56 protein-coding genes and 3 other annotated features (1 of these 59 running past the window's edge) are annotated in these 57,671 nt (G+C 33.5%); all 56 genes read right to left on the minus strand.

All coding sequences use genetic code 11. The features are described 5' to 3' along the window. Positions 1-282: 282 nt before the first annotated feature. The gene (locus QZQ55_RS00915) at positions 283-1,476 is read right to left on the minus strand and encodes an NAD-dependent epimerase/dehydratase family protein (protein ID WP_295088738.1); all 1,194 of its coding nucleotides are present in this window, start codon (positions 1,474-1,476) and stop codon (positions 283-285) included. 64 nt (positions 1,477-1,540) lie between these two features. After that, on the minus strand, positions 1,541-2,734 hold the full coding sequence (locus QZQ55_RS00920; protein WP_295088741.1) for a UDP-N-acetyl glucosamine 2-epimerase: 1,194 nt from the start codon (positions 2,732-2,734) through the stop codon (positions 1,541-1,543). A gap of 24 nt (positions 2,735-2,758) precedes the next feature. Further along, positions 2,759-3,253 (minus strand): hypothetical protein, encoded by a 495-nt coding sequence (locus tag QZQ55_RS00925; RefSeq protein ID WP_295088744.1) that lies wholly within the window; start codon positions 3,251-3,253, stop codon positions 2,759-2,761. 1 nt (position 3,254) lies between these two features. Continuing rightward, positions 3,255-4,289: a polysaccharide biosynthesis protein gene (locus QZQ55_RS00930; protein ID WP_295088747.1), complete on the minus strand. Its 1,035-nt coding sequence runs from the start codon at positions 4,287-4,289 to the stop codon at positions 3,255-3,257. Next, the gene (wecB, locus tag QZQ55_RS00935) at positions 4,276-5,382 is read right to left on the minus strand and encodes a non-hydrolyzing UDP-N-acetylglucosamine 2-epimerase (RefSeq protein ID WP_295088750.1); all 1,107 of its coding nucleotides are present in this window, start codon (positions 5,380-5,382) and stop codon (positions 4,276-4,278) included. The genes QZQ55_RS00930 and wecB overlap by 14 nt, the downstream gene beginning before the upstream one ends. A 2-nt stretch (positions 5,383-5,384) precedes the next feature. Continuing rightward, complete coding sequence (locus QZQ55_RS00940) at positions 5,385-6,860, minus strand: lipopolysaccharide biosynthesis protein (RefSeq protein WP_295088753.1); 1,476 nt, start codon at positions 6,858-6,860, stop codon at positions 5,385-5,387. Then, positions 6,853-8,163: a hypothetical protein gene (locus QZQ55_RS00945; protein WP_295088756.1), complete on the minus strand. Its 1,311-nt coding sequence runs from the start codon at positions 8,161-8,163 to the stop codon at positions 6,853-6,855. Before QZQ55_RS00945 ends, QZQ55_RS00940 begins: the two co-directional genes overlap by 8 nt. Beyond that, positions 8,156-9,346 carry a hypothetical protein gene (locus QZQ55_RS00950; protein WP_295088759.1) on the minus strand — a complete coding sequence of 397 codons (1,191 nt, stop codon included), beginning with the start codon at positions 9,344-9,346 and terminating at the stop codon, positions 8,156-8,158. Before QZQ55_RS00950 ends, QZQ55_RS00945 begins: the two co-directional genes overlap by 8 nt. A gap of 13 nt (positions 9,347-9,359) precedes the next feature. Then, the gene (locus QZQ55_RS00955) at positions 9,360-10,433 is read right to left on the minus strand and encodes a glycosyltransferase (protein ID WP_295088761.1); all 1,074 of its coding nucleotides are present in this window, start codon (positions 10,431-10,433) and stop codon (positions 9,360-9,362) included. Positions 10,434-10,448: 15 nt separating this feature from the next. Beyond that, the gene (locus tag QZQ55_RS00960) at positions 10,449-11,594 is read right to left on the minus strand and encodes a glycosyltransferase (protein ID WP_295088764.1); all 1,146 of its coding nucleotides are present in this window, start codon (positions 11,592-11,594) and stop codon (positions 10,449-10,451) included. Between the two features lie 92 nt (positions 11,595-11,686). Next, positions 11,687-12,907: a glycosyltransferase family 4 protein gene (locus QZQ55_RS00965; RefSeq protein ID WP_295088767.1), complete on the minus strand. Its 1,221-nt coding sequence runs from the start codon at positions 12,905-12,907 to the stop codon at positions 11,687-11,689. 14 nt (positions 12,908-12,921) lie between these two features. Then, positions 12,922-13,881 carry an ATP-grasp domain-containing protein gene (locus QZQ55_RS00970; protein WP_295088769.1) on the minus strand — a complete coding sequence of 320 codons (960 nt, stop codon included), beginning with the start codon at positions 13,879-13,881 and terminating at the stop codon, positions 12,922-12,924. A gap of 25 nt (positions 13,882-13,906) precedes the next feature. After that, complete coding sequence (locus QZQ55_RS00975) at positions 13,907-15,088, minus strand: hypothetical protein (RefSeq protein WP_295088771.1); 1,182 nt, start codon at positions 15,086-15,088, stop codon at positions 13,907-13,909. Between the two features lie 104 nt (positions 15,089-15,192). Beyond that, positions 15,193-15,393, minus strand: coding sequence for a hypothetical protein (locus QZQ55_RS00980; RefSeq protein ID WP_295088773.1), 201 nt, complete (start codon positions 15,391-15,393; stop codon positions 15,193-15,195). Position 15,394: 1 nt separating this feature from the next. Then, positions 15,395-16,297 (minus strand): 1-aminocyclopropane-1-carboxylate deaminase/D-cysteine desulfhydrase, encoded by a 903-nt coding sequence (locus QZQ55_RS00985; protein WP_295088775.1) that lies wholly within the window; start codon positions 16,295-16,297, stop codon positions 15,395-15,397. 2 nt (positions 16,298-16,299) lie between these two features. After that, entirely contained in the window at positions 16,300-16,812 is a 513-nt protein-coding gene (locus QZQ55_RS00990) for a GNAT family N-acetyltransferase (protein ID WP_295088777.1), read from the minus strand. Then, positions 16,806-17,471: a sugar transferase gene (locus QZQ55_RS00995; protein ID WP_295088779.1), complete on the minus strand. Its 666-nt coding sequence runs from the start codon at positions 17,469-17,471 to the stop codon at positions 16,806-16,808. The genes QZQ55_RS00990 and QZQ55_RS00995 overlap by 7 nt, the downstream gene beginning before the upstream one ends. 12 nt (positions 17,472-17,483) lie before the next feature. Beyond that, complete coding sequence (locus tag QZQ55_RS01000; protein WP_295088780.1) at positions 17,484-18,767, minus strand: DegT/DnrJ/EryC1/StrS aminotransferase family protein; 1,284 nt, start codon at positions 18,765-18,767, stop codon at positions 17,484-17,486. A 3-nt stretch (positions 18,768-18,770) separates the two neighbouring features. Next, positions 18,771-19,283 (minus strand): hypothetical protein, encoded by a 513-nt coding sequence (locus QZQ55_RS01005; RefSeq protein WP_295088781.1) that lies wholly within the window; start codon positions 19,281-19,283, stop codon positions 18,771-18,773. A gap of 13 nt (positions 19,284-19,296) precedes the next feature. Next, positions 19,297-21,609: a Helicase associated domain protein gene (locus tag QZQ55_RS01010; RefSeq protein ID WP_295088785.1), complete on the minus strand. Its 2,313-nt coding sequence runs from the start codon at positions 21,607-21,609 to the stop codon at positions 19,297-19,299. Next, the gene (locus QZQ55_RS01015) at positions 21,606-22,166 is read right to left on the minus strand and encodes a hypothetical protein (RefSeq protein WP_295088788.1); all 561 of its coding nucleotides are present in this window, start codon (positions 22,164-22,166) and stop codon (positions 21,606-21,608) included. Before QZQ55_RS01015 ends, QZQ55_RS01010 begins: the two co-directional genes overlap by 4 nt. 1 nt (position 22,167) lies before the next feature. Beyond that, positions 22,168-23,019 (minus strand): rod shape-determining protein MreC, encoded by an 852-nt coding sequence (gene mreC / locus QZQ55_RS01020; RefSeq protein WP_295088790.1) that lies wholly within the window; start codon positions 23,017-23,019, stop codon positions 22,168-22,170. Positions 23,020-23,079: 60 nt separating this feature from the next. Next, positions 23,080-23,760 (minus strand): DNA repair protein RadC, encoded by a 681-nt coding sequence (radC, locus tag QZQ55_RS01025; protein ID WP_295088794.1) that lies wholly within the window; start codon positions 23,758-23,760, stop codon positions 23,080-23,082. Between the two features lie 86 nt (positions 23,761-23,846). Further along, positions 23,847-24,293, minus strand: a complete 447-nt coding sequence (locus QZQ55_RS01030; protein WP_295088797.1) for a transposase — start codon at positions 24,291-24,293, stop codon at positions 23,847-23,849. 47 nt (positions 24,294-24,340) lie between these two features. Then, the gene (locus tag QZQ55_RS01035; protein WP_295088800.1) at positions 24,341-24,502 is read right to left on the minus strand and encodes a hypothetical protein; all 162 of its coding nucleotides are present in this window, start codon (positions 24,500-24,502) and stop codon (positions 24,341-24,343) included. Between the two features lie 67 nt (positions 24,503-24,569). After that, the gene (locus tag QZQ55_RS01040; RefSeq protein ID WP_295088804.1) at positions 24,570-24,722 is read right to left on the minus strand and encodes a hypothetical protein; all 153 of its coding nucleotides are present in this window, start codon (positions 24,720-24,722) and stop codon (positions 24,570-24,572) included. Positions 24,723-24,810: 88 nt separating this feature from the next. Beyond that, on the minus strand, positions 24,811-27,435 hold the full coding sequence (locus QZQ55_RS01045; protein ID WP_295088807.1) for a valine--tRNA ligase: 2,625 nt from the start codon (positions 27,433-27,435) through the stop codon (positions 24,811-24,813). Beyond that, entirely contained in the window at positions 27,413-28,048 is a 636-nt protein-coding gene (locus QZQ55_RS01050; RefSeq protein WP_295088810.1) for a hypothetical protein, read from the minus strand. The genes QZQ55_RS01045 and QZQ55_RS01050 overlap by 23 nt, the downstream gene beginning before the upstream one ends. Positions 28,049-28,080: 32 nt before the next feature. Next, positions 28,081-28,282 (minus strand) — a binding site (T-box leader). 36 nt (positions 28,283-28,318) lie between these two features. After that, positions 28,319-28,621 (minus strand): PTS sugar transporter subunit IIB, encoded by a 303-nt coding sequence (locus tag QZQ55_RS01055; RefSeq protein ID WP_295088812.1) that lies wholly within the window; start codon positions 28,619-28,621, stop codon positions 28,319-28,321. Between the two features lie 74 nt (positions 28,622-28,695). Next, complete coding sequence (gene yihA / locus QZQ55_RS01060; RefSeq protein ID WP_295088814.1) at positions 28,696-29,289, minus strand: ribosome biogenesis GTP-binding protein YihA/YsxC; 594 nt, start codon at positions 29,287-29,289, stop codon at positions 28,696-28,698. Between the two features lies 1 nt (position 29,290). Beyond that, complete coding sequence (gene lon / locus QZQ55_RS01065) at positions 29,291-31,615, minus strand: endopeptidase La (protein WP_295088816.1); 2,325 nt, start codon at positions 31,613-31,615, stop codon at positions 29,291-29,293. A gap of 44 nt (positions 31,616-31,659) precedes the next feature. Then, positions 31,660-32,940 carry a trigger factor gene (gene tig / locus QZQ55_RS01070; protein WP_295088819.1) on the minus strand — a complete coding sequence of 427 codons (1,281 nt, stop codon included), beginning with the start codon at positions 32,938-32,940 and terminating at the stop codon, positions 31,660-31,662. A gap of 64 nt (positions 32,941-33,004) precedes the next feature. Then, a complete protein-coding gene (locus tag QZQ55_RS01075) occupies positions 33,005-33,928 on the minus strand; it encodes a hypothetical protein (protein WP_295088822.1) in 924 nt (307 codons plus the stop codon). A gap of 89 nt (positions 33,929-34,017) precedes the next feature. Next, complete coding sequence (locus tag QZQ55_RS01080; RefSeq protein ID WP_288705590.1) at positions 34,018-35,136, minus strand: 6-phosphofructokinase; 1,119 nt, start codon at positions 35,134-35,136, stop codon at positions 34,018-34,020. 103 nt (positions 35,137-35,239) lie between these two features. Further along, positions 35,240-35,803 carry a nucleoside triphosphate pyrophosphatase gene (locus QZQ55_RS01085; RefSeq protein ID WP_295088825.1) on the minus strand — a complete coding sequence of 188 codons (564 nt, stop codon included), beginning with the start codon at positions 35,801-35,803 and terminating at the stop codon, positions 35,240-35,242. Further along, entirely contained in the window at positions 35,803-37,941 is a 2,139-nt protein-coding gene (gene pnp, locus QZQ55_RS01090) for a polyribonucleotide nucleotidyltransferase (RefSeq protein ID WP_295088828.1), read from the minus strand. The genes QZQ55_RS01085 and pnp overlap by 1 nt, the downstream gene beginning before the upstream one ends. A gap of 101 nt (positions 37,942-38,042) precedes the next feature. Next, positions 38,043-38,309: a 30S ribosomal protein S15 gene (rpsO, locus tag QZQ55_RS01095; protein WP_022425132.1), complete on the minus strand. Its 267-nt coding sequence runs from the start codon at positions 38,307-38,309 to the stop codon at positions 38,043-38,045. 86 nt (positions 38,310-38,395) lie between these two features. Then, complete coding sequence (ribF, locus tag QZQ55_RS01100) at positions 38,396-39,322, minus strand: riboflavin biosynthesis protein RibF (protein ID WP_295088831.1); 927 nt, start codon at positions 39,320-39,322, stop codon at positions 38,396-38,398. Further along, entirely contained in the window at positions 39,322-40,155 is an 834-nt protein-coding gene (gene truB / locus QZQ55_RS01105) for a tRNA pseudouridine(55) synthase TruB (RefSeq protein WP_295088834.1), read from the minus strand. Before truB ends, ribF begins: the two co-directional genes overlap by 1 nt. A 40-nt stretch (positions 40,156-40,195) precedes the next feature. Continuing rightward, on the minus strand, positions 40,196-41,422 hold the full coding sequence (gene tyrS, locus QZQ55_RS01110; RefSeq protein WP_022425135.1) for a tyrosine--tRNA ligase: 1,227 nt from the start codon (positions 41,420-41,422) through the stop codon (positions 40,196-40,198). A gap of 32 nt (positions 41,423-41,454) precedes the next feature. Next, positions 41,455-41,653, minus strand: a binding site (T-box leader). A 32-nt stretch (positions 41,654-41,685) separates the two neighbouring features. Beyond that, positions 41,686-43,251 carry a ClC family H(+)/Cl(-) exchange transporter gene (locus QZQ55_RS01115; RefSeq protein WP_295088836.1) on the minus strand — a complete coding sequence of 522 codons (1,566 nt, stop codon included), beginning with the start codon at positions 43,249-43,251 and terminating at the stop codon, positions 41,686-41,688. 88 nt (positions 43,252-43,339) lie between these two features. Next, positions 43,340-44,344, minus strand: a complete 1,005-nt coding sequence (locus QZQ55_RS01120; RefSeq protein ID WP_295088839.1) for a LacI family DNA-binding transcriptional regulator — start codon at positions 44,342-44,344, stop codon at positions 43,340-43,342. 1 nt (position 44,345) lies between these two features. Then, positions 44,346-44,825: a YtxH domain-containing protein gene (locus QZQ55_RS01125; protein WP_295088842.1), complete on the minus strand. Its 480-nt coding sequence runs from the start codon at positions 44,823-44,825 to the stop codon at positions 44,346-44,348. 11 nt (positions 44,826-44,836) lie between these two features. Further along, positions 44,837-45,133 carry a DUF948 domain-containing protein gene (locus tag QZQ55_RS01130; RefSeq protein WP_295088845.1) on the minus strand — a complete coding sequence of 99 codons (297 nt, stop codon included), beginning with the start codon at positions 45,131-45,133 and terminating at the stop codon, positions 44,837-44,839. An 11-nt stretch (positions 45,134-45,144) separates the two neighbouring features. Next, a complete protein-coding gene (locus QZQ55_RS01135) occupies positions 45,145-46,455 on the minus strand; it encodes a UDP-N-acetylmuramate--L-alanine ligase (protein ID WP_295088848.1) in 1,311 nt (436 codons plus the stop codon). Positions 46,456-46,533: 78 nt separating this feature from the next. Further along, positions 46,534-47,160 carry a DUF4261 domain-containing protein gene (locus tag QZQ55_RS01140; RefSeq protein WP_295088851.1) on the minus strand — a complete coding sequence of 209 codons (627 nt, stop codon included), beginning with the start codon at positions 47,158-47,160 and terminating at the stop codon, positions 46,534-46,536. A gap of 2 nt (positions 47,161-47,162) precedes the next feature. Continuing rightward, a complete protein-coding gene (locus QZQ55_RS01145) occupies positions 47,163-47,822 on the minus strand; it encodes an HAD hydrolase-like protein (RefSeq protein WP_295088854.1) in 660 nt (219 codons plus the stop codon). After that, the gene (locus QZQ55_RS01150) at positions 47,812-48,300 is read right to left on the minus strand and encodes an N-acetyltransferase (protein WP_295088857.1); all 489 of its coding nucleotides are present in this window, start codon (positions 48,298-48,300) and stop codon (positions 47,812-47,814) included. Before QZQ55_RS01150 ends, QZQ55_RS01145 begins: the two co-directional genes overlap by 11 nt. Positions 48,301-48,363: 63 nt before the next feature. Continuing rightward, a complete protein-coding gene (locus tag QZQ55_RS01155) occupies positions 48,364-48,903 on the minus strand; it encodes a hypothetical protein (RefSeq protein ID WP_295088860.1) in 540 nt (179 codons plus the stop codon). A gap of 24 nt (positions 48,904-48,927) precedes the next feature. Beyond that, on the minus strand, positions 48,928-49,461 hold the full coding sequence (locus QZQ55_RS01160; RefSeq protein WP_295088863.1) for a hypothetical protein: 534 nt from the start codon (positions 49,459-49,461) through the stop codon (positions 48,928-48,930). A 180-nt stretch (positions 49,462-49,641) separates the two neighbouring features. Beyond that, positions 49,642-50,715 carry a Xaa-Pro peptidase family protein gene (locus QZQ55_RS01165; RefSeq protein WP_295088866.1) on the minus strand — a complete coding sequence of 358 codons (1,074 nt, stop codon included), beginning with the start codon at positions 50,713-50,715 and terminating at the stop codon, positions 49,642-49,644. Continuing rightward, positions 50,693-52,459, minus strand: a complete 1,767-nt coding sequence (aspS, locus tag QZQ55_RS01170) for an aspartate--tRNA ligase (protein WP_295088869.1) — start codon at positions 52,457-52,459, stop codon at positions 50,693-50,695. Before aspS ends, QZQ55_RS01165 begins: the two co-directional genes overlap by 23 nt. Next, positions 52,452-53,732: a histidine--tRNA ligase gene (hisS, locus tag QZQ55_RS01175; protein ID WP_295088872.1), complete on the minus strand. Its 1,281-nt coding sequence runs from the start codon at positions 53,730-53,732 to the stop codon at positions 52,452-52,454. Before hisS ends, aspS begins: the two co-directional genes overlap by 8 nt. A gap of 37 nt (positions 53,733-53,769) precedes the next feature. Next, positions 53,770-53,957: a binding site (T-box leader), on the minus strand. A 343-nt stretch (positions 53,958-54,300) separates the two neighbouring features. Further along, positions 54,301-56,517 carry a bifunctional (p)ppGpp synthetase/guanosine-3',5'-bis(diphosphate) 3'-pyrophosphohydrolase gene (locus QZQ55_RS01180; RefSeq protein WP_295088875.1) on the minus strand — a complete coding sequence of 739 codons (2,217 nt, stop codon included), beginning with the start codon at positions 56,515-56,517 and terminating at the stop codon, positions 54,301-54,303. 176 nt (positions 56,518-56,693) lie between these two features. Next, the gene (locus QZQ55_RS01185) at positions 56,694-57,206 is read right to left on the minus strand and encodes an adenine phosphoribosyltransferase (protein ID WP_040389871.1); all 513 of its coding nucleotides are present in this window, start codon (positions 57,204-57,206) and stop codon (positions 56,694-56,696) included. Between the two features lie 91 nt (positions 57,207-57,297). Beyond that, positions 57,298-57,671: the end of a single-stranded-DNA-specific exonuclease RecJ gene (gene recJ / locus QZQ55_RS01190; protein WP_295088878.1), read on the minus strand. The gene runs 1,240 nt beyond the window's last position; the window shows 374 of its 1,614 coding nt (coding positions 1,241-1,614); the start codon falls outside the window, past its right edge; the stop codon is at positions 57,298-57,300.

Raw genomic sequence — 57,671 nt, forward strand, 5'->3', positions numbered from 1 at the left:
ACGATTAAATCGAAAATGTGATTTAATCGTCCTTTTTAGGTACACTATATAATTTAGCGCTTACAATTTTAGTGTTATTTTGTAACATTAATAACATTTTATAACATATTTAATGATATTATATCACAGATGCTGAGGATGGAAAATATGAGGTTTATATATAGCAAGCAATAATTGAGATGGTACTAAATTCGCACAAAAAAAGGATAGAGAAATTCAAATCGAATTTCTCTATCCTTTATGATTTACTTTACTTTTTGCTCTTTTTCTTAACACTATAATTTAAACTTTCTCAAAGAAAGTATCAGGATGTCCTGGATCAAATATTTCATTACATGTCATGACTGTAACTAAGTCTTCTGTATCAGATAGATTGATGATGTTATGAGTCCATCCTGGAATCATATAGATTGCTTCAATCTTGTCTCCTGACACTTCAAAATCTACTGTCTCTCCAGTATTGATATTACGTTCCTGAATGAGTCCGTGTCCATGTACTACTATGAACTGCTCCCACTTGCTGTTGTGCCAGTGTTGTCCTTTTGTGATGCCTGGCTTGCTGATGTTGATGCTTACCTGACCGCAGTCTTCTGTATGAACTAGTTCAGTGAATGAACCTCTCTCATCACAGTTCATCTTCATTGCATACTTGAACTTGTCTGTAGGAAGATAGCTAAGATATAGACTAAAGAGCTTCTTCGCAAATGATCCATCAGGACACTTAGGCATCATGAGTGATACAGGCTGTGACTTGAATTCTTCTAATAGATCTACAATCTCACCTAGTGTTGCCTTATGCGTAACTGGTACACAGCAATAGCGACCATTATCATCAAGTACTGAATCTACTCCATCAAACTCACAGTGCTTTTCCTTGCCTTCTAGAAGATCAAACATGCCTTCTACTAAGTCATCAATGTATAATACTTCTAGTTCAGTACTTCTGTCATTGACTGTGAATTCTTCATCATTCGCTACTGCCCAGCAGAATGTTGAGATAGCTGAATTATATTTAGGACGGCTGTGTCCCATAAGATTCACAAATCGGTATACATAGACAGGTGCTCCTGTTTCTTCACTGTATTCAAAGAACAGCTCTTCTCCTGCCTTCTTGCTTCTTCCGTATTCGCTGTTTCCAAATCTACCAGCTAGAGTTGCCTGTACTGAAGATGAAAGCATGATTGGTGCCTTGTTGCTGTGCTTCTTCAATGTATCAAGAAGCTTTGATGCAAAACCGAAGTTTCCTTTCATGAAGTCTTCTGTATTCTCTGGACGATTGACTCCTGCTAGATTAAATACGAAATCAGCCTTGGCACAGTATTCATCTAATTCTTCTTCTGTACTGTCGATATCATATTCATAGATTTCATTGATTTCTATATCTCTAGTTCTATTCTTGCCGTCTCTTATATTCTTTAGGTTATTTACTAGTGCAGTTCCTACCATTCCCTTTGCACCGGTAACTAGTATATTCATATTAATATCTCCCTTCTATGATTTAAGGGCAGGTGCAGTTAATAAAGCACCTGCCCTTGTTATTTTACTGGTCTTTTCTCCAGACCATCTTGTTTACTACATTCACATAGCCCTGGATGATGCGTACTACCTTCATGGATACTGTTTCATCTACATAGTCAGGACATGGCTTACCTAGTACACCCTTCTGCTTCATTTCAATGGCCATATCTGTCGCATTAAGAAGTTCCTTAGTAGTGATACCAGCTAAAATGAAATCTCCTGCTTCTAATGCTTCTGGTCTTTCTGTAGATGTACGAATACATACTGCAGCGATTGGATGACCAATTGATAGATAGAATGAGCTTTCTTCAGGTAATGTACCTGAATCAGATACGATAGCTAAAGCATTCATCTGTAATTTATTGTAGTCATTGAATCCTAGTGGCTCATTGACTCTTACTCTTGGATCTAATTTGAACCCACTTTTTTCAAGTCTGTGTTTACTTCTTGGATGACATGAATATAAGATTGGCATATCATATTTTTCAGCTAATGCATTAATTGCAGTGAAGAGGCTTAGGAAGTTCTTTTCTGAATCGATGTTCTCTTCACGATGTGCTGATAGTAGGATATACTTATCCTTTTCTAAGCCTAGTCTATCTAATACATCACTCTTCTGGATCTTGTCCAGGTTCATGCGTAATACTTCTGCCATAGGAGAACCTGTCATATATGTTCTTTCCTTAGGTAATCCTGTATCAGCCAGGTACTTACGCGCGAATTCAGAGTAGCATAGATTTACATCTGAGATAACATCTACGATACGTCTATTAGTCTCTTCTGGAAGACATTCATCCTTGCATCTGTTTCCTGCTTCCATGTGGAATAGTGGAATATGCAGTCTCTTTGCAGAGATTGCAGATAGACATGAGTTTGTATCTCCAAGTACAAGATATCCATCTGGCTGGAGTTCACTTAATAATTCATAACTTCTTCCTAAGATGTTACCGCAGGTAACACCTAGATTATCTCCTACTACTGGTACAAGAATATCAGGTCCAAATTCTCCAAATGTATTCTTCAGTTCAAAGTCTTCCCAGAATACTGTAGATAGGTTTCTATCCCAGTTCTGATTATAGTATACGACACAGCAATCAAAGTATTCTCTGCATCTCTTAATAACAGCTGCAAGACGGATGATTTCTGGACGTGTTCCACATCCAATCATCACCTTTGTACGACCGTCATTCTTCCATTTAAATTTATGTTCTACCATTACAATATCTCTCCCTTAAGAAAGCTACTTCCTTGTAGCTCGTTCTATGATTTCTCCTGCTTCAATCTTCTCACAGCGTGAAATTCTGTTTTCACCCTTAATAATGCATCTTACACATAAATGTACACCATCCTCAATTATGACATCATGATCTACGGTAGCCCCTAGATTAATGATACATCCTTTTCCTATCCTAGTTCCAGTATTAATAATCGCACCTGGAAGGATGACACATCCTTCAGAGACATATGCTCTTGGTGATACATAAGCTGATGGGTGAACCAGAGTGGCAGGCTTGCCACCTGCTTTCTCTATTCTTTCAAGCCAGCCAAGGCGGAATTCATTGTTTCCAAAAGCAGGAATGAATTCAACATCATTCTTTATATAAAGAGAAAATGAATCAAGTGGATGTTCTCTGTCACAGTCATCAAGAACAGTAATTGAGTAACCTAACTGTTCCGCAACGTCATATACTGTTCTTCCATATCCTCCAGAGCCAAGAATCACTATTCTTTTCATCTTATTCTTCAGTAAGTCTTTCCTTGATGTAGTCAAGCTGCATCATCTTCTCGATGATTTCTTCCTTGTTTAGAAGCTTAGTGTTATTTGAATTGAATTCCGTAAGCTTATTACGTTCTACATCGCCATCTTTGAAATACTTATCGTAATTCAAACCACGGTTATCGGCAGGAACACGATAAAATCCTCCAAGATCAATAGCCTTAGCGCATTCTTCATTTGTAAGAAGAGTTTCATACATCTTCTCACCATGACGAATACCAATGACCTTGATATCATCCTTGTTTCCACCAAACATTTCACATACTGCTTCTGCCTGTAAGCCAATAGAACATGCAGGTGCCTTCATGATTAATAGATCACCGTTTTCTCCATGTTCAAATGCATATAGTACTAGGTCTACTGCTTCTTCAAGAGACATGATAAATCTTGTCATATTAGGTTCAGTAACTGTGATAGGGTTACCTGCCTTAATCTGGTCAATCCATAGAGGAATGACTGATCCTCTAGAACACATAACGTTGCCATATCTAGTACAGCAGATTTTTGTCTTACCACTGTATCTTGATTTAGCAATGGCTACAGATTCTTCTAATGACTTAGATTTACCCATGGCATTAATTGGATAAGCAGCCTTATCTGTTGATAGACAGATAACTGCTTCTACACCTTCTTCAATAGCTGCAGTTAAGACATTATCAGTACCGATAATGTTTGTCTTTACTGCTTCCATTGGGAAGAATTCGCATGATGGAACCTGCTTTAATGCCGCTGCATGGAAGATGTAGTCTACTCCATGCATTGCGTTCTTACATGACTGCAAGTCCCTTACATCTCCGATGTAAAACTTGATCTTATCAGCAACTTCAGGCATTCTTACCTGAAAGTCATGACGCATATCATCCTGTTTCTTCTCATCTCTTGAAAATACGCGGATTTCCCCGATATCTGTTTTTAGGAAACGATTTAATACTACGTTTCCGAATGATCCTGTTCCTCCAGTAATCATTAATGTTTTTCCTTTAAAAAGTGACATGTCCTACCTCCAAAATATCTGCAATACGTTCACATGCTTTTCCATCTCCATATGGATTATTTGCGTGTGACATCTTTTTATACATCTCTTCATTTTCTAATAATTCTTTAAAATTGTTATAAATTACTTCCTCATCTGTACCTACCAACTTTAAAGTTCCAGCAGCAATTCCTTCTGGCCTTTCTGTTGTATCACGCATAACAAGCACAGGCTTGCCTAGTGAAGGTGCCTCCTCTTGTATACCTCCTGAATCAGTTAAAATCAAATATGATTTAGCCATTATATTATGGCAGTCAAATACTTCAACCGGATTGATAATATGTATTCTATCACATCCTCCTAACTCTTCCTCAGCAGCCCTACGTACTATAGGATTCATATGGATTGGATACAGTGCTTTAACATCAGGATGCTCATCCATCACACGACGAATAGCTCTAAACATATTATGCATTGGTTGTCCTAAATTCTCTCTTCTGTGGGCTGTAATAAAAATTAAGCGACTATCCTTAGCCCACTCAAGTTCAGGATGCGTATAATTTTCTTTAACCGTCGTTTTTAAAGCATCAATAACAGTATTTCCAGTAATCCAAATTTTATTTTCATCTTTACCTTCACTAATTAAATTTTCTTTAGCTTTAGGGGTAGGAGCAAAATTATAATTAGATATTATAGAAACCGCTTGCCTATTAAACTCTTCTGGAAAAGGTGAATATATGTCATATGTTCTAAGTCCGGCTTCAACATGACCAATTGGAATTTTCAAATAATAACATGCTAATGCTGTAACAAATGTAGTAGAGGTATCACCATGAACCAACACAACATCTGGTTTAGCGTCTTCCAGTACTTTTTTAATTTTGTTCAAGATATTTGTGGTAATATCAAACAACGTTTGTTTATCTTTCATAATTGATAAATCGTAATCAGGAACCACATTGAATGTTTCTAAAACTTGATCTAACATCTGTCTATGTTGTCCAGTAACACAAACTATTGTATCGATATTTTTTCTTTTTTTTAACTCATTAACTAATGGACACATCTTAATTGCTTCAGGACGTGTTCCGAAAACTAGCATAATTTTTTTCATTTTTATCCTCTCCTAATAATAAAATTGCATAGTTTATCTGAAATATAACCAATTCCTATGGTTATAATTACTTCTAAGACAAGTGTAATACATCCAAATATTATAAATTCTATAAATGAATCTATATTTATTATGTTTGTATAATATACTCTCATATTTATTAGCAATAAAATCAATAACGTAGTAAATAATGCAGTATATTCTTTGTACTTTTTAAATATTATGTCCTTCTTCAAATACCAAATAAAATACAAAAAACGATATAATATTGCTATGAAAGTTCCTATTGCTACACCTACTAACCCCATTCGATTTACTAATACAACAGAAATAACAAAATTCAAAAATGCTTCCATTATAGCTCCGAAATTTGTTTCTTTGAATCTCCCTGTAGCTAAAACAAGTAATCTATATGGTTCGCGGATACAATAAAGCAAATTAGCTACAACCATAATACATGCAAATAATGGTTGTGAGTAATTAGCATCATTAACTCCAGATGTATATAATTTAACAAAAAAGTTTATCAATAATAAACATGTGAAAAATAAAACCATACTAATTATCCAAAATTGTTTTTCAAATTTTTCAAATTTGCTTTTTAATTCCACTATATTGCCTTCAGCATAATATTTACCAAGCGCGCCTTGATAACTATTGCTTAAACTTATAATTATTGCCCTTAAAGCTACAACAGCTAGCATATAGATTGAATATACACTAACGTCTGATAAACTCATAAAAATTGTCAATACAGCAACATCAGTATTCATATTAATAAAATATGCTAAATTCTGTGCAAAACCACTCCATCTGTTTTTTAAAGCTGTATTTCTTTCTTTACTTTTATCGGATTTATTTAAGAGATACTTTTTATCAATGTACCTTCTATATAAAAATGGTTGTATTAAATAAATACACGCTGATACTAGTTTTATAAGATGAACTTCAGGATATATATATATCACAATAACAGCTAATATTAAATTTATTACTGTTGCAAAGGTTGATATGTAATTTACAATATATATTTTTTGGAACGCCTGTAGTAAAAGTTTGTTTGTAATTGCAAACATATATTGCACTAGTGTAGATATACTTAGTATCCATATTAATGTCGCAGTGTATGTAAAACTGAAGGATTTTGCCCAAAATATTGGATAGATTATTGAGATTATTAACGTATAAGCCAAAAATACTAAAGATAATTTTTCAAAGAAATTTTGACACGCACATAAAATTCTTTTTATCCCATAATCGTCTTGATTAGCTATAGGAATATATAGTTCTGCTAAAACTACAGCACCTAACCCACCTTCTAATAATGTAATAAACGATAAGAATTGATTAATCGATGAACACAATCCATTTACTTCAGATCCTAACGTTGATATCATCAGCCTTGGTAATATCAACCCAGAAATCATAGTGAATATCTGTAGTAATAATGCTGAAAAATAATTTTTTTTATCATTCATCTTGTATTCTCCTTCTATATTTAAATCGATAAGAAATTCTACGTATGATATAAATTCCACCAACTAAGAAAACGTAATTTAATAAAATACTTTGAGATAATTGTTCGTATCCTGCTCTACCGGTCGTAAGAATACAAGTTAAATAATGATAAAATAAAATAACAACGCACTTATTTTCTCGAACCACTTTATATATTAATGCACATAAACAGCCAATAACTATACCATGTATCCAAAATAAATACTTACCAAATATTAAAACACTTTCTCCTAAAACACTTGGAAGCATAACTGAAAACCATGAAACATCTAAACCATATCCTAAATATCTTATTGAAAAGTCCACATTTAAATCCATATGATATATCGGTGTTGGAATAATAGGTACAAAGGAATCAAGTAATTGCAAAAAGAAATCAGAAGCTGTTGAGATTGGAGCCATACAGAAAATCTTATCATATTGCAAAGGATATCCTATCTCTGAAGTAATTAAATCGCTTATAGTAAATGTAGCACTTCCAGATATTCTTAACTCCATCATTGCCAACATCACATATATGACTATCGGCATAAGTATTAATAGCGAAAAAACTATTCGCTTCCTTTTTTTTGATAAAGAAATATATTTATCGTTTAAATCATCGTTAAAAAATAAAAATAAACAAATTATAATAATAACGATAATTCGATATCTTGATAAATATCCAGTTGTTATTAACGTAACAAATTGATCTAACCCCAAGAAAAATGCTACCTGTTTCACTTTAGTGCAAACATAATATAAACCAATTAAATATAATGGTTGTATCCAAGTAGATATCACACCTATAAAAGAAGCATTAGTCCCATTTAAATTAGCAAGATTATTTTCACTATTAAATACAAGAGAAAAATTTGATAATCTATTTACAGGATAAATTAAGCTTAAAATGCGTAATCCAACATATAGACAAACTACATATTTGAAAATCATTTTTGTATTCTTGCTAGACCAGAAATTAACATCATCAATGCATCTGAATTTATATTTCCTATTAGTATTTAATAAAATTCTTGTATTATTCGTAACTAAAAAAGTATACGTAATTGCTATACTTGCCAAAAAAATTATGTAATATATCAGATAAACCTTATTAACTTTTTCATAACAAATACCTATTCCAGAATAAATAAAAGTAGATATAAAAATGCATAATAAAGGAACTTTCTGCCTCTTAGTTTTCAATAATCCTTTAAACGTATGATATAAAACAGATGTTAAAATTGCTATAATTATTAACCAACTAAACAAAAATCTATTCATTATATGAGTCCTTTTCTATAACTTTTAAGCACTGATAAAGTGATTTACAATTATTCTTCACTTGAATATCATATAACAATTCATTATCTATAATTTTTTTACACATTTGCAGATAATTATCAAGTTCATTTTTTCTTTCATATTGAATTTCTTCAAGTGATTTTTCAATGTTTGTCAAATCCACTAGTTTTAATTTGTAATTTAAAGCTATTTTATAAGGATCTGTTAAAGCTTTAGATACGCATAAATGCAACCCACTAGCAATATAATCAGAATATTTATTTGGAAACGCAACCTTGTTAGTCCAATTGGAATCTCTAAGTAGCATTCCTACATCATATGCCATCAATTCTTTTTTCATTTGTTCAGGAGCAACCCATCTAATAGTTACGTTTTCTTTTCCTAGTTCCTCATTAATATTATGTTTATCTTCTTCAGATAAATTCATATAAAATGCAAATTTGCATTTTATGCCAGTCTCCTTAATCATTTTAAAAGTTTTAAGAGTTTCTTCAAATTTTTGCCATCTGTCTTTTGATCCAGAATAAACAAATGCTAAAGCATCGTTATCTATTTCTAAATGCTTTCTATATTCTTCTCTAGTTTTGTAATAAACCTCCACATTTAGGGTATCATAGCAACCACACCTAACAAGAAGATACTTAATATTATTATTTTTATAATATCTATTAGTTTCTTCTATCTCAGTTTCTGAAACAACGAATGCATAATCTATTATTTTTAATGTTTTAATTAATCGTCTTCTTTTTAGCAAATATAAATATCTAGTTCCAATAATATGATACAAATCTGGAATACAATACTCATATATTTCTTTAATAGTGGCATGTATATCTAATATGTAAGCTAAATTATACCTTTCTTTCATTAGTCGAACAAATTTAACAAACTCATTATCATAGAATCCAGATGAAACAATTCCTTGATATTGGCCAGTTGATATTAGTTGCTTAATTTTTGTATATTTATTTTCTTCAGTGCAGCTAATAAATTTAATACCTGAATAATTATTACCATACTCTTTTGTTGTATCTTTATGGAAAAAAATTACGTCAGTTTCTATTCCATACTCCTTGAAAAGAGACGTATGACGACCTATTATCAATGCATTTTCTCCACCATTTTTATCAATGTTTCTTGAAGTAATCATTAAAAGTTTCATATTTTCCTCCATTCTATTCGCTATATTCACCTTTATAAATTTGATATAACTTTTTCCATTGAACATTAACATCAAACTCATCTATATTTTCAATTGTTGGATTTTTTTTCTTAGTATTCGATTTCAAATATTCTAAGATTTCATGTTTCCAAACAGATACATCTAAGGGCAAAAATTTAAGTGCATTAAATCCCAAATCACATTCATGACTTACTTTATCAGACGTAAGAGAATAAACACCCGTTAATTGAGATTCAATTAACGTCACTGGAAATCCCTCAAATAGAGAAGGAAGAATAAAAATATCGAACATATGATAAACAGAAACCACATCATTAGTCACTCCCATAAAAATAATGTTAGAGAGTCCTCTTTCTTTTACGATATTCTTTATCCTAACTTCTTCTTCTCCTTCACCATAACAAGCAATTACAATATTTTCATTTGTATTTAATAAACTTTGTGCCAAATCAATAATAAAATCGTGGTTCTTTTGTTTATTAAATCTGCCTAAATGCCCTATAACCTGTGCATCACCAAAAATTTTATGCTTGTTTTTTTTGCATTCGACCTCATTAAACTTTCTAAACTTTTCAATATCTATAGCATTATTTAATATTATAAAGTCCTTATTACCAAAGAAAGCTTTTCCTGCCTCTCGCCCACACGCTACTCTTTGCACACTAAAAACGGAAAAAACGATTCTATTTATAAACTTCATTCTTTTGGAAAAAAAAGTATTATGTGAATGTACTATTATATTTTTTATATGTGAAAATTTTGCTGCTATAACCGAAAGAAAAGCTTGATAATCAGTCTGTATATGAATTGCATCATAAGGTCCATTCTTTTGAATAACTTCAATTAAATTTTGTATATATTTAACAGCCCCTACCGTTCCAGGAGTCTTTAATTCTATCACCTTAGCACCTAAAGATATTGCCTCATCATAGTAATCATTTTCAAATCTATCATGAATAACAAAATCCATTTGACACTTTTCTTTATCAAATGCCCTATAATAATTCATAATCATAGTTTCTGCACCACCACGATGTAATGATCCCATTATCTCTAACACTTTCATTTTGTCACCCCATTCTTATAATATTTCATTCCAATTTATATCCTCTTTTAATGCTAGTGCACAATCATATTCTCTCTTAATAACCTTCTCAATTATCCCTTTTATATCGCCTTGCAAAAATACATTGTTTTTAGGAACACTTTCAGGGCTTCCTCCGGTTTTATATGTAATAACTGGAGTACCGCAAGCTTGAGCTTCTAGATTTGTAGTTGGATAATTGTCCTCATATGTTAAATTCAAGAAAATATCCGCTGCTGTGTATATCTCAGCAAGTTCTTTAGGACTATCTGTTTTGGAAATACCAATTACATTTTTTGGTAAATTTTTCTTTTTGGAATCATCAACTCCTACCAAAACAACTACATAATCATTAGGTAACAAATCAGCCATTTTAATAAAATCAGAAAAACCTTTTCTTTCACTCCAAGGACACGCTACACCAAGTAAAATGTATTTATTTTCTAATTTATGCTTTGTTCTAAAATCACTTATAGTTGGTTTAAAAATTGTAGTATCTATTCTGTTATGTATAACCTTTACATCATATTCTTGTAAAAAACTTTCTTTTAGCAAATCAGCAAGCCACTGAGATGGTGTTATCATTGTCATATTTTTTACATTAGTAAATAACTCCTTGTTTTTATAGTAATTCCTCTTTGTTTGATCAAAAAAAGGTTCATGTTTATTTTGAGAATAATAACAATTAGAACATTCATTTTTCCATTTCTCACATCCAATATGTGAAAAATATGAACAATAACCAGTGAAAGCCCAACAATCATGGTGAGTCCACTTAACTTGCATATTTGGTCTATTTTTTATCCACTTAAATAACATCTCAATATTAATATAATAATCATGTATATTATGAAGCCATAAAACATCTGGATTAAATTTGTCTGCCCACTCGAGAAATCTAGCTGTAGCATGTTTACTACAATAACCTCTATCTCCAAAAACTTTAGACATAAAAGCATGTAGTCCAACATCTAAAGAATTACCAATTCTGATAGCATATTTCTGATATTCATCAGGAACATCAGCTCTACCATATGCAATCTTAACTTCATTTCCTCTTTCTATATATGCATTTGCTATATCCATACAAATGCGTCCTGTTGATCTTATTCCGCAAACAGCATTAATTAATAAAACTTTCATGTCTTAACCTTTAAATTATATTTACAATAATTTTCCTTTCCTGGTAACCTAGCAATTGTTAATAAGATTGTTTATAATACTAATTAAATTTATCATAATGACTGAATGCCAAAATGACTCATAATAGTATTATATGCTTGTTCTACTGAATAATTTTCTTCGAGAAAAGAATACTCTAATACCTTCTGTTCTTCTAATTTATCTAGATTAATCTTTGAAACTAATTTATCAAAATTATTAACATCATTACTTTCGCACCACCAACCAAATCCACCTTCTACTATTACATTACCAATATCCGTATTTGAATCAGTAACAGCTAGCACTGGTATCTTTGCTTGCATATAAGAAAGTAATCTACTTGGAAAATTAGGGATAGTAAATCTATGATCTAGGAAAATCATCCCTACATCACAAGCCCCAACCATAGTGTCATAATCTTCTTTTGGAAGTCGTTTCATAAGTTTTACATTCGTAGGTTTATACTCCTTAATAAAAGACTCTAACTTTGAGTACTCTGTACCCGAACCTACTACAACAAAATGTACATTGTTGTTATCTTTTTGACTCTTTAGACACTCAATCAAAAACGGAATTCCTTGTGGCTTACCAAGATTACCACCATAAATAAATACTTTCTTGTCTAATGGAATATCATACTTATTTCTAATTGCAATTCTTTTATCCAGTGAAACACTTTTATCTAATGGCTCAACACAATTTGGACATATTTCTACAATAGATAGATCCACCTCTGGATTATGACTAATTACATAATCAATATTAGCTTGACTCATGCAACCAATATAATCAGAAACCTTATACAGATTCTTTTCTTTTTTTCTAAAATATTTATAAAGTAATCCTTTTAACCCATTTTTTCTCATCATTCCTAAATCAACAGCATTCTGAGGAAAAATGTCCTTAAGAAGAAGATATGTCTTTGCACCATCTCTTCTTTTCACATATTCAACTACTTTTACTAAAGTAATAGGAGGAGTTGAATATAAAACTAAATCAAATTTTACATCAGAGAAGTATTTTTTAATTGCTGATAAATACTGACTTTCTACCCTAACTGTAGATACACCCTTTTCAATCAAATTGGTCTGTGTTAAATTACCAATTTTAACATATAGCATCTTTGCTCCATGGTCTTCTTTAAGTTCTGTTTCTTTTCCTTCTCTTTTTTCATATGAACCAACAGTATATACATTATGTCCTTGGTCCCTAAAATATCTTAGCAAATCGGGATAAATTGAATGTTGTTCTATACTATCAATTCTTCCTGTTGTTAAAAACAATACATTCATAACTTCTCTCCTCTTTACTTAATCATGATTTCATTGTATTTCATCATATAAGTTCCCGCGTTGTAGTTTTCACCTACAACACTTTCATTCTTATTACCTTCAAGATTATTTACAATGAGTTTCATATGATCAGCACCACATTCATATGCATGAGGATATCCTCCTCCAAAACGTGGATTTACTTCTGAAATATAGTACTCTCCATTAATATCAAAGATATCAATATCAATCTGACCTCTGTAACCCGCTTCTGATACAAACTTCTTAATAAGATCAAATAACTTATCATCTTTGAAAGATACTGCTTTATCTGTCTCTCCAGCTCTCATCTTTAATTTTTTCTTAGTAAAAATTGAAATGATTTCTCCAGAAACCATATCAATATAAACATCTGCACCGATTTCCTGACCATTTAAATATTCCTGAATCATAAGTCCTTCATCATGAGCAAACAATAATTCTACTGTTTCTTTATCATATACTTTAGAAATCGCAATACTCGCACTACCTCTAGCAGGTTTTACAAATACTGGATAATTAGCCTTTCCTGCTTCTACATCTGCATAGAATTCGTCTTTATCCATATATGATTTTGCACATTTATAATTATGATCTTTTAACCATTCATACATTTCATATTTGTCTAAAGACATTTCGCATAATTCATATGATGATCCAATTACTGTAGTTCCTACTGCTTTAAATTTATCGTTATTTTTAGCTAATAACGATAACTCTGGATCAATAAGACTTAAAATTCCATCAATCTTTTCCTTCTTACAAATATTAAGAATGATATCTAAATATCCAACATCAGTCATTCTAGGCACAATGTAGTATTTATCAGCTTCATAAATAGCTGGTGCTAATTCACTCATATCTGTTGCAACTACATTTCCTTTTCCAGCTAATGATTTTACGAAATATTCAACTACTTTATTTCGTGTACCTGCACTTAAAATTAATATATTCATTTATTTTTCTCCTACCTATAAACCATCACTGCTCTTCTATTGCTTTCTTATAGCGATTTATCATATGTTCTCCTGCCCAGGGAACTAAATATCTTACAACGGTTGTATTTTCTATTTCAGAAAAATCTTTACTACTACTTTTATGTAGTCCAATTCTAGAGAGATAAATATTACGTACTTTAAACAAAAAGAATAAAGAACTAAATAAATGGAACTTCTTTTTCTTTTTTAAATAATTATTGAAGTCCTCTCCAGTTTTTTTTGACATTCTTTTAATAATGCGAGATTTCCAATCATAACTATAGCTAAAACCAGCACCTTGTTTTTTTACTCCAAATTCTTCCCTTAAAACACCCGATTCTTCTACAATTCGTCTCGGAATCGGTCTATCATAATTATTGAATAATGACCATTTTTTCATCTCTTCACTATTAGATATCTTAGTTATACTAGGCCAAGCAGTTGCTCCAAATAATGGTAAAGGACAAGAAATATAATCTACCCACAGTCTTCTTTCAGAACTTCCTAAACTAGCATCTCTAGAATCAAAAATAAATCTATCATTTGTATTTACTTCATTTCTATCCCAGATAGAATCTCCTCTTTCTCCTGTCAAAACAATATTTCCATTAAAGACATCATAAAAAGAAGCCATACTTATTTCTGATCCAAGCTCACCTGTGCAAACAACCTCTGCTTCTAAGTAATTTTCATTCTTTATATAAATATCACTATCTCTTATAATGATATTTTCATATCCCAATTTCTTAGCAATCTTATCTCCACAATCTTCTTTGTGCTTCCCTTTTGGTGAGAATGTACAAGCAGTTGTTGCTCCCATTTTCTTAGCTATAACTGCACAACATGTCGCATCATATCCTCTACTAATTGTAGAAACGACACCATATTGCTTATTTCTATTTTTATCAGCACCATTATCTTTTAACATAATCATTGCTTGCATAAGTTTCTGATAATAATCTTTAAAATTTACAAAAGGAGCAGATATTTCTTTGTTTTCTACGGTATAATGGCCATCAATACCAACTCTTAAATTGGCATAATAAATCACTTTCACATAAACAACTTTCCCGTTTTCTAAAACACGTATCTTTTTTGTGTATTTATCCACTCCTTTCCTAATACTATTTAAATCAATTTCATATCCAGCATATTCTGAATCCATTTTTAATCCAGTAAACGCCATTAATAAATAAAGACTGTTACTAACGAAATTTACATTTTCTTTTTTAAAGATATACAAACCATATGTAACATGAGTAGGTGTAGAAAATAAAATTTCTTTATTTTCTATACCCCCCCCGTGCCACAAAACCATTCAGCATTTGCAAATAATTCTTTGTTAAATTCACCACTCCAAGCCCCTTCAACAAAGAAATTTTCTTTAACATCAACGTGTTCTCCATGAAAAAGTTCTGTTATTTCTCCGTTAATAGTTGCTACCCATGCTAAGGGTGGTAACTTTTTATTTAACTTATTTATCAATTTCATTTTACATTCTCCCTATATCATCAAAGAAAAGAGGTGTTCCACCTGTGTGAATAAATAAAACATTTTTGTTTATAATGTTCTTAGTGTGTAAATATTTCTTCATACCGAGAAATGCTTTAGCTGTATAAGTACTATCCATCGGAATACCATATTTCACCATATTTTCTTTAATTATATTGGATATCTCAGAACTATCTTTACCATAGCCATCGCCAGTATATTGATCTAAGAAAATAGTTTTATCTTGAATTACTTTTTCGTCAACTTCGGTCATATATTCTCTAATACTATCAAGCACTACATCTCGACCTCTTGGATTTTTTCTAGCTATACTTATACCGATGATTTTTCGATTATCACCATTTCTTATTTGCCCACATACTAACCCTGCATGTGTAGTTCCTGTTCCAGATGCAAAGAAAATATAGTCGAAAAACACATCATTTTCTTTCTCATATTCTTTTATTTCTTCATAACAATCAACATATGCTTGCGTACCAATATTCCCATGTCCACCGCCAGGAATAAAATATGGTTTACAACTTTGTTCTCTTAATATTTGCAATGTTTCTTCTATAGTATCGTGAACTTTTTCTACAGGCACTGTAATAATTTCTGCCCCAAACATTTCCATAAATCGACTATTATATGTGACATCCGAAACTTCTTGCGGACCAATAATGTAGCACTTCATACCTCTTTCGACTGCCATATTAGCTATAATACGACAATGGTTTGAATGACTACTGCCATATGTAACAACACAGTCATAATTACCCTTATCAATGTCTTCAAAAAAGAGAAAACCTTTTCTCGCTTTATTGCCTCCAAAAGAATAAGGTACTAAATCATCTCTTTTAACATATAAATTTTTTTCAATTTGTTGAATCGGTGTATTCCACATAGTTATTCTTCCTTTAAATAGTCATTTTTGAGAAGACCATAAATATAACGATCAGCATACTTGCCATGTGAGATAATATCGTTACGTACGCATCCTTCTTTGATGAATCCTAACTTTTCAAACAATCTCTGTGCAGGTATATTCTCTATTTCTGTATAGAGATAAATGCGATTTAAACCTAGTTCTTTAAAAGCATAATCTAATAAAATCTTACTAGCCTTTGTTGATATTCCTTTTCCTTTTAGCGATGTCTCCCCCATTGCAATGTAATATTCCGCTTTACTATTTTTCTGATCAATTGATAGGAGTCCAATAGTTCCGCAAGGAATACCATCAGCTTCAATTACAGCATCATAACGATCTGTTCGCCCTATATTAGAGTCAAACCATCTTTGAGTTTTTTCTATTTCTAAAGGAATATCATAATGAAGAAATCTGTTATTCTGAGGATTATTAATCCATTCAACCTTATTTGGAATATCATTTCTTTCAAACTTTCTAATATGAACTAACATTTTGTATTTCTTCCTCTCGCATCATCTAAACGTCCAACTTTAATTTGACTCCCAACCTGTATATCAGAGCGCTTTAACACTTTCCCAACAGTCATAAAAATTACTTTTACATCAAACGAAAAAGAAACATTATTAACATATTCTAAATCGTACTCAAAACGTTGTTCCCAACTATCTATTGCATTTCGACCATTTATCTGTGCCCACCCAGATAGTCCTGGTCTAACATCATGTCTATGATGTTCTCTTTCACTATAATAAGGAAGATATTCAACTAAAAGAGGTCTTGGTCCAATGATTGACATATCACCTTTTAAAATATTTATTACTTCAGGGAGTTCATCCATAGATGTAGATCTAAGAATTCTTCCGAATTTAGTAAGTCTTTTATCATCCGAAAGAAGATTACCATCTTCATCTTTTTCATCCGTCATTGATCGAAATTTATAAAGATAGAATGTTTTTTCCTTTCCTGTTTTAGGATTGATTTTCCCTGGTCTAGCTTGTTTAAAAATAATCGGACTACCTAGCTTCACACGCACTAGAATAGCAATAATTAGAAATAACCACCAAAAAACTATAATTGCGAGTAGAGCACAAATAATATCTAACAATCTCTTAAAAAATCTGTTATATATTCCATTTTTTCCCTTAAACATTTATATAACTCCCTACTCAAAACAACTTCTAATCACTTCAATAATTCTATCCTGCTCATCAGGAGTCATCTTGTTATCACTAGGTAGACATAAACCTCTATTAAAGATATCCATACCAATATCAGCTACACTACCTTCTATATAGGCATTAGATCTAGCTCTACCATTACCATCTCTTCCTACAAATGGATTCAAACGATAGATAGGCTGCATATGCATAGGCTTCCATATAGGTCGTCCTTCTGCATTAATAGAAGCGATAGCTTCTAGTATTTCAGTAGGACAAGTCTTTCCATGTTCCTTTACATAACATACATCCTGTTCTCCTCTTACCTGTTTACACATTGCTTCTTCATCAATGATTAAACATGATAACCAGTAGTTAGGTTCACTATTTTTTAGATCTACAGGATTCATAGATACAGGTAATCCTTTAAAACCTTCTTTATATCTTTCATAGATTGCTTTCTTCTGTGCAATATGTTCATCTAGATATGGTAACTGTCCTCTTACTACACCAGCTACTACATTACTCATACGATAGTTATATCCTAGTTCTTCGTGCTGATACCAAGCTGCATTCTCTCTAGCCTGTGTAGACCATTTACGTACTTTATTAGCTGCTTCTTCATCATCTGTTAAGAAACATCCACCAGCACTACCTGTAATGATCTTATTACCATTAAATGAGATAGTATTAAACTTACCAAATGTACCTGTTTCTACACCTTTATATGTAGCACCCATAGATTCTGCTGCATCTTCTACTAAGATTGCATTATGTCTATTAATGATTTCATTTAATTCATCAATCTTACCTGGTGTACCATATAGATGTGCTATTACTACTACCTTAGTATCTGGATATAATTCAAAAGCTTTTTCTAAAGCTACTGGATCCATATTCCAAGTATCATATTCAGTATCAATGAATACTGGTTCTCCACCTTCATATACAATAGGATTTACCGTTGCATCAAAAGTCATATCAGAACAGAATACTTTCTTACCTTCTAATGCACCATGTCCTACCTTAGGCATACCATATGCAGCTAGACCAGCTAGTTTCATAGACAAGTGTAAAGATGCAGTACCACATGATAAAGCAACTGCATGTTTACAACCCATATACTCACAAACCATTCTTTCTACTTCATTAATATTCTTACCTACAGTAGACATCCAGTTTGTTTCATATGCTTCCTTAACATATTCAATTTCTGGTCCATGCATAGTAGGACTGCTTAACCATACTTTTGATTCAAACTTTTCAAATTTATTCTTCTCATTAAACATGATTTATTCTCCCTTCTTATCTTCTAAATACAGCACTGTTCCCTGATTAGTAACTGTATTTTTATCGACAATGCTTGTTGACTTCACAATAGTTCCTGATCTTAATGTGCTACCTTCACCTATGAAGCAGTTGGGTTCTGTTACAGTTCCTGCACCAACTACTACTGATGAACCTATAGTTGTTTGACAGCCTATAACTGCACGTGGTTCTACAATGGAACCAGGCAATAAGCTTGATGATGGAGAGATAGTAGAATCCTTATGGAATAAGACTGGAATGTTGAATAGTTCTTCTAGTCTCTTATTCCACATCAATCTTTCTTCTCCATCATCACAAGCAGCTATTGCACAGTTGTATTCAGGATAGAAGCTTGGTAATTCATCTAATCTTCCTATTGCATCTTGTCTATCGTTATCTACAAAAGAAATCTTCTCAAAGCATTCCATAGACTCTGCAATCTCTTTTACATAGTCTCCATATCTCTTTGAGGCTACAATTAGTAATTTATTTCCCATTTCATCACACTCCTTAGTACATTATTCTCATGTTACTTTGAGCATCTTTATTCCATGGGTTACTCAAATCCCAGATAAAACCTATTTCATCCAGTTTCTCTTTATGTTCTGATGGCATCTTACCTAGCTTATAGTTTCTTCTTTGACGAATGATCCAGTCAGAGAGCTTCTTTCCACTAGAAGTAAGATAGCCCATTGGAATATTGAGATTTCCAAACTTAAGATAGTACTTCTTAGCTTCTTCATACATGGACCACCAGCGATTGTCTTTTCTTCCAACTTCTTCCATAGGCAGTGTTTTCAACATCTCTTTCTGCCCATGAGTAAGTTTTCCTTCTTGCATAGCTTTCTTCTGTGAAACAATCCACTTACCAAGCCATACACCTTGGACAACTTCTTTTTGAGATATATTGATAGTTCCATGTTCTTCATAATATTGTTTAACTAATTTAAAACGAGATTCCCAATTATCTGGATTCCAATTCATACCTACATCTGTAAGTCGCTTAATACGATCTTCAGAAATCTTATTATTCTTATAAAGACTTCTTTGTCTTTGAATCCATATACCTAAGGGAAAATCTGTTTTAGTTCTATAGTTCTTAGGAACACTTAAGTTTCCATATTCTTCTGAATAGTTCTTAGCTTCAATAAATCCGTTTTCCCAGACACGATCTACTCTATCCATCCAGTCCATACCAATTGAATCTAATTTTTTGATTTGTTCATCAGTTAAAGAATTACTTTTATAAAGCTGCCTTTGTCTTAATATCCAATTTCCAAGATGCTTCCCATCTTTTGATTTAAAGTTAGTAGGAACATCTAGATTTCCATGCGCTAAATAATATTCTTTAGCTAATCTGAAATTCTGTTCCCAAAAATAATCTAATGAATCCCAAATCATTCCTATAGAATCTAACTTTTGTATTTGATCTTCAGTTAGTTTTCCAACTATAGTACCTTTACGAATAGCTTTCTGATTATTAAGCCAACTACCTAATGCATAACCTTCTTCAGTAATGTATCTTGCAGGCACTTCTAAGTTTCCATTCTCTTGGTAGTACTGTTTAGCACTTGCATAATACATATCCCATGTTGCAGTTAATGCATCATTGAGTTTTTCAAATAGTTCTCTACAGTTTCTTACTTCATCAATAACCTTAAATTTTTCATAGATAATTTGATCTGCTTCTCCTAGAGAACGATAATAGGAAGTAGCTACTTGCATTTCCTCTTTAATAGAATCAATGCTATAGATGTTTTCAATGTTTAGTACGATATCAAAGATGACTGCATTTGTTTTCTTGCTTGCAGACAGTGCTCTACCAATCTGCTGTTTATATACGATTGGTGAGACTGTTGGTCTTAATAGAATGACTCCACTTATATCATCAACATGGATGCCTTCATTTAATGCATCTATACAATAAAGAAGTCGTAGATGATTATTATCATTATCTGCTTTGAAGTCCTTAAATGCTTTATCTGCTCCTGGATCACTAGAATATACAGAATACATATGCGGTTCTTTATCTACCTTAGAAAACCATTCTGTATGTTTCATCATCTGATCCATATGTTCTTTATTGGAACAGAACACTATGTATTTACCATGTGAATCAGTCATGTGTTTTTTGAATATGACATCTAATCCTTCAGCTTTTTCTAATGTTCTTCTTAACTCATCTAAGCATTTTTCAGCATTGTCTCTAGCTACTTTACTTTTTGTTTTCTTTACTCTTCTTTCATACTTTTCTAATGTATTCTGATAGTAATACATTGATAATACATATTTAGGTGGATTCAATATTCCACGTACTATTGCTTCACCTAAACTCATTTGAGAAGCTATATTTCCATAAAAAAGCTCCTGTGCCATATCTCTTTGGTTATCTAGATAACGGATATTTGTAGCTGATAAACCTAAGACAGGAATATCTGAATAAGTAAATAGAAGTTGTTCTACACCCTTTTGCCAATATGTAGCTCCAGCACGATGATATTCATCAAGAACAATATAGTCAGGATGTATTGCTTGTATCTCTTCTTTACTCATACCCATGAGCTTGGCATAAGTAAAGAAGACAATATTATTAGGTTTGAAACCATTAGTTGCTTGATATAAATTCTCTAGCTGGGTAGAGAAAATATATTCAGAAGGAGATAACCAACAGATTGTCTGGTCAGGATGATCTTCGCATAGTTTAAATGCGATGAATGATTTACCTGTACCTGTTGGGTGAACAATGGCTGCTTTTTTAGTATCTTCAAGCATAGTAACTGCTAAGTTATATGCTTTTTGGTTATGAGAATACAGCTTAATCATTGTCTAATCCCCCCTCTTCTTTTTGTATGTAATAGTGGTGAATATAAACAAATTCTGTAAATTAACATCTGGTTCACAAGGTATACTATTGGCGCAAAAATAATATTCATAACTAATGTGGGAATAAATCTCATTGTTGTAAACTGAATGATACCAATATAAGTAGAACGTGAAATAAGCATCAGCCAATATACTACAAATTCCTTAAACGTAATGATAAGACCTGCATACACTACTGATTCAAGGCATGTAATGTTGTCATTTCTATAAATATATGTTCTTACAAAAGTAATAGCACAATAAATGAGAATATAGACCATTAATGAATCTGAATAACATACACTATAATAAAGACCGCATGCAGCACCAAAGAAAAATCTTTCAGATTTATCATGAATTGTAACAGTTAATAATGAAAACATCAACAGCCCAATACAGGGAACAAATGTAAGACCAGAACGATTGATATTAGTTGGAATAAAGAAATTAATCACACTATCAATCAAATAACATACAAACATAATCAGGAAATTCTTGATGATCTGATTACTCTTCATATTAATTAACCCTCTGCACAACTGCTACATAGTTTAATTTATCATAGTTTACAGATGGCTTTACAGTAATATATTTACCACTCGCATCATTGCCAGCATTAAATCCTACCACTTTGCCTACTAAGATACCTCTAGGAGACTTTCCTTTTCCTCCTAATCCACTAGTAGTTACATTTAATCCCTTTTGAATCTTATCCACTGTAGATAATAAAGAAACTTTATAAGTTCCAGATTTTACATTATAGCTATTTAATAAACCATAATATGTATTATCACCATCCACAATCATTACAGGAAGCTGAATACTGTTATTTTCTGAACAAAGCAATGTCACAGTAGAAGAGATAGTACCTACTTTAGTAACTGTCCCAATCATTCCTTTAGAAGTAATCACAGCCATTCCTTTTTTGATCTGAGAATTACTTCCCATGTCAATCTTCACCTGGTTACTCCATGATTCAGCATCTCTTTCAATAATTGTTGTATATTTCACTTTATAGTCAGTAGGTAAAGATTCAATATTTGTGATTTTCTTCATTTCTGACAATTCATTTGATAATACTTCATTCATTGCAAGCTCACTTGCATAATTGTCAAGAGAACGCTTTAATTTCTTATTTTCACGATAAACAAGCTTTAGATCATGATACTCAGTAAAGACATTCTTTACATACTTTATTGGTGCCTTAACAATATAATATTCAGCATTCGCAACTGTATCCTGAAATACACTTGAAAACGGTAATTCAGTAATACCTGAAACAAGAGCATAAACAGATGTAATAATCAATACTATAGTAATGATGATCATCCTTCTTGTATGCTTGTTTTTCTTCTTTTTATACAATGACATCACCTCGGTGAATACATTATAATATCTCTTTTTGAAAAATGCAATCATAAGGAAAAACAGTTATAAGATTGAAGAATAGACCTTCTCTGCCTTAAAGCTATAATATTGCTTTCTACCAATAATAATATGATCTATAATATCCACATTCATCATCTTTCCTAAATCTACCAGCTTCTGTGTCATACTAATATCCTCACTTGATGGATGCGCATCACCTGAAGGATGATTATGAACACAGATGATACTGACACCATTAAAAGCGAGGGCTTCTCTAAATATTTCTCTTGCTGATACTATGGACATATTAACACTACCTATAAATAATGTTTTTTCAGCAATTAAACGATTATGATTATCTAAAATCATAATGAGAAAATGTTCCTGTGATAAACAAGACATCTTCGTTTCTAAATGATAATAGACTTTCGCTGGATTATCATACACTTCATTTATATTTGTATGAATATTAATTCTCTTAGAGAATTCTAATGCTGCCATAATTCCTATGGCCTTGGCTTTATTAATTCCTTTAAAAGATAATAATTTAGAAAACGTAATAGTGTGAAATCCATTCATTCCATGTATTTCTCTTAGTATTGCATAGGATAAATCTAAAACCGACTGTTCTTTGCTGCCAGTTCTTAATAATAACGCAAGAAGCTCTTCATCTGTTAAAGATTCAATACCATTCAAGAGTGCTTTTTCTCTAGGTTGAGAAGACTGTTCAAGTCCCTTGATCACAAATATTTCCCTCCCTAAATAATTGATTATTCCTTTTGGATTAGTAAATACAAAGCATTCAACCGATTAATATATCATATAAGCTATTAATTTAAATTTCTTCTCTGTAATCTCAGCATAATTCCATAGATTCTACATTTTCTTTTTAGTTTCTTTTTGAATTCAACATTCTTTCTAGATACAGTTGTATTATTAGATATCTTCAATTCCTCTACCACAACACAAGTTGGACAGCTTTTCACTATTTCACTAATACACTTATTAATATAATCAGAGTAGATATTATCAATCCTATTAAGTATTTTTTGTATCCTTTCCTGATTCTTTTTACTGTTATTTGAATTATCTTGTTTTCTTAAAAGACTGATTTTTTCTTTATACAAACGTCTTTCTAAATGCTTGATTCTTTCTATTTTATCAGTTCTTTGCGTGCTTGCCCCATTAACTACAAATTCAAACTTATTTAGATTCAGTCTCACCTTTAACTCATTATTGTAAGACTGTATTGAACTAACTTCACTCGTATTCAACATATTTCACCTTCCTTACAAATAAGGGTGCATTTCGCACCCTTCTCTTCCTAATTTCCCCATTCTAATGTAATAAGACGACCTAATCTGAGACGACCTTTAGCTGATCTAAGTAATCTTAATCCTGCAATACCTAAAAGTGCATACACTATATAAGTCAACGCACTTCCACCACTGATCTGCTCCTGTCTTTCTACGGATAACTCGTACATATTTACTCCTTTCTGCTCCCTCACTATATCTATACGCCATATATTATCTATTTACTCAACATTTTTTCTATTTCATCATTATTATACGACCAAATCTAAGATATCCACGTGATGCTCTCAATAACTTAACTCCTGCAATACCTAAAAGTGCATATACTATATAAGTCAATGCACTTCCACCAGTGATCTGCTCTTGTCTTTCTCTAGATAATTCGTACATATTTGCTCCTTTCTGCCCCCTCTACTTTATCTATACTCAAAAAAATGTCTAATTACTAAAAAAATCCCCAAATAAATGGGGATTTGAATTAATTCATTTTTGCAAGTTTTTCTTTTGCTGCAGCATATTTAGAACGATAATCTTCAAGTTTTGCTTTTTCTGCTTCAACTTTTGCAGCAGGTGCTTTAGATGTGAAATTAGGGTTAGATAACATACCTTCACCACGCTTGATTTCACCTTCAAGCTTCTTGATTTCCTTTTCAACCTTTGCTTTTTCAGCTTCCATATCAATATACTGACCTAAGTCAATATTAAGTGTATTACCACCCTTGATAACTTCAGTCGCATTATTCTTGCTTGCTGGTACATTATAGCCAACACAAGTTGCATTGACTAATTTACTGACATAAGGTGCAATTTCCTTTAATAATGCTTCAAGATCATCCTGCTTAGTAGTAATAGTATAATCGACTTCAATGCTATTCTTGATTACATAAGTATGTCTGATTTCTCTTACGCCCTTGATAATATCAATTAGGTAAGCAAACTGATCATTGATTGTATCATTATCGTATTCTGGATTTACTTCTGGCCACTTAGAAATAACGATAGATTCTTCGTTATGTGGGATAGCCTGATAGATTTCTTCAGTTACGAATGGCATGATTGGGTGTAATAATCTAACAATAGTATTTAATACATATACTAATGTATTTAATGCAGATTTCTTAGCAACTTCATCATCGCCAGTTAAATGAAGTTTAGATAATTCGATATACCATGAACAGAAATCATCCCAGATAAAACGATATAATTCAGTTCCAACATTAATGAATTCGAATTTATCCATGTTTTCATCAACGCTTCTGATTACTTCATTTAATCTATTTAAGATCCACTTATCTGCTAAGTTAAGTGTTGCATAATCTAATTCTTCTAACTGCTGATCTTCATCAATGTTCATTAATACATAACGTGCACTGTTCCAGATCTTATTAATGAAGTTCCAAGTAGATTTTAATTTAGCTGGTACATAACGCATATCAGCTCCTGGTGAAGAGTTATTTAATAAGAACCATCTTAATGAGTCAGCTCCATATTCATCAATAACATCCATTGGGTCAACACCATTACCTAAAGACTTAGACATCTTACGACCCTGTTCATCTCTAATTAAACCATGAATTAAAACATTCTTGAAAGGTCTTCTACCAGTAAATTCAATAGACTGGAACATCATACGACTTACCCAGAAGAAGATAATGTCATAACCTGTTACTAATGTATCAGTTGGGAAGTATCTCTTAAACATAGGATCTTCTGTATTAGGCCAGCCCATAGTTGAGAATGGCCATAAAGCACTTGAGAACCATGTATCAAGAACATCTTCATCCTGAGTCCAGTTTTCAATATCTTCAGGAGCTTCTCTTCCTACATATAATTCACCTGTTTCATTGTTGTACCATGCAGGAATACGATGTCCCCACCATACCTGACGTGAAATACACCAGTCTTCAATGTTGTTCATCCAGTTAGAGAATGTCTTTTCAAATCTTTCTGGAACGAAATCTACTCTATCATCAGTTTCCTGATTCTTTAATGCATTTTCAGCTAATGGCTTCATCTTGACAAACCACTGCTTAGATAAATAAGGTTCTACAATCGCATGAGAACGTTCTGAGTGACCTACTGAATGGACAATAGTTTCAATATGATCAACAACACCTGCTGCTTCAAAATCCTTTAATAAAGCTTCACGGCATTCAAAACGGTCCATACCTTTATATTTGCCAGCTAAATCATTCATAGTACCATCTTCATTCATACACTTAGGCATTGGAAGATTATACTTCTTAGCAAGCTGGAAGTCATTTGGGTCATGAGCTGGTGTACATTTCATAACGGCTGTACCAAAATCAAGATCAATATAGCTATCAGCCATGATTGGTAACTCATCACCGTTGGCTGGGTTAATAGCCTTCATTCCAACATATTTCTTATATCTTTCATCATCAGGATGAACAAAGATTGCCTGATCAGCAAACATTGTTTCTGGACGTGTAGTGGCAATCACTAAAATATCATCAGAACCAACGATATGATAATTGAAGTAATACATATGACCTTCAATATCTTCGTGATATACTTCGATATTTGATAAAGCAGTTCTTTGTACTGGGTCCCAGTTGATGATCTTTTCACCCTGGTAGATTAAGCCCTTTTCATACAATCTAACAAATACTTCTTTAACAGCATCTGATAAACCTTCATCAAAAGTAAATCTTTCCTTAGAATAATCAAGTGATAATCCCAATTTAGCCCACTGTGCACGAATAATTTCTGCATATTCTTCTTTCCATTCCCAGATCTTATCAACAAGTTTTTCTCTTCCTAGATCATAACGAGAAATACCCTGTTCTCTAAGTCTTGCTTCTACCTTAGCCTGAGTTGCAAGTCCAGCATGGTCCATACCTGGCAACCATAATGCATCATACCCCTGCATTCTCTTATAACGGATAATCATGTCCTGCATAGTTGTATCCCAAGCATGACCTAAATGTAATTTACCAGTTACATTTGGCGGTGGAATAACAATACTATAAGGCTTCTTTGTTAAATCACCAGCCTTAAAATATTCCTTGTCTAACCACTGCTGATATTTACCTTTTTCTACAGCTAAATGGTCATATTTAGTCGGTAACTCTTTCTTCATTCTGTTCGTCCCCCTCGATAAATGATTCTTTATGTTCTCTAATATATTTAGTTAGTTTAGGCATGAAATCCGTACCTGCAATCATAGTGATATATTCATGTGTGAAGTCTGAGAAATTATAAGAAGAATAATCACCCATATCTTCGTCTTCTTCACCGTTTTCCATGATTTCATTTAATCTCTTTGCACTCTTTACTAATTCAGCAATCTGTGGTTCACGGACATTATTGAAATAAGTTTCTAATTCATCCGCATATACTGAATAGGCAGGTGTTTCAAAAAAAGAGCGAATAGTTTTAGTAGTACTTACACATTCATTTAACTGACTGATACCATAGACAGTTTTTTCTTCCATATTTAACTTATCTAGGAAGTTTTCATCTTCATCTTCTAAATCTCCAATACGCGCAACAATTAGATTCACTAAATCTTGATCACTGCAGGCATCAAACTTTTCTGATGTAAAATGCTTGTTTTCTTCTTTAAAATCTGCAAAACGTAATGCTTCTTCCATCTGTTTGTCTTTAATGGATTTTCTCTTTTTATAATAGAAATAAGCTAATGTGATTACAAATAGAGCAAAAGCCACTAATATCGGTGTTCTGTATTTCATAGTTCCTCCTTGAAAATAAAAAAGAGCATGTGCATAAGGACGACTGTATCGTGGTACCACCTTATTTCACATACTCTGTATGTCTCTTTACTTTAACGCAGTATTACGTATCTGGCTACTTTATTCACCAAATATGCTCCAAGGCTACCTTCCAGTCTTCACTCTCCTCTTTCACACCACCCAAGAGGTCTCTTTAAGAAGAATAACTGTACTCCTCCTCTTCAACGCTTGCTATTATTCTACCAAAGGCATAGTCCAAAGTCAATGAACTTATTTACCTAGATATTCTAAAGCCTGTTCTAGTACTGAGTCACCATTCATCATACCGTAGTCCTTCATACCAATCATATAAACTGGAATAGAGCCAACAGTTTCTTGAATTTCATCCTTTGCATAGCGAACCTGTGGGCCTAGAAATATAATATCAGCCTCTACATCTTTTAAATCTGTATTTTCAGCATTCACTGCCCAAATTTTGGCTTCTACATTCTGTTTAGTTGCTGCTCTTTTCATCTTTTCTACAAGCAGGCTTGTACTCATCCCTGATGCACAGCATAATAAAATCTTAATCATCAAAAAACTCCCTTCTTGCGACACATTATATACTAAAACAAGACATTTGTGAAGAAAGAAAAAAGAGAGATTTATCATCTCTCTTCGCATAGTTCTAAGATACAATCCCAGACTTCTCTGACGCCTTTTTTCTTTAAACTAGAAAAACGTACAAAGTGGTCATTCGGATCAAAATCCAATGTTTCTTTAATAAGCTTCTCATTCTTAACAAGTTCATTACGTTTAAGCTTATCTTCTTTCGTTGCGACAACAATAACTGGAATACCAAAATGTTTCGCATAGTCATACATTGTTACATCATCATCTTTTGGTTTATGACGATAATCTACAATTAGAATCATCGCTCTAAGATTCTTTCTATTACGTAAGTAATTGTCAATCATTTCTGAGAACTGCTCTAACATCTTCTTTGGCACTTTCGCATAGCCATATCCTGGCACATCTACAAGTCTTAATTCATCATTAATATTGAAGAAATTAAGAGTACGCGTCTTACCAGGAGTCGAACTCACTTTCGCAAGCCCCTGTACATTGGTTACTGTATTAATAAAACTTGACTTCCCTACATTTGAACGTCCAGCCATGACTACTTCAGGTAATGATTCATCTGGCCATTGACTTGGCCAGGCTGCACATAACATGAATTCGGCTTTTTTAATCGTATACATACTACTTTACCAACGCATTTTCTAAAACAGTATCAATATGATCTGCTGTGATGATAGTTAAATCTTTTCTTACTGATTCTGGAATATCATCAATATCCTTGGCATTATCCTTAGGAATAATGATTGTATGAATGCCAGAACGATGTGCTGAAATTGATTTTTCTTTTAAGCCACCAATTGGTAATACATTACCAGTTAATGTCACTTCACCTGTCATAGCGACATCATCACGTACAGGTTTTTGTGTAAAGGATGAATAAATAGCAGTTGTTAAAGTGACACCAGCACTTGGTCCATCCTTCTTCACTGCACCTTCAGGTACATGAATATGAATATCCTGCTTATCAAAATCAATATCCTTCAAGCTATACTTATCAGCATGAGCCTTCAAATAGTCTAAAGCAATTGATGCAGATTCCTTCATGACATCACCAAGCTGACCAGTCACGATAAATTTACCGCTGCCTTTAAAGTGGTTCACTTCAATTGGAAGAATATCGCCACCAAACTGAGTCCATGCTAAACCAGTTACAACACCTACCTGAGGCTTTGGCTGTTTCTTTGTATGATCAAATGGTGCTTTACCTAATAATTCTTCTAAATCTCCAACTTCTACAACAACATGATCAGTTGTCTTTTTAAGAATCTTTAATACTGCTTTTCTACAGATTGCCGCAATAAGTCTTTCTAGCTGACGGACACCCGCTTCACGTGTATAGTGTCTAATCATATACATAATAGCTTCATCAGTAATAGTTAACTGTTCATCAGTTAAACCATGATTCTTAAGTTCTTTCTTTATCAAATGATCTTTCGCAATCATCTGTTTTTCTTGTTCAGTATATGAAGATAATTCAATGATTTCTAATCTATCACGTAGTGGTCCAGGAATTCCTCCTAAATCATTTGCAGTCGCAATAAATAAGACCTGTGATAAATCATATGGTTCTTCAATGTAGTTATCTGAGAACATAGAATTCTGCTCAGGGTCTAATACTTCAAGCATCGCACTTGTAGGATCACCCTTATAATCACTTGCCATCTTATCAATTTCATCAAGTAAGAAGACAGGGTTCATAACACCTGCTTTTTTCATACCCTGAATAATTCTACCTGGCATTGAACCTAAATAAGTTCTACGATGTCCTCTAATTTCTGATTCATCAGTGACACCACCTAAAGAAATCTTCACAAACTTACGATCTAATGCATGTGCAATAGATTTAGAAATAGAAGTCTTACCAACACCTGGTGGACCCACTAAACAGATGATAGGTGCCTTTAAAGACTGAGTCATCTGTTTTACAGCAAGCTGTTCTACAATTCTTTCTTTAGGTTTCTTTAAACCAAAATGGTCTTCATCAAGAATTTGTTCTACCTTAGTTATATCCTGATTATCTTCAGTCATTTCAAACCAAGGAAGCTTAGTCATCCAATCAAGATAAGTACGAACGACATTGGCTTCTGGTGAAGTAGAAGGCATCATTTCATAACGTGCTAACTCTTCAGTCAACTTATCTTTAACATTCTGTGGATAAGGATTATCTTTGATCATAGAGCGGAATCTCTCAACTTCATCCTCACCATTAGGTGTATCACCTAATTCTTCTTTAATCGCTTTAAGCTTTTCTCTTAAATAGAATTCTTTCTGGTTTTCATCAATACTCTTCTTGACACGATTATTGATAGAATTTTCAATTTCATTAATTGCCTTTTCTTTCTGCATAGATGCAAGAACTAATAAAAGACGTTTATTAACATCAGGCTCAGCAAGAATCTTTTCTCTTTCAACAAGTTCAGAGTTAATATAATGACCGATAGTATCAGCAAGTTCACTTGCTGATAAGCCCTGAGTAATATTTGCAATCAATTCTCTAGGTAAAAGCTGACTTGCTCCATTCATTGACTGCATCTGTTCAGTAATTCTACGTACTAAAGCAATTTCTTCATTTTGATCACCATGGATATCTTCTAAATAGCGTACCTTTGCATAATAGCATTCACCTTCAGTATAAAGTGATTCTAATTCAACACGCTTTTCACCTACTACTGTAAGTTTGATAGTACCATGATTATCTTTTTTAATACGCTTTGTAATCTTACAAAGTGTGGCATGGTGGTAAACCATATCAAAATTGATTTCTTCTTCTAAAGGATGGATCTGTGATACTAATACAATATTAGAATCATGCTGACTTACAGACAAATCCATTGCATTTAAGGAAAATGTACGTCCTACATCTAAAGACAATTCATGTCCTGGAAATACAAGCATACCGCGCGTACAAATAACAGGAAGATCAACTGTTACATTTAAATTTTCCATAACCTATTTCTCCTTTCTTAGAAAAAATAAGACGCGTAGGCGTCTTATTTCACATTATCTTTAATTAACTGAAGAGCCTTTCTGTGAGTTAAATCACCCTTTACTACATATTCCTGACCACCAAGAACCTTCTTAACTTCTTCAAGTGGCATGTTGTAGTATGTAGCGATTTCTTTCATTTCATCTTCCATTTCTGCATCAGTCACTTCAATGTTTTCTGCCTTAACGATCTGATCAAGGATTAAGTTTAACTTAACTCTTTCTTCAGCCTGATCCCTAACATCAGCCTTGATATCATCCATTGTCTTACCAGTCATCTGAGTGTATAATTCAATGTTTAATCCCTGCTGAGATAAGTTCTGGTTGATTTCGTTAATGATGTTCATTACTTCGCTATCAACCATTGCATCTGGTACATCGATTGTATTATTAGCAACAACAGCCTTAATTACTTCTTCATTGAACTTGTTTTCAGCTTCAGCCTTCTTCATAGTTCTGATCTGATCTTTAATCTTTTCCTGTAACTGTTCTAATGTTTCAACACCTTCGATGTTAACATCTTTTGCTAATTCATCATCAATTTCAGGTAAAACCTTTGCTTTGATTTCATGAACTTTAACCTTGAATACTACTTCAGCACCTGCTAAATCAGCTGCATGATATTCTTCAGGGAAAGTTAAGTTGATTTCTTTTTCTTCACCAGCAGTCATACCAACTAGACCTTCTTCAAATCCAGGGATGAATGAGTGAGAACCGATTTCAAGTGAATAGTTTTCTGCTTTTCCGCCTTCAAAAGCAACACCATCTTTGAAACCTTCATAATCGATAACAGCTGTATCGCCTTCTTCAACTGTTCCTTCTTCTTTAACTACTAATTCAGCGAACTGCTTCTGGTAGTCATTTAATCTTTCTTCAACATCTTTCTTAGTTACTCTTACCTGAGTCTTCTTAACTTCTAATCCTTTGTATTCACCTAATTCGAATTCAGGTTTAACTGGACAAGTGAAAGTTACTTCTAATTCAGTTTCAGTAGACTTAACAATGTTTGCAGTTGGCTGAGCAACTGGAGTCACATTGTTGTCAACGAAGATCTTCGCATAGTTTTCGCTTAAGATTTCTTCAACAGCCTGTTCTCTTAATGCCTTAGCACCAATCTTAGCTTTGATTAAATTCTTTGGAGCATGTCCCTTTCTGAAACCATCTAACTTAACTGAACCAGCTAACTTATTTAAAGCCTTTTCCTGAGCAGCTGCCCATTCTTCTGTATCGAAAACGGCTTTGATTTCAACCATTGATTTCTCAAGTTTTTTAACTTCTGTATTCATTTCTTAATCTCCTTTACTATTTGCAATTGCTATTATACATGAAAGATTCAAGCAATGCAACAATTTAACACTCTAATTGTTTGAGTGCTAATATTTCTTTTTCTACGTCTGATAAATCGCAATTGTAATCAATTTCGATATCAGATGGATCGACTGGCATATTCTGTAAAGTCGCAACATAATAATGTATAGTTGCTGCAACTAGGTCACAGTCTTCTGGCATAATATCTTTAGGATAGAGAGTATAAAGATAATATTCCAAATAATCGAGACATTGTGAGAGAAGCGTAGGATTATCATCTTCTAATACTCTTGAAAGAGATTTACCAATCAATGTGTAACATTCTCTTTCTAATACTAAAGGACTATAAGAGCCATTAAAATAATATGTTTCATTACCTTTCACTACAGTGAATTCTTCATCCACCTGCTGATCAATCAGAATTTCCATAATAAGTGTCTTCGCAAAAGATGACTTATGAGAATTTTCTAAAAATCTTCCTACTTCAGGCATGATCATACGGATATTTAACTGCTGTAATTGATCAAGTGCCATATAAATTAAATCATCATTCACTTCATCTCTATCAAGCAGACGACCAATTTCCTGTGCAGACATAATGGTACTCTTGTTTTCTAGCTGGTAATTCTTTTCCTGCTTCATAAGAATAATTTCATCATAAACTGCATTGAATAAGTTTTCATACTGCTGAGGGATATAAGGCATGGATAATTCTTCAACAAGAATATTAATTGCCTGTTCATATTCTTCAAGTTCTTTTAAAGCATTTAAATATAAAGCAGTCACTTCATAATAAGTGTTATTGGCCTGCATTTTTGCAACGGCCCCTTCCTGCATACATCTTTGATAATCTTCTAATGCATTCAAGCATACAAGACGATAATATCTAGTCATCTCGTCATCCATATCTGTCAAACGACTTAATGCGACTTGATACTGGCCTTCTTCAATAAGTTCTTCTATCATTTTTGCCTCCTTGAGTTTCCATTTTATCAAAATTAGACTATCTGTCAACATAATTAAAAAACCTTACAAAATGTAAGGTTCTTGTCTTATTATTCATCACCAAATGATACGCCCATAGCCTTAGCAGCCTGAACAAGATCTCCATTAGGATCAACAAGCTTCTGTTTACCAAACTTCGCATCACCGATAACTTCTTCAAGTGAAGTATACTCCATGTTGCCACCCTTTAATGATACAACATTTCCAAATAATCCTTCATCAATCATAGAACATGCCTTATTGCCAAATCTAATAGATAAGATTCTGTCATAAGCATCAATATCACCACCACGGATAATATGACCTGGGTTAACAGAACGTACTTCATGATTAGGAATCACCTTTTCTAGATCATCAGCCACCTTTGCAGCAAGTCCAGAATAACGAATTGGGTCTGGTGAATCTTCTACAATCTTACCAATTGATTTTGTACCATCTGCATACTTAGCTCCTTCAGCTACCGCAATAACAGTATATGGAAGACCTGCTTCATCACGTTTCTTAACTGCTTTCGCAATGTTTTCAATAGTAAATGGAATTTCAGGAATCAATACAACACCTGCATTACCCGCAAGACCTGCATATAATGAAATCCATCCTGCTTCTCTTCCCATTAATTCACAGCAGATAACACGATGATGTGATTTTGCAGTTGTCTGAAGACGATCTATGAATTCAGTACCAACACTCATCGCACTGATGAAACCATATGTTAAATCTGTAGAAGTTAAATCATTATCCATAGTCTTTGGTACACCAATGACATTGACACCTTTTCTACTGAAATCTCTAGCACTTGTTAATGTACCATCGCCACCTAACACTACTAATACATCAACACCATCTTTCTTAAGATTTTCAACGCCTACATCACTGACGTCTTTTCTTACTTTTCCACCATTTCCATCATCTACAAGATAATCGAATAGGTTATCCTTATTAGAACTATAAAGAATAGTTCCGCCTTCCTTATATATATCCTCTACCTTGTCTACAGTTAATTCTACATAATTATTATTATACAATCCACGATAACCATATACAAAGCCAATGACTTCCCAATTATATTTTTCAATCGCAATCTTAGTGATTGTTCTGATTACCGCATTTAAGCCTGGACAATCTCCTCCGCCAGATAATAGCGCAATTTTTTTAACTTTTGAATTCATGATATTTCCTCCTTATGTAAATCCCACTCTCTATTATAAATTAAACTGATAGCGTTTTCAATATAAATATGAAGCGCTTACATATAGGTACTAAAAAAGAAGCCTATAATGGCTTCTTAGTCAAAGTTTCAATGACTTCTATTACATGCTTTACTGGGAGCCCAATGACGTTATCAATATCTCCCTGCACTTCTTCAATGAATTTTCCTGCAACACCCTGAATCGCATAAGCGCCAGCTTTACCCTTCCATTCATCAATAGAAAGATAATCATCAATCATATCACTGATATCCTTAAAGGTTACCTTTGTTTCATCTACAAATGTACAAACCTGATCTTTATAGAACACAGCCACTGATGTAAACACACTATGTGTATCATTACTTAATGATTTAAGAATTTCTCTTGCTTCATGAGCACTGTGAGCTTTACCAATAATCTTTCCATTATGATAGATTGTTGTATCCGCACTGATTACAACATCATTAGGATATTTCTCATGAATAGAAATACCTTTATCATATGCGAGTTTCTTAAGTCTTTCTTCTATTTCTAGAGAAGAATCAAGATATTCAGTAATAGAAGAGGCATCGATAATAAAATCAATGCCTTCTCTTTCAAGCAGTTCTTTTCGTCTAGGAGAAGTACTTGCAAGAATAACTTTCATTATTTCTTTTCCTGGGCAGGTGCATCATGTTTAACGATTGGTTTTGGTAATAATGCTTTTCTAGAAACATTCACACCCTTATCAGTAATCTGAGTCACTTTAACCTTTACTGTATCGCCAAGCTTGATTACATCGCTGACTTTATTTGTTCTATCCCAAGCAACATCTTTTACATGTAAGAATCCATTTGTACCAGGGAATAATTCAATAAATGCATACTTTTCTTCAACTCTTACAGCCTTACCATCAAAGATTTCGCCTACTTCAACTTTTCTAGTTAAATCCTTGATCATACCCATTGCATGGTCAATCGCTTCCTGAGAGTAATGATAGATAGTAACGTTACCTTCATCATCAATATCAATCTTAACATTATCACTTTCCGCAATAATCTTATTGATCATATCTCCACCCTTACCGATTACATCTTTAATCTGTTCAGGTTCAATCTTCATCATAGCAACCTTAGGAGCATATGGGCTTAAGTGATCTCTAGGTTCACTAATTGCTGACATCATGCAGTCCATGATCTGTCCTCTTGCAACCTTTGCCTGAGCTAATGCTTCCTGCAAGATTTCTTTAGTAATACCATCAATCTTGATATCCATCTGTAATGCACAGATACCGTTCTTTGTACCTGCAACCTTGAAGTCCATATCACCTAGATGGTCTTCCATACCCTGGATATCAGTTAAGATTGTATAATTTTCGCCTTTTTTAACAAGACCCATAGCTACACCAGCAACTGGATTACTAATTGGAACACCAGCAGCCATTAAAGCCATAGTTGATGCACAAATAGAAGCCTGTGAAGAAGAACCGTTAGATTCTAATACTTCAGCAACAACTCTGATTGTATATGGGAATTCTGTTTCAGAAGGAATAACCTGTCTTAAGGCTCTTTCGCCTAAAGCACCATGCCCGATTTCTCTTCTACCTGGAGAACCCATTCTTCCTGTTTCACCTACACAATATGGTGGGAAGTTATAATGATGCATGAAACGTTTTTGATCTTCCATTCCAAGACCATCAATCTTCTGTACTTCACCTAATGCACCTAGTGTACAAGCAGATAATACCTGAGTTTCACCACGAGTGAACATAGCAGAACCATGTACACGTGGTAATAAATCTACCTGTGCGTCTAATGGACGTACTTCATCTACTTTACGACCATCAGGTCTTACTTTTTCTTCAGTAATAAGACGTCTTACTTCTTCTTTTTCAAGATCACCAAGAACCATCTTAACCTGTTTAATTGTCTTATCATGTTCTTCAACAGTTGCATATTCTTTTTCTTCAAAAGATTCTACAACCTTAGCATCTAATTCATCAATAGCAGCATATCTTTCAAGCTTACCAGGAATAGAAATGGCTTTGATCATTTCTTCCTTAGCCATTGCTTCTACGCTAGACACAATATTTTCATCTAATGCAAATAGTGGAACATCAATCTTTTCCTTACCAACAGCTTCTACAATCTGTTCCTGGAAAGCAATTAATTCCTTAATCTTTTCATGACCGAACATCAATGCATTTAACATTGTTTCTTCGTCAACTTCTTTTGCATCAGCTTCAACCATGTTAATAGCATCCTTTGTACCTGCTACTTCAAGATTGATTTCACTTCTAGCCATATCTTCAGGTCCTGCGTTGACAGTAAACTCACCATCAATTAAACCTACGTTAACACCTGCAATTGGACCATTGAATGGAATATCAGAAATACATAATGCAATTGATGCACCAAGCATTGCTGCCATTTCTGGAGTTGCTTCCTGATCAACTGATAGTACAGTATTAACAACCTGTACTTCATTTCTGAAACCATCTGCGAATAATGGACGAATAGGTCTGTCAATCATTCTTGCAGTTAATGTACCATGTTCACTTGGACGGCCTTCACGTTTTAAGAATCCACCTGGAATCTTACCTACAGAATATAGTTTTTCTTCATAAGTTACTGTTAAAGGGAAAAAATCTACATCTTTTGGTTCTTTCCCAGCACATGCTGTAGAAAGAACAACTGTATCATCATATCTCACTAAACAAGAGCCGTTTGCCTGTTTAGCCATTTCACCGACTTCAACCTGGATTTTCTTACCATAGAAATCCATACTAAAAATTTGTTTTGCCATAAATTCACCTCATATTCCTCAAAATTATATCATAAATCAAGTATTACACAAACAATTATTTGATAGGGACATGAAAAAAAGCCCCATAGGGCTTTTATTTCTTATCTTCTTAATCCTAACTTATCAGTTAAAGCTGTATATCTGTCAAGATCTTCATTCTTAAGATACTTTAATAAGTCTCTTCTCTTACCGATCTTCTTTAAAAGACCTCTGTTAGAATGATTATCCTTTGGATGCTGTTTGAAGTGACCGTTTAACTTGTTGATATCAGCAGTTAATAATGCAATCTGAACTTCTGGAGAACCAGTATCCTTTTCTACGCGACCATATTCAGCCATGATCTTGGCTTTTTCTTCTTTAGTTAACATTATGTTTTCCTCCTAAAATATATTCTTCGCAATATCCAAGCTAGATGTAAGAGGTACAAATATCCTAGACATTGTTGCAAAACTTATTATACACTATTTTGATATAAAGTCAAATACTTTTTCATAACTTGACTTAAATATTTCTTGTCCTCTGTTAATTGTGTTTTTAGTCCTTCTAATCCATTAAAAACAGTTTCTTCACGCTTATATAAATAGAAAGTAATCTTTACTTCTTTACCATACACATCTTCATCAAAATCAAAGACGTTGACTTCTAATGAAAGACGTTTGACATCATTGAATGTAGGATTCATCCCAATATTCGCCATGCCTATATAATAGCGATGATTGATTTCAACAATTGTGCCATATACCCCTCGTTTAGGTAAGTATTTCATGCCATAATCAATATTCAATGTAGGAAAACCAATCAAGCGTCCTCTTTGTTTTCCATGAATGACTACACCCTTCACTTCATACGGTCTATCAAGCAAAGTATTGACTTCTTCAATCATTCCCTGATCCATCAGTTTCTTAATAAGAGTTGAAGATACTTTTTCTGTTTCATTATACATAACAGCGTCTTTCACAATAAGTTCAAATGACTGTTTTTTCAGATCATCTATATTACCGCTATTATGATTCCCAAAATGGAAATCATAGCCACATACAAGTCTTTTCAAAGGAAGCTTATTTAAATATTCATCAATAAATGCCTGTGGACTTAATGCTGCGACTTCCTTAGTAAAATGAATAACTAAAAGATAATCAATACCCATCTCTTCAAGAAGTTCTTTTTTTTCTTCTAAAGTGATAATTGATTGTCTCTTTTCACCCTTTAAGACACTTAAAGGATGCACATCAAAGCTCATGACAGCTGTTTTTGTTTCTCCTTTATATTTCAGTACTTCATTAATCAAAGACATATGACCAAGATGTAAACCATCAAAAAAGCCAATCGCAAGAGAAAGAGGTTCTTTTAAATTCACCTCTTCCATTTTTATGACCTTCATTAGAAAAGCCCCCTCAAGCTCTTTAAAGAACCTTTTCCATCTGGGCCATATATTGCAAGTAATTTACCTTCTTTTGAATAAACAGCTACATTATGATCTATATCACTCTTGATTTTCTGACCAGTCATGACAATTCTTTCATCTACGACAATAGAATCATAATAAGAGAATACTTCTTCTAACGGAATCACTGGTCCATTGTTTTCTTCAAGTTCTTCTAATGTTACTGCCTGATCAATAGTGAAATGCCCTGACTGATTTCTTACAAGTGCACTCATATGAGCAGGATAGCCTAAGGCCTTTCCAATATCTACGCATAAAGAACGGATATATGTTCCTTTAGAGCACTTAACATCTATAGTTATTTCATCATCATGTGCATCGACTAAATCAAGTTTATAAATAGTGATTGGTCTTTCTGGAACCTCTACTTCTATACCTTCTCTAGCATATTCATAGAGCTTCTTACCATTAATTTTAATAGCCGAATACATTGGAGGCTTCTGCAAGGAATCCCCTTTAAATGAAGATAATACTTCTTCTAGATTATCATAACCAGTAAAAGGCTTGGTTTCTAGAACCTTACCTTCCGAGTCATATGTATCTGTCGCACTGCCAAGTTTAAGTGTAGCACGATATTCTTTTTCTTCACTCATTAAGAACTGCATTGCTTTAGTGGCTTTATTAATTCCAACAACTAAAACACCTGTAGCCATAGGGTCAAGAGTCCCACAATGTCCTACTTTTCTAGTATGCATAATACGTCTCACACGATTAACGACATCATGACTTGTCACACCCTGTGGTTTATTAATTAAAATAATACCATCCATCTACTCACATCCTTCCTAAAAAAAGCAGACTATTGTCTGCTTAGATATGATTAATAACGAAGTACTTCTTCTTACCTCTTCTAATAACAGTCACCTTGCCGCCAAAAGCATTGTCTTTTGATACAACAAACTTTTCATCAGTTACCTTTTCACCATTTACAAGAACACTTCCACCTTTTACGAACTGTCTTGCTTCACGATTACTAGAAGCAGCACCTGCTTTTACTAATACATTTAAAATCTGTTCATCTTCAGTAACATCAATACTTGGAACACCATTGAAGCACTGCTTAACCTGTTCATAAGTCATGCTCTTGATATCACCACTGAACAATTTTTCAGAAATGCTGACAGCTTCTTCATAAGCATCTGCACCATGAATGAAAGTAATAACTTCTTTTGCAAGTGCTTTATGTGCTTTTCTTAAGTGTGGTTCATTCTTATTTGATTCTTCTAATGCTTCAATTTCTTCTTTAGATAAGAAAGTAAGGTATTTTAAGTAATCAATAACCTTGCTGTCTTCACTGTTGATGAAGAACTGATACATTTCATAAGGTGAAGTCTTTTCTCTGTCTAACCAGATTGCATTTCCTTCTGATTTACCAAACTTAGTACCATCACTCTTAGTAAGTAAAGGCATAGTGAATCCATATGCTTCATCACCAGTCTTCTTTCTAATTAATTCAATACCTGCAGTGATATTTCCCCACTGGTCCTGACCAGCAACCTGTAGATCACAGCCTTTATTTTCATGTAAGTAATAGAAGTCCATTGCCTGCATGATCATATAAGAGAATTCAGTAAAAGTAATACCTTCATCTAATCTTCTCTTGATAATATCCTTAGATAACATGTAGTTGATATTAAAATATTTACCATAATCTCTTAACCAGTCAATGAAATTTAAATCCTTAGACCAGTCTAAGTTATTGACTACTTCAAAACCGAATAAGTCTTCAGCCTGCTTCTTTAAGCAGTCGAAGTTATGCTGTACCTGTTCTTTTGTGATCATTGGTCTTTCAGTTGTTGGTTTTGGATCCCCAATCTGTCCAGTTGCACCACCGACTAAAAGAATTGGATGATGACCTGCATCCTTTAATCTCTTAGACATTAAGAAAGATGAGAAATGTCCAATATGTAAAGAATCCCCAGTTGGGTCAGTACCAATATAGAATGTCATTCCTCCAGCATTTAATTTGTCTTTTAAGTCTTCAGAACTTACATCTTTAATGAGGCCACGCCACACTAATTCATCATAAAATGTCATAATTTCCTCCTATAATATAAAAGAGAATCCATCCAAAGGACGAATTCTCGCGTTACCACCTTTATTCATGTCATAGACATGCTCTCTTGTTGATAACGGTGTACTCACCGTCTAGACTTTGCATCTAGAAGCTCCAAAGTGTATTCATTCATACTGCTGCTCTTATTTTCACCAGCCATAAGTTCTCTAAACCAGCGCATATGAATTACTTGTCTTCTTCATCGCAATTAAAAGTCTACATGAATTCATGATGTTTGTCAATATCAGCTTGTAAAGACACTTTCTAACATCAGCTTCGTTTCATCAAGATGGAATGCATCGACTAGCACAATAACACGATCTCCTGAAATAAGCTTGGTATCCCCTTTTGGAATGATTTCTTCTCCACCACGAATAACGGAAACAATCAAGCTACGACGTGGCAACTGTAAATCCTTAATATACTGATCACACGCTTTTGAACCAAAGCCAACAGTATAGCCAATGAGTTCCTTACTATCCGCATATTCTTCCATAGAATGATAAGGCTGATTGTTTAAAAGATTTGTTAAAAGACTTTCGTAAATTGGTTCACTATGTAAAAGATTAGCTACATAGTAAGAAACAAAGGATACGAGTGCGATTGGAAGAAGCATTTTTAAAGTTCCACTCATTTCAGCTATTAATACAATACCAGTAATAGGTGCTCTTACAATAGCACTAAAATAAGCAGCCATAGCCATAATAATAAAATTCATGAAATATTCTGAAGGAACACCACACATAATCGCTACCTTGCCCACACTCGCACCAATTAGACTTCCAAGAATAAGTAATGGAAAGAAGATTCCCCCAGCTGCACCTGAACCAAATGAAACACATGAAATTAATAATTTTAATATAAATAATAAGACAAGAGTAGATAAAACAAGATTTGGTTCATTGAGGTATTCTACAAGTTTGTGTCCTCCACCCATGACAAGTGGACAATAGAATCCTAAGATTCCAGATAACACCAAAGGTATAATGACTCTTTGATGTTTTTTAAGAAATGGAACTTTCTTATAAAGCTTGATTGTACCCATTGTGATTTTATTATAGAAAGCCCCCAATACACCAGCAATAATACCAAGAATAATAACCCAGATATAGTTCTTTAATGGAAATGTTTCTTTAATAGAAAAAGCAAGAGTTGGCGATAAACCAAAGATATTTCTGCTTAAGAAATCCGCTGTAATGGATGCAATCATAACAGAAACAAGTGCGCTTGTAGAGAAGTTCTTATGAACTTCTTCTAAGGCAAACATAATTCCGGCAAGAGGCGCATTGAATGCAGCAGATAGGCCAGCAGCTGCTCCTGCTGTCATCAAATAACGTTCTTCCGTTTTTACACGTTTTCCTTTTTTCGCAAGAGCCTTACCAACCATACCACCAAGCTGGATACTAGGTCCTTCTCTACCAAGTGATAAGCCACCTACAAGTGCAAGTGATCCTGCACAGAACTTAGCAAGCAATACTCTCCACCAGCATTCATCAATACGACCCTGTACTTCTGCTTCTAACTGCGGGATACCAGAACCTCCGATCATTGGTTCCCACTTTAAAAAGATTGAAATAATAAGACCTAATACAATAAGTGCGATGATCCATAAAGGCCAGTAAGACACATTATTTACCACAAAGTCCCTTATAGTAAAATAAATAGATTCCGCATTTGATAAAACAAGACGATATACGATACAGACAGCACCTGACACGATACCTACAAGTAAACCTTCGTAGGCTAAACGCTTATTAAGTTTACTTCTTTCTTGTATTATGTTTGCAGTATCAGATTGTTTTTTAAGCATATATAACCCTCCCAGTAATTATAATGACCGCTATTATTTTAGCACAATACAAACGTGTAAAAAAGGATGCCTCAGCATCCTTCTTTCGTTATTTAGTTGTATCACGCTTGATGAATGTATAATGCATTGGCACTTCTGCTTCATCAATTTCTTCATGATTTAATATCTTTGTAAGAAGTCTGATTGCGATTGCACCCATATCATATACAGGTACATGAATAGTTGTAAGAGGTGGACGACAAATAGTTGCATAGCTTGTATCCATCATACCAACAACCTGCATATCTTCAGGAATCTTGATTCCATGATCAATAGCTGCATTCACAACTGCCACAGCTTCCTTATCATAACCTGTTAAAACAACATCATGCTTATGAGCGTTAAAGTATTCGTTTAACTGAGGATAGCTTTCTTCATAATGGTTAGAGACATCTACAATATAGGCTTCAGGAAGTGTTTCACCACTATCTTTGAATGCTTCTTCAATACCCTTCGCAAAATCATTTAAGTCAACTAGGTTTTGAGTTGCTCTTACAAAGCAGATATCTTTTTTACCCTGTTCAATGAATTGTTTTGTCATATCATAAGCGATACTCTTTGCGTCAACATATACAGAGCAGATATCTTCATCAGAAATCTTATATCCAACAACAACTGCAGGAATACGGTATTTTTTAATGAGATCAATTTCTTTATCAATACAGTTATTGTTGAATAATACTACACCATCAGCTCTTGATTTAATAACCTTTTCAATAACTTCTTCAATAGGGTTACCTAAACCAAGTTCATCAGTTGTATACATAATGATATTGAAGTCTAAAGTACGTCCAGTATCTCCAATACCACCAATCATATCTTTTACATGTCCAAATAATGACTGTGGGAATACAACCGCAATAGTTGTAGTTTTACTAGTTGCAAGACCTCTTGCAATCTGATTAGGCTTAAAATCGAGTCTTTTAATTGTTTCAAGTACACGTTCTCTTGTCGCAGGCTTTACAACATTTGAACCATTAATGACTCTTGAAACTGTTGCAAGTGAAACATCAGCTGCTTCTGCAACATCATAGATTGTTACTTTCTTCTTCATACTAGTCCTTGATTTCCTCAATCATTTCATCTAACTGTTTTTCAACATCATCAATTTCCTGATCAATCGCATCTCCATCAATCATGGCAGCTTTATCATTAATCATTGTTTTCACTTCGTCGATTTTCTGATTCACACGTCCAGTAACTTCTACAACTGAGTCTTTCACCTTATCAAAATTTTCACTAGATTTTACTTTTTCTGCTAGAATTTCTAACTTTTTCTGTACTTCATCTACTTTTTCTTTAGTAGTTTCTTTAAAATCATCAGGATCAAATTCATCTACTGACTTTTTAATATTTTCAATTGTTTCTCCTAATTTAGCTTCAACATCTTCTCTAGTAAGACTTGCTAAATAATCATAAGTAGACTTTGATTTCGCTTTGATGTCTTCTCTTAATTCGCTGCCTTTCTTAGGTGCAAATAATACACCTGCTAAAACACCTAATCCTACTCCGAATAATACTTTTCCGAATTTCATAATTATACCTCCTATTTTTTCTTCAAGATATTTTTCAAGCCTAATACCGTTCCTAAAACGCCTGCGCCTGATCTCTTCTTATTAAAAATACCGCTTACCACGTTGATAGGTTCATTGAGCTTATCCATTTTATAGTTGATATCATCCACTGTGACATTTACTTTAGATACTGTTGTTTCTAAATGCTGTGCCAAATGACTGACATCTTTTAAAGTTGTAAGTGCATGGATAAGAAATACTCCTAGAGACACTAATGCAAATACACCAGCGAGCACTAGAATACATAGACAAATTGTTAAGATATCCATGGGATGTCCTCCTATGCCTTTTCTTTTTCCTTAATAACTAGATCTTCTAACTTATAAATATCCTTAGGACTCATAAATAAGAATACTGCATTATCATATTGTGCCAATTCCTTAGCACCTGCTTCATCTTCAGTCACTACTTTAGAACGAGGCAGGTTCTTAGTAATAACGCTGACATCAATATCGATTCCTGGTTCCTTAGGTGCATTTGCTGGGAAATCTACAAAATATGGATGATCTGCTGTGTCCATAATTCTTGCATACTCCTTCGCAAATCTTAAGCCACGAGAATATCTATCTGGCTGATAAACTGCAACAATCTGCTTACCAGGGAAACGTGTTCTAGTTTCTTCAATAACATATTTTATAGCAGTTGGATGATGTGCATAGTCATCAACATATACGTTATTTCCTACTTCTTTGACTGCATAACGTCTCTTAGTTCCTTCAAATGTACTTAACTGATTCTGCATATATTCAAAATCCATACCTTCAAGATATCCTAAAGTGATAACACCTAGTGTATTATAAAGTGTATGCATACCATAGAATGGCAAATTGAAATGTCCAAAAAGATCACCATAGATATATACATCAAATGAAAGACCTTTTTCATTATTAATAACGTTTTTAGCCTGAACATCATTGCCATCTTTTACACCGAATTTTACAACTCTCTTTGTATAATTTAAATGAGGAAGATGTGGATCATCACCCCAGATAACAATAGCCTTTTTAGCCTGATTAGCATATTTTTCAAAAGACTGTTCATACTGTTCCATTGACTTGAAATAGTCTACATGGTCCATTTCAATGTTGTTGATATAAGAATAATCTGGATGATACCATAAGAAATGATCTTTATATTCGCAACATTCAGCTATAAAATACTTAGCACCCTTAGTCGCATAACCAGTACCATCTCCAATTAATACATTTGTCTTATCGTAGTCTTTAAATAAATGATAAGCCATACCTGTAGTAGAAGTCTTACCATGTGTACCTGCAATACCAATAGTAATATGATCATCCATAAGCTTAGCTAGGAAATCATAATAATGGTGAATTGTTACATTAGGATTATCTTCTGCAGCAGCCACTTCTTCATTAGATCGGTCAAATGCATTCCCCACAATAACATCCATACCGTCTTTAATGTTGTCTTTATTAAATGAATAGATAGGAATATGTCTTTCTCTTAAGCCATCTTCAAGGAAGATATACTTATCAATATCACTTCCTGCTACTTCATAGCCTAAATCATATAAGATTCTTGCAAGAGAAGCCATTCCTGAACCTTTAATACCAATAAAATAATACATATATTTTGTCACCTCGATAATATATTAACACAAATTAAATAATGATTACATAGATATCACTTAAAAATGAAAGTATTTTCATAAATTGGTAAGAAAAGGATCGTCTATCCTAAAAGTTGGTGTATCAAATATCTCACTTTCACCTAAATGAATAGTCAATACCTGTTCAATAGTGAGCCCAATAGTTTCACCATCTTTAAATACCACATTGTTCATAATAACATAAAGTGCAGTGTCTTTAATGAAGTCTAATACGTCCATAGGTTCACCAATAGAAGTAAGTTCTATTTCATGATAACCTAGTTTTTCAAGACCATCTGTATAAGCCCCTACTCCATTGTCTAATGGATATAAACCAAACCAGACGATGTTGTAAATAGGAAACATATCCTGATCAATCATCTTGGCCATTGTATGATAAAAAGATGGTTCATAGATAACATCATTCATATAAACTCCTACGACATTCTCATCAATTCTTGAACAGACTTCTTCTACAAATAAAGGACAATCTGTCTGAATTGTTTCAATTGTCTTATGGATATGAATCATATTCATATGGTTTTTAGTACATGCATCTGCCTCTTCCCACATAAAGTTGCTTAAAGCCGCATTAAGACGTACTTCCTCATCTAATGGATGCCCAATATAATCAATTCTGTCATTTAATGGTTCTTTTACTAATAAAAATGCCTCTAACTCCATCATTATTCTCCTTCAAATATTAAGTCTTCTAACTCTTTTACAGACTCCACATAATATGTACATTTATTCTTTATATCTTCTTTGATTTCCTTGATATCATGCGCCCATCCAGCTCCACATGCATCTATATGTGCATCACGTGCCATCTGTATACCTGGTAATAAGTCATCTACAAGTAAGATATCTTCTTTATTTAAGTGAAGTTCTTCAATAATGCTTTCAACAGGCCAAGTAGATGGTTTACGCTTTTCAGGTGGTAATTCCCATCCATATACAATAGAAGGCTCAGGTAAATCATTATTCTTATAATCACGAATAATGGTATGCTTCATTGAATGAGAAATAACACAGATAGTGCCACCTTCATTCACATAACGCCATAATAAATCATGAATACCATCAAAACTAACAGGTGCATGATTACGAATATAAGACTGCCAGTTGTTTTCTTGAATACACATTTCTTCTTCACTGAATTTTAGTATATCAAAGCATAAAGAAGTAAAGCCTGGCTTATAATTATACTTAAAATAATCTTCACAAGTCATAGTAACACCAGGGCGCAATTTACTTAATGAGTCTAAGAATGCAGGAAAGTTCACTGTACGTGTGCTATCTACAATCGTATCATCATGATCTAGTATCAAACATTTATATTTCATTTGTTTCTCCTTTTTGATATGCAAGACACGTTATACCTTGCTTATTTACCATCTTCCCACACTGTTTAAATCCACATGATTTTAATAGATTCTGCATAGGAATATTCTTGATTCCGGTATCCATCTTTAAATTAGGAATCTGACTATAAGCCCAGTTCAAGATGAACTTACAGGCCCCTTTCACAATATGTGCAGAGACAACTCGATGTACCACACCATAAGGTGCATCATTCAGCCATTGTCCCTCTATTTCCTTATAATCTTGATCTTCTTCTATCGCATAATAGAAAACAGCCGCAATTTGATTTTCATACATGCATAAATACATCTTATCTATATCTTTAGTAATCAATTCTTTTGAAGGATAACATACAGGCCACTGATCTTTATTGCCATGATTATCCATAAATATCTTCGCATCTTTATAAAGACTCATTATTTCATCTATATGAGTCATATCAGCTTTTTTTATTTCCATAGTGAACTCCTCTGATTTATATCATAACACAAAAAAGAGTCTGAAAAAATCCAGACCCCCATATTACACAATTTCTACTATTGTTCTTTCTATCGAAACAAATGGATTCTCATCAAAATCATTCAATATATCTTTACCATCATCTATCATATTCAATGAATCATGTCCTTTATGGATTTCAATTTCCATTGAAAACCAACAATCCTGTTTTTCAAAACAGATTTCAAAATTTTTAAAGCAGAAGACAATAGCTTTTGTCTCCCACATATCATAATTTTTAGAAAAAGTATGATCATTGACTAGAATAACTTTCTGTACTACCTCATCAATATATGTTTCTTTGATATCATTATTAAACCTTGACTCAACTTCTGTCCAATTGGATTTAGAGATACTTAATATAGTTGCTTCACCATCTAATCCAAAATAATCTAATTCCTCATAATTGTTCACTAATTCAAATACCTGCTGATTAATCTCAATTCCCAAGATACCTGTCACAGAATCTGTAACGATGAAATCTGCATGTTTGTATTTTGTGAATATTTTACCTAAAAATGATTTAATCAACTTTGTATCAAACCTGAAATCATACTGTTTCATTATTATTTTCCTTTTCAAAAGATACTAATGCTTGTTATGAGCTAATCTTACCATGTTTTCATCTAATGTCGTACGTGGATTCTCCAAATTATATTTTTTAGCCCAGTCTTTATAATGCTGATCCATATATTCCTTCAATTCATTAATAGATTTTGTTTTGAATAAATCAATAAGATTCACATCATCAATAATCTTGATGGTTTCATTTAATTTCAAGACAAATTGAGATGCATTCTCAAGATCAAGACTTTCAAATAAGTAAGTATTTGTAGTAGTCACAACATTCAAATCTACATAATAATTAAAATAAATACTAAATACTCCCGCATTACGATGTGCCATGAACCCTTTCATCCCATCTTTTAAAAGTCCAGCAGAGGGATTATAGATTCTATTAATAGGTAAAATCTTAATGCCTGTAATACTGCTGAAAGGAATCAAAATATCTTCTTTCAATTCATTTCTGAAAACCAAATTATTCTCTTCTAACAGAAGTTGTGGGACATCTTCAGTTATACTTCTTAGTAAGAATTGTACTTGTCTACGATTATTTTTCATTGTAAAACACCTCCCCTAGATTCAATACAAGACAAATCTTTAATTTGTATATAACCTTTCTATAACAAATTATATATAATATATCGATGTATTCAACTCATTTCACTTTTTCAATAAATCTTTCAACAAGCAAAAAAAGGACAGCTAGAATCTACATCCTAACTATCCTTTCTACATTAATTATTCAATGACAGTTAATTCCTTTGGATAACTATTTAATACCTTACAGCCATCTTCAGTTACCATAACTAAGTCTTCAATACGAACTCCAAAATCATCTTGTAAATAAACACCAGGTTCAATTGAGAAGATCATACCAGGCTTTGCGATAATATCACTAACAGAAGATACATCACCAAATTCATGTACATCTTTACCAATGAAATGACCTAAACGGTGATTAAATTCTTTACCATAACCTGCTTCAGTAATGATATTTCTTGCGACTGCATCAATTTCTGATAATTTCATACCTGGCTTGATGGCAGCTTCAGCTGCTTCATTTGCCTTTAATACAAGATTGTATACTTCTTTCTGCTTTTGGGATACTTCTTTATAGAAGAATGTTCTTGTCATATCAGAACAATATCCTTTATAGATACATCCCATATCAACGATAATAGAATCTCCTGGCTTTAAACGACTATCATCGCATGAATGATGAGGGTTAGCCCCATTGGCACCATAACCCATGATTGGACTAAATGAATGTCCTGAAGCACCTAATGACTTATAATAAGCAAGTAATGCTTCATCCATTTCAATTTCAGTCTTATCTGTTGCAAGTAATCTTTTTACTTCTGCCATAGCAGTATCATTCATTTCACTTGCTTTAAACATAAGTGCCTTTTCTTCATCATCTTTCTGCATTCTTACTTCATCCACGCATAGTGATCCTAAAACATATTTAGCATCAACTGTATCCTGTACAGGAATCAAGAAACGTGCTGGCATATTCTTATCTACACCAATCACCTTTGCATCCTTCAAATAATCTGCAAGTAATGCTGGACCATTATCTGTATCATCAAACCAAGTAATAGGCATACCTAAGTCTTCTTCTACATAGAATAAGTTATTGAAGAATAACTGATGATTTCCTTTAGAAGAAAGAACCATAACATACATTCTTTCACCTGGATGATTGACATAATCTAATAAATAATCGATAGAAACAGGATCAGTGATTAATAAATAGTCAATGCCTCTTTCTTCCATTTTTTCTAATACTTTATTTATTCTCTTCTGATTCATATTCAGTAACCTCGATTCCTAAGTCCTTTAACTGATCATTGTCTACTGGTGTAGGTGCTTTTGACATTGGACAAGTTGCACTTGTGTTCTTAGGGAAGGCAATTACATCTCTTAAAGAATCACATCCACAAAGTAACATTGCGAAACGGTCTAATCCTAATGCGAATCCAGCATGAGGTGGTGCACCATATCTAAATGCATCCACAAACCAGCCAAACTGTGCATCAATTCTTTCCTGTGTGAATCCTAAAGCCTTGAAGGCACGATCCTGTAATTCTTCTTCATAGATTCTCTGAGATCCGCCACCAAGTTCAAAACCGTTTAAGACGATATCATAAGCATCTGCTAAGCAGTTAGCTGGATCTGTATCAATCTTATCTAGATCAGAATCTTTTGGACGAGTGAATGGATGGTGCATTGCATAGTATCTTCCATCTTCTTCAGAATATTCAAACATTGGGAAGTCAACAACCCATAAGAAGTTGAACTGACAAGGATCATATAACTTTAATTCTTTACCTAAATGATTTCTGATTGCTGCAAGAGCATCACATACAACCATATAATGAGTATCACTCACAAATAGTAATAAGTCTCCTGTCTGGGCATTCATCTTTTCTAATAACGCGCTCATCTGTTCTTCAGTAAAGAATTTAGCGATTGGACCAGATACACCCTTATCAGTCACCTTTAACCAAGCAAGACCTTTAGCCTTATATTTCTTAGCAAGTTCAGTTAAAGCATCAATCTTCTTACGTGAATAGTTATCTGCTTCACCCTTGACATTAATACCTTTTACATGTCCTCCTGCAACAAGCGCACTCTTGAATACTGCAAAATTAACATCCTTCACTGTTTCATTTAAATTAACAAGCTTTAAATCAAAACGTGTATCAGGCTTATCGATACCATAAGTTTCCATCGCATCATGCCATGTCATTCTTGGGAATGGTAACTGAACATCAATGTTCATAACATCCTTCATAACCTTCTTGATTAAGCCTTCACCAATACCAATCACCTGATCAGTATTCATGAAACTCATTTCTACGTCTACCTGAGTGAATTCTGGCTGACGGTCAGCACGTAAGTCTTCATCACGGAAACATCTCGCAATCTGATAATAACGTTCAAAACCTGAAACCATTAATAACTGCTTAAATAGCTGTGGAGACTGTGGTAATGCATAGAATGAACCATTATGTACACGTGAAGGTACTAAGAAGTCTCTTGCTCCTTCTGGTGTAGATTTATTTAAATATGGTGTTTCAATTTCTACGAATTCTTCACTATCTAAATATTCATGAATAGCTCTTACAATCTTAGCACGTCTCATGATGTTCTTCTGAAGAGATGGACGTCTTAAATCAAGATAACGATATTTCATTCTTGTTTCTTCTAAGGCATCAGTTTCATCCGCAATAATCATAGGAGTAGTTGCCGCTTTGTTGACAATCTTTACTTCTTCAGCCTGGATTTCAATATCACCAGTTGGCATATCTGGATTCTTTGAGCTTCTTTCTACTACAGTACCTTTAATATCAAGAATATATTCGTTCTTAACATCTTTTAACTGTTCATTGAAAGATTCATCAAAGATTACCTGTGTAATACCATGACGGTCTCTTAAGTCTACAAAGACTAAAGCACCAAGGTTTCTCTTTTTAGCTACCCAGCCAATAAGTTCTACTTTTTTATTAACATCTGTGATTCTTAGTTCTCCATTGTTGTGAGTTCTATTCATGTTCATGATCTCCTTCATAATGATTTTCAATATAACTTAAGATATCTTCTAATTTAACTTCACTCTGTTCTTTAGAATGATTGCAGCGAATATTTACATATTCACCCTTCACTTCATCTTCACCAATAATAATAGAAAGATGAGCGCCAAAACGGTCACTAGACTTGAACTGTCCCTTTAAGCCTCTACCTGCATAATCCATATCACAAGTAAAGCCGTTTGCTCTAAGCATTGTGATGATCTGCATTGCTAAATCTCTTGCTTCATCACCTAATGGCATGACATACACATCAATACCATTTTCTTCATCTTCTTCATCATCTAATGCAAGCATAAGTCTTTCCATACCAAATGCAAAGCCTACACCAGGTGTTGCAGGACCACCAAGTTCTTCAACAAGACCATTGTAACGTCCTCCACCACCAACAGTAGAACCAGCCCCTAACTTTGGATCATCACTGATGATTTCAAATACGGTATGAGAATAGTAGTCTAATCCTCTTACTAAATTCGTATCTACAACATATTCGATTTCTAAATCATCTAATAAGCTGCATACTTTATCGAAATGTGCTTTCGCTTTTTCACTTAAGTAATCAATTGTACGAGGAGCAGAAGCCATGACTGGATTTTTAGCATCTACTTTACAATCTAGAATTCTTAATGGGTTCTTTTCAAAACGAGCCTGGCAGTCTTCACATAAATCATTAAGCACAGGTCTGAAATGATCCTTTAAAGCTTCTCTATAAGCAGTTCTTGATTCATCATCACCTAATGAGTTGATATGAAGTTTAATATTCTTAATGCCTAATGCTTCTACGATTGTCACTGCCATCAACATGCATTCAACATCTACATAAGGTGATTCAACACCTAACATTTCAACACCAAACTGGTGGAACTGTCTCTGTCTACCATTTTGTGGACGTTCATATCTGAACATTGGCCCCATATAGTAAACCTTCTGTAACTTTTCAGGTAAAGCATACATCTTATCTTCTACATAAGCTCTTGCAATACCTGAAGTTCCTTCCGGTCTTAAAGTAAGAGAACGATCTCCCTTATCCTTAAATGTATACATTTCTTTAGTTACTACATCTGTAGTATCACCAACTGCACGGCTAAATAATTCTGTGTGCTCAAAGATTGGTGTACGCATTTCTTTTACGTTGTAATTTGCGGCAACAGTTCTTAATAGCTGTTCCATTTCAATCCATTTTTCTGAATTTTCAGGGGTAATATCTACTGTCCCTCTTGGTCTATTGTATTTCATAAGTTCCTCCTTTATAAAAATAAAAAAACGTCCTTAATCTAAGGACGTTAATACGCGGTACCACCTTAGTTCATGAATAAATCATGCACTTTACTTAGTTATAACGTAACCAACGTGCTTTTTTAAAGCATTCTCCAAAGTGTCCCATAACTTCTCATTGGTCATTTCCACCAGCCATGACCTCTCTATGAATGTCCGTTATTTAATCTTCTTCACTGAATATAAGGTGATTATAAATCAAAAGTATATTTAATTCAAGTCACTAATGACTGATTACTCCCACGGGCAAGCCCGTGGGGTTCTTACTGTCAAGTTTAGCTTGTAATCGTACATCATTTTCAGACTTTGGAATACAAGTGTAAATCTATTTAAGTAAGAACTTCTATTACCAAGCAGTCCAATAACCACATCAACGGTAAATTTCTATCTTACGATATGGAAGTATAATCAATCTCCCTAACGATTAGTTTATACTATTTTGATTCACTATTCAATACTTTGATTTTATGAATCTCAATTGTAAATTGTAAAAATTATGTGGCTTTCATCCCATAGGTAAACCTATGCACTAATGAATAACACGGCGAATTTCTGCAACACCCTGTACTTTATTCATATTATCAATTGTATTCTGTAAGATTTCTGCATTTTCCACAGATAATGTTAGACGAATATGGGCATCTAAATCCATAATATTTGCATTAATCTTAAGAATATTGACCTTTACCTGACTCAAACATGTCACAATATCACTTAATAAATTAGGACGGTCTAGTCCAACGACTTCTAGATCCACATTAAAGCGTTTCTGTTCAATATTAGGATAGTCCCAATAAACATCGATAAGACGTCCTTTTGCGACACTCTTGACGTTTGGACAATCCGCACGATGAATCTTGATTCCCTGTCCTTTAGATACAAAACCAACAATCTTATCACCAGGAATAGGATTACAGCATTTAGATAGCTGCATCTTTAATCCATCTACACCAGTGACTGCCACACCAATACTCTTTTCATGTTTCTTATTTAATTCCTGAATATTGTTATTGTGACGAAGAATCTGAGACAAGTTATCAAAGAACCCTCTTTTTTGTGGAGCTACCTTATCTAAAAGTGTAGAAGCAGTCGCATGCTTCTTACCTAATGCGAAAAGTACATCATCAAACGTATTGGCTCCAAATGATCCAAGATATGTTCTATAAGTATCTGGGCTCATATAAGTCTTCTCATCAAGCTGTCTTGCTCGGATTTCATCTCTAAGAAGTTTTCTTCCTTCTTCAATAATCTGTTTTTTATTTTCTTCTTCATGTTTTGTGATATATTGACGAATCTTATTACGAGCACCTGCTGTTCTTACAAACTTCAGCCAGCCTTCACTTGGACCAGAATTCTTGTTGGTCTTGATTTCTACAATATCACCTGTTTTTAATTTGGTATCAAAAGGAACCATAACACCATTCACAAGTGCACCTACCGCATGATGTCCTACTTCTGTATGAACACGATAAGCAAAGTCGATCGGTGTAGAGCCATTTGGTAATTCTACAATGCGCCCTGCTGGTGTTAAAGCATAAACATTGGCTTCAAAGATGTCACGCTGTAAAGTGTTATAAAAATCTTTGGCTTCATTATCCTTCATTTCATCACTTACAGTAATGAACTCACTCATCCACTGAAGCTTTTCTCCAATTTCCTTTTGTTCCTGTTTGGCATTATATTTCTTACCTTCTTTATAACGCCAATGAGAGGCAACCCCTCTTTCAGCAAGTTCGTCCATCTCTTCAGTACGAATCTGGATTTCAAATACATAGCCCTTTTCCCCAATAACAGATGTATGTAATGACTGATACATATTAGGCTTAGGCATGGCAATATAATCCTTAAAACGTCCAGGAATCGCACGATACTTTTCATGCATAATACCCAATACTTCATAACATTCATTCTTAGTTTCTACAATAATACGTAAAGCATTTAAATCATAGATTTCATCAAAACGCTTATGCTTATAAACCATCTTTTTATAGATAGAATAAATATGTTTTGCACGCCCCTTAATACGATATTTGATATTTGTGCCTACAAGATTCTTTTCTACTGACTTAATCATTGCATCAACTGAATCTTTTCTTTCACTCTTCTTCTTATCAAGAAGTGCAGCAATTTCTTTATAAGCTTTTGGATCAAGATAGAATAAACATAAATCTTCTAATTCTACTCGAATATCATTAATACCTAAACGATGCGCTATTGGTGCATAAACTTCCAGCGTTTCTCTAGAAATACGCTGCTGCTTATCCGGTCTCATGAATTCAAGTGTACGCATATTATGAAGTCTATCGGCTAATTTGATCAAGATAACTCGAATATCCTTGGCCATCGCAATATAAATCTTACGATGATTTTCAGCATGAAAATCACTTTCTTCCATATAAGGCATCTTAGTGATCTTTGTAACACCTTCTACAAGAGTAGTGACTTCTTCACCAAATTTTTCAACCATTTCTTCTCGAGGTACATCACAATCTTCCATAACATCATGAAGTAACCCAGCAGCGATAGTGATTGGTCCAGTCTGTAATGTTGCAAGAATATAAGCAACCCAGATCAAATGAATTGTATAGGGTTCACCACTTTTTCTTTTCTGTTCCTTATGCTTCACCATGATAAAATCATAAGCCTTCTGGATCAGAGCCAAGCTTTCTTCTTTTGTGATATATGTCTTAACAAGAGCAAGGACGTCGTCGTAACTCATTGGGTCCCCTGCACCTTTATATTTCATAATAACACCCCCTCATATATTACCTCAATTATAACATAGTTCCCTACTAACATGAAGAGACTAAGAAAGGAATAATACAAATATCACTTCACTAATTCTGATATTTCCTATTTATTTATGTTATTCAAAAATTTAAATTCATTTAAGTAAAAAAACTCCAGAAAAGGAGTTTTCTATTAATATTTAACCTGAGAATAAATATTGTATTTACTTAATTTTTCAGTTGCTTTTAATTCTTCTAGTTCAATAACGAATTCCATACCAACAACTTCTCCACCCATTTCTTCAATAAGTGCAGCTGCTGCTTCTACAGTTCCACCAGTAGCAAGTAAATCATCAACGATCAATACTTTCATACCTGGCTTAATGCTGTCTTTATGCATGAAGATTTCATTTGATCCATATTCTAGATCATACTTCTTGCTCACTGTTTCTCTTGGTAATTTTCCGGGCTTTCTGATTGGTACAAAACCACATCCTAATTCTAAAGCCACTGGACATCCAAAGATGAATCCTCTTGATTCAGGTCCAACAACGATGTCAGCGCCTAAATCCTTTGCATGTGCTGCTAAATCATCAATACAAGCTTTGAATGCATCCTTGTCTTCTAATAAAGGTGTTACATCTCTAAAAATAATTCCTTCTTTTGGAAATCCTGGAATAGATGCAATATGCTGTTTAAAATCCATAACGAATCCTCCTATACAGTATATTATTATATCATCACAAAATGATGAAAACTGTATAAATTCAAAAATAAATCCTTACAGATTACATGAATTATAAGATTTCTTCTACAATAAAGTTAATTGACTTATTTCCTCTAAAGACATTGATAGATAAAGTACCCACCAAAGTCATAGACTCTTTATGTACAACTTCCTCATACTTCTGTCCCTTATTAAAAGCAAGGGCAGAAACTTGTTCATCTCCTAAATGGAATTTTAAATGTTTTCCTTCAGATAAACGGTCTACTCTACTACATGATACATCTTCCATAATAAAGAGTGGTGCTTTATTTTCTTCACCATAAGGAGCAAGTAAACTCAAAGTTTCTACATTATGCATAGTAGTATCATCAAGAGTAATAGGAATCACTGATTCACTCGCTTCAAAATGACAGCCCTGTAAGTCGTTGACAAGAGCATCATAAA

The sequence above is a fragment of the uncultured Catenibacterium sp. genome (genome assembly GCF_900540665.1).
Lineage (GTDB): Bacteria > Bacillota_I > Bacilli_A > Erysipelotrichales > Coprobacillaceae > Catenibacterium.

What these genes read in the sequence shown, in the direction of transcription:
- QZQ55_RS00915 (WP_295088738.1), bottom strand. Translation starts at nt 1,476, where the DNA reads ATGAATATACTAGTTACCGGTGCAAAGGGAATGGTAGGAACTGCACTA.
- QZQ55_RS00920 (WP_295088741.1), bottom strand. Translation starts at nt 2,734, where the DNA reads ATGGTAGAACATAAATTTAAATGGAAGAATGACGGTCGTACAAAGGTG.
- QZQ55_RS00925 (WP_295088744.1), bottom strand. Translation starts at nt 3,253, where the DNA reads ATGAAAAGAATAGTGATTCTTGGCTCTGGAGGATATGGAAGAACAGTA.
- QZQ55_RS00930 (WP_295088747.1), bottom strand. Translation starts at nt 4,289, where the DNA reads ATGTCACTTTTTAAAGGAAAAACATTAATGATTACTGGAGGAACAGGA.
- wecB (WP_295088750.1), bottom strand. Translation starts at nt 5,382, where the DNA reads ATGAAAAAAATTATGCTAGTTTTCGGAACACGTCCTGAAGCAATTAAG.
- QZQ55_RS00940 (WP_295088753.1), bottom strand. Translation starts at nt 6,860, where the DNA reads ATGAATGATAAAAAAAATTATTTTTCAGCATTATTACTACAGATATTC.
- QZQ55_RS00945 (WP_295088756.1), bottom strand. Translation starts at nt 8,163, where the DNA reads ATGAATAGATTTTTGTTTAGTTGGTTAATAATTATAGCAATTTTAACA.
- QZQ55_RS00950 (WP_295088759.1), bottom strand. Translation starts at nt 9,346, where the DNA reads ATGAAACTTTTAATGATTACTTCAAGAAACATTGATAAAAATGGTGGA.
- QZQ55_RS00955 (WP_295088761.1), bottom strand. Translation starts at nt 10,433, where the DNA reads ATGAAAGTGTTAGAGATAATGGGATCATTACATCGTGGTGGTGCAGAA.
- QZQ55_RS00960 (WP_295088764.1), bottom strand. Translation starts at nt 11,594, where the DNA reads ATGAAAGTTTTATTAATTAATGCTGTTTGCGGAATAAGATCAACAGGA.
- QZQ55_RS00965 (WP_295088767.1), bottom strand. Translation starts at nt 12,907, where the DNA reads ATGAATGTATTGTTTTTAACAACAGGAAGAATTGATAGTATAGAACAA.
- QZQ55_RS00970 (WP_295088769.1), bottom strand. Translation starts at nt 13,881, where the DNA reads ATGAATATATTAATTTTAAGTGCAGGTACACGAAATAAAGTAGTTGAA.
- QZQ55_RS00975 (WP_295088771.1), bottom strand. Translation starts at nt 15,088, where the DNA reads ATGGCGTTTACTGGATTAAAAATGGATTCAGAATATGCTGGATATGAA.
- QZQ55_RS00980 (WP_295088773.1), bottom strand. Translation starts at nt 15,393, where the DNA reads ATGAAATTGATAAATAAGTTAAATAAAAAGTTACCACCCTTAGCATGG.
- QZQ55_RS00985 (WP_295088775.1), bottom strand. Translation starts at nt 16,297, where the DNA reads ATGTGGAATACACCGATTCAACAAATTGAAAAAAATTTATATGTTAAA.
- QZQ55_RS00990 (WP_295088777.1), bottom strand. Translation starts at nt 16,812, where the DNA reads ATGTTAGTTCATATTAGAAAGTTTGAAAGAAATGATATTCCAAATAAG.
- QZQ55_RS00995 (WP_295088779.1), bottom strand. Translation starts at nt 17,471, where the DNA reads ATGTTTAAGGGAAAAAATGGAATATATAACAGATTTTTTAAGAGATTG.
- QZQ55_RS01000 (WP_295088780.1), bottom strand. Translation starts at nt 18,767, where the DNA reads ATGTTTAATGAGAAGAATAAATTTGAAAAGTTTGAATCAAAAGTATGG.
- QZQ55_RS01005 (WP_295088781.1), bottom strand. Translation starts at nt 19,283, where the DNA reads ATGGGAAATAAATTACTAATTGTAGCCTCAAAGAGATATGGAGACTAT.
- QZQ55_RS01010 (WP_295088785.1), bottom strand. Translation starts at nt 21,609, where the DNA reads ATGATTAAGCTGTATTCTCATAACCAAAAAGCATATAACTTAGCAGTT.
- QZQ55_RS01015 (WP_295088788.1), bottom strand. Translation starts at nt 22,166, where the DNA reads ATGAAGAGTAATCAGATCATCAAGAATTTCCTGATTATGTTTGTATGT.
- mreC (WP_295088790.1), bottom strand. Translation starts at nt 23,019, where the DNA reads ATGTCATTGTATAAAAAGAAGAAAAACAAGCATACAAGAAGGATGATC.
- QZQ55_RS01030 (WP_295088797.1), bottom strand. Translation starts at nt 24,293, where the DNA reads ATGTTGAATACGAGTGAAGTTAGTTCAATACAGTCTTACAATAATGAG.
- QZQ55_RS01035 (WP_295088800.1), bottom strand. Translation starts at nt 24,502, where the DNA reads ATGTACGAGTTATCCGTAGAAAGACAGGAGCAGATCAGTGGTGGAAGT.
- QZQ55_RS01040 (WP_295088804.1), bottom strand. Translation starts at nt 24,722, where the DNA reads ATGTACGAATTATCTAGAGAAAGACAAGAGCAGATCACTGGTGGAAGT.
- QZQ55_RS01045 (WP_295088807.1), bottom strand. Translation starts at nt 27,435, where the DNA reads ATGAAGAAAGAGTTACCGACTAAATATGACCATTTAGCTGTAGAAAAA.
- QZQ55_RS01050 (WP_295088810.1), bottom strand. Translation starts at nt 28,048, where the DNA reads ATGAAATACAGAACACCGATATTAGTGGCTTTTGCTCTATTTGTAATC.
- QZQ55_RS01055 (WP_295088812.1), bottom strand. Translation starts at nt 28,621, where the DNA reads ATGATTAAGATTTTATTATGCTGTGCATCAGGGATGAGTACAAGCCTG.
- yihA (WP_295088814.1), bottom strand. Translation starts at nt 29,289, where the DNA reads ATGTATACGATTAAAAAAGCCGAATTCATGTTATGTGCAGCCTGGCCA.
- lon (WP_295088816.1), bottom strand. Translation starts at nt 31,615, where the DNA reads ATGGAAAATTTAAATGTAACAGTTGATCTTCCTGTTATTTGTACGCGC.
- tig (WP_295088819.1), bottom strand. Translation starts at nt 32,940, where the DNA reads ATGAATACAGAAGTTAAAAAACTTGAGAAATCAATGGTTGAAATCAAA.
- QZQ55_RS01075 (WP_295088822.1), bottom strand. Translation starts at nt 33,928, where the DNA reads ATGATAGAAGAACTTATTGAAGAAGGCCAGTATCAAGTCGCATTAAGT.
- QZQ55_RS01080 (WP_288705590.1), bottom strand. Translation starts at nt 35,136, where the DNA reads ATGAATTCAAAAGTTAAAAAAATTGCGCTATTATCTGGCGGAGGAGAT.
- QZQ55_RS01085 (WP_295088825.1), bottom strand. Translation starts at nt 35,803, where the DNA reads ATGAAAGTTATTCTTGCAAGTACTTCTCCTAGACGAAAAGAACTGCTT.
- pnp (WP_295088828.1), bottom strand. Translation starts at nt 37,941, where the DNA reads ATGGCAAAACAAATTTTTAGTATGGATTTCTATGGTAAGAAAATCCAG.
- rpsO (WP_022425132.1), bottom strand. Translation starts at nt 38,309, where the DNA reads ATGTTAACTAAAGAAGAAAAAGCCAAGATCATGGCTGAATATGGTCGC.
- ribF (WP_295088831.1), bottom strand. Translation starts at nt 39,322, where the DNA reads ATGAAGGTCATAAAAATGGAAGAGGTGAATTTAAAAGAACCTCTTTCT.
- truB (WP_295088834.1), bottom strand. Translation starts at nt 40,155, where the DNA reads ATGGATGGTATTATTTTAATTAATAAACCACAGGGTGTGACAAGTCAT.
- tyrS (WP_022425135.1), bottom strand. Translation starts at nt 41,422, where the DNA reads ATGACATTTTATGATGAATTAGTGTGGCGTGGCCTCATTAAAGATGTA.
- QZQ55_RS01115 (WP_295088836.1), bottom strand. Translation starts at nt 43,251, where the DNA reads ATGCTTAAAAAACAATCTGATACTGCAAACATAATACAAGAAAGAAGT.
- QZQ55_RS01120 (WP_295088839.1), bottom strand. Translation starts at nt 44,344, where the DNA reads ATGAAGAAGAAAGTAACAATCTATGATGTTGCAGAAGCAGCTGATGTT.
- QZQ55_RS01125 (WP_295088842.1), bottom strand. Translation starts at nt 44,825, where the DNA reads ATGAAATTCGGAAAAGTATTATTCGGAGTAGGATTAGGTGTTTTAGCA.
- QZQ55_RS01130 (WP_295088845.1), bottom strand. Translation starts at nt 45,133, where the DNA reads ATGGATATCTTAACAATTTGTCTATGTATTCTAGTGCTCGCTGGTGTA.
- QZQ55_RS01135 (WP_295088848.1), bottom strand. Translation starts at nt 46,455, where the DNA reads ATGTATTATTTTATTGGTATTAAAGGTTCAGGAATGGCTTCTCTTGCA.
- QZQ55_RS01140 (WP_295088851.1), bottom strand. Translation starts at nt 47,160, where the DNA reads ATGGAGTTAGAGGCATTTTTATTAGTAAAAGAACCATTAAATGACAGA.
- QZQ55_RS01145 (WP_295088854.1), bottom strand. Translation starts at nt 47,822, where the DNA reads ATGAAATATAAATGTTTGATACTAGATCATGATGATACGATTGTAGAT.
- QZQ55_RS01150 (WP_295088857.1), bottom strand. Translation starts at nt 48,300, where the DNA reads ATGGAAATAAAAAAAGCTGATATGACTCATATAGATGAAATAATGAGT.
- QZQ55_RS01155 (WP_295088860.1), bottom strand. Translation starts at nt 48,903, where the DNA reads ATGAAACAGTATGATTTCAGGTTTGATACAAAGTTGATTAAATCATTT.
- QZQ55_RS01160 (WP_295088863.1), bottom strand. Translation starts at nt 49,461, where the DNA reads ATGAAAAATAATCGTAGACAAGTACAATTCTTACTAAGAAGTATAACT.
- QZQ55_RS01165 (WP_295088866.1), bottom strand. Translation starts at nt 50,715, where the DNA reads ATGAATCAGAAGAGAATAAATAAAGTATTAGAAAAAATGGAAGAAAGA.
- aspS (WP_295088869.1), bottom strand. Translation starts at nt 52,459, where the DNA reads ATGAATAGAACTCACAACAATGGAGAACTAAGAATCACAGATGTTAAT.
- hisS (WP_295088872.1), bottom strand. Translation starts at nt 53,732, where the DNA reads ATGAAATACAATAGACCAAGAGGGACAGTAGATATTACCCCTGAAAAT.
- QZQ55_RS01180 (WP_295088875.1), bottom strand. Translation starts at nt 56,517, where the DNA reads ATGAAATATAAAGGTGCAGGGGACCCAATGAGTTACGACGACGTCCTT.
- QZQ55_RS01185 (WP_040389871.1), bottom strand. Translation starts at nt 57,206, where the DNA reads ATGGATTTTAAACAGCATATTGCATCTATTCCAGGATTTCCAAAAGAA.